The organism is Brevundimonas sp. NPDC058933 (assembly GCF_049315965.1).
Lineage (GTDB): Bacteria > Pseudomonadota > Alphaproteobacteria > Caulobacterales > Caulobacteraceae > Brevundimonas.
This window is the reverse complement of the sequence record NZ_JBMOSL010000001.1, coordinates 675821-717885: the sequence shown is the minus strand read 5'-3', so window position 1 is coordinate 717885 and position 42065 is coordinate 675821. Positions and strand designations below refer to the sequence as shown.

At 65.0% G+C, this 42065-nt stretch carries 38 protein-coding genes and 6 tRNA genes (1 of these 44 cut by a window edge); 26 read left to right on the top strand and 18 right to left on the bottom strand.

Annotated features, from left to right (window positions below):
• The first annotated feature begins 10 nt into the window (after window positions 1-10).
• The 5 genes from ACOZBP_RS03415 (at window position 11) to ACOZBP_RS03395 (ending at window position 1662) form a co-directional block, all read left to right on the top strand.
• A tRNA-Glu gene (locus tag ACOZBP_RS03415) sits at window positions 11-85 on the top strand.
• A 157-nt stretch (window positions 86-242) separates the two neighbouring features.
• Window positions 243-317, top strand: a tRNA-Glu gene (locus ACOZBP_RS03410).
• Window positions 318-491: 174 nt separating this feature from the next.
• Window positions 492-1019 (top strand): cold-shock protein, encoded by a 528-nt coding sequence (locus tag ACOZBP_RS03405; RefSeq protein ID WP_422675484.1) that lies wholly within the window; start codon window positions 492-494, stop codon window positions 1017-1019.
• Window positions 1020-1044: 25 nt separating this feature from the next.
• A complete protein-coding gene (locus ACOZBP_RS03400) occupies window positions 1045-1518 on the top strand; it encodes a DUF192 domain-containing protein (RefSeq protein ID WP_422675043.1) in 474 nt (157 codons plus the stop codon).
• A 67-nt stretch (window positions 1519-1585) separates the two neighbouring features.
• A tRNA-Pro gene (locus tag ACOZBP_RS03395) sits at window positions 1586-1662 on the top strand.
• 12 nt (window positions 1663-1674) lie between these two features.
• On the opposite strand, the gene ACOZBP_RS03390 is transcribed toward ACOZBP_RS03395, so the two are convergent.
• Window positions 1675-2394: a polysaccharide biosynthesis/export family protein gene (locus ACOZBP_RS03390; protein ID WP_422675042.1), complete on the bottom strand. Its 720-nt coding sequence runs from the start codon at window positions 2392-2394 to the stop codon at window positions 1675-1677.
• A 119-nt stretch (window positions 2395-2513) separates the two neighbouring features.
• Here ACOZBP_RS03390 and ACOZBP_RS03385 point away from each other — a divergent pair, with 119 nt between their 5' ends.
• Together ACOZBP_RS03385 and ACOZBP_RS03380 are read left to right on the top strand one after the other, a co-directional pair.
• Window positions 2514-3959, top strand: a complete 1446-nt coding sequence (locus tag ACOZBP_RS03385) for a GumC family protein (protein WP_422675041.1) — start codon at window positions 2514-2516, stop codon at window positions 3957-3959.
• Window positions 3960-4011: 52 nt separating this feature from the next.
• Window positions 4012-4713 carry a hfsB gene (locus ACOZBP_RS03380; RefSeq protein WP_422675040.1) on the top strand — a complete coding sequence of 234 codons (702 nt, stop codon included), beginning with the start codon at window positions 4012-4014 and terminating at the stop codon, window positions 4711-4713.
• Here ACOZBP_RS03380 and ACOZBP_RS03375 read toward each other — a convergent pair.
• From ACOZBP_RS03375 to ACOZBP_RS03355, 5 genes are read right to left on the bottom strand one after another with little or no spacing between them, the layout of a single operon-like run.
• Window positions 4710-5657: a glycosyltransferase family 2 protein gene (locus tag ACOZBP_RS03375; RefSeq protein WP_422675039.1), complete on the bottom strand. Its 948-nt coding sequence runs from the start codon at window positions 5655-5657 to the stop codon at window positions 4710-4712. The genes ACOZBP_RS03380 and ACOZBP_RS03375 overlap by 4 nt on opposite strands.
• Window positions 5654-6397: a polysaccharide deacetylase family protein gene (locus tag ACOZBP_RS03370; protein WP_422675038.1), complete on the bottom strand. Its 744-nt coding sequence runs from the start codon at window positions 6395-6397 to the stop codon at window positions 5654-5656. Before ACOZBP_RS03370 ends, ACOZBP_RS03375 begins: the two co-directional genes overlap by 4 nt.
• The gene (locus tag ACOZBP_RS03365) at window positions 6394-7329 is read right to left on the bottom strand and encodes a glycosyltransferase family 2 protein (RefSeq protein ID WP_422675037.1); all 936 of its coding nucleotides are present in this window, start codon (window positions 7327-7329) and stop codon (window positions 6394-6396) included. The genes ACOZBP_RS03370 and ACOZBP_RS03365 overlap by 4 nt, the downstream gene beginning before the upstream one ends.
• On the bottom strand, window positions 7326-8777 hold the full coding sequence (locus ACOZBP_RS03360) for a lipopolysaccharide biosynthesis protein (protein WP_422675036.1): 1452 nt from the start codon (window positions 8775-8777) through the stop codon (window positions 7326-7328). The genes ACOZBP_RS03365 and ACOZBP_RS03360 overlap by 4 nt, the downstream gene beginning before the upstream one ends.
• Window positions 8777-10192 (bottom strand): exopolysaccharide biosynthesis polyprenyl glycosylphosphotransferase, encoded by a 1416-nt coding sequence (locus tag ACOZBP_RS03355; protein ID WP_422675035.1) that lies wholly within the window; start codon window positions 10190-10192, stop codon window positions 8777-8779. Before ACOZBP_RS03355 ends, ACOZBP_RS03360 begins: the two co-directional genes overlap by 1 nt.
• A 279-nt stretch (window positions 10193-10471) precedes the next feature.
• Here ACOZBP_RS03355 and ACOZBP_RS03350 point away from each other — a divergent pair.
• The 5 genes from ACOZBP_RS03350 (at window position 10472) to ACOZBP_RS03330 (ending at window position 15003) form a co-directional block, all read left to right on the top strand.
• A tRNA-Ser gene (locus ACOZBP_RS03350) sits at window positions 10472-10563 on the top strand.
• Between the two features lie 493 nt (window positions 10564-11056).
• Complete coding sequence (locus tag ACOZBP_RS03345; RefSeq protein WP_422675034.1) at window positions 11057-12454, top strand: ammonium transporter; 1398 nt, start codon at window positions 11057-11059, stop codon at window positions 12452-12454.
• A gap of 129 nt (window positions 12455-12583) precedes the next feature.
• Window positions 12584-13261, top strand: coding sequence for a TorF family putative porin (locus tag ACOZBP_RS03340; RefSeq protein ID WP_422675033.1), 678 nt, complete (start codon window positions 12584-12586; stop codon window positions 13259-13261).
• 123 nt (window positions 13262-13384) lie between these two features.
• The gene (locus ACOZBP_RS03335) at window positions 13385-13687 is read left to right on the top strand and encodes an SCP2 sterol-binding domain-containing protein (protein WP_422675032.1); all 303 of its coding nucleotides are present in this window, start codon (window positions 13385-13387) and stop codon (window positions 13685-13687) included.
• 107 nt (window positions 13688-13794) lie between these two features.
• Entirely contained in the window at window positions 13795-15003 is a 1209-nt protein-coding gene (locus ACOZBP_RS03330; RefSeq protein WP_422675031.1) for an acyl-CoA dehydrogenase family protein, read from the top strand.
• Window positions 15004-15064: 61 nt separating this feature from the next.
• Here the strand turns inward: ACOZBP_RS03330 and ACOZBP_RS03325 are convergent, their stop codons facing one another.
• Together ACOZBP_RS03325 and ACOZBP_RS03320 are read right to left on the bottom strand one after the other, a co-directional pair.
• Entirely contained in the window at window positions 15065-15298 is a 234-nt protein-coding gene (locus tag ACOZBP_RS03325) for a hypothetical protein (RefSeq protein WP_422675030.1), read from the bottom strand.
• A gap of 58 nt (window positions 15299-15356) precedes the next feature.
• A complete protein-coding gene (locus ACOZBP_RS03320; RefSeq protein WP_422675029.1) occupies window positions 15357-15959 on the bottom strand; it encodes a sigma-70 family RNA polymerase sigma factor in 603 nt (200 codons plus the stop codon).
• Between the two features lie 175 nt (window positions 15960-16134).
• Between ACOZBP_RS03320 and egtB the strand changes: the two genes are divergently transcribed.
• Window positions 16135-18282, top strand: a complete 2148-nt coding sequence (egtB, locus tag ACOZBP_RS03315; protein ID WP_422675028.1) for an ergothioneine biosynthesis protein EgtB — start codon at window positions 16135-16137, stop codon at window positions 18280-18282.
• 67 nt (window positions 18283-18349) lie between these two features.
• Here egtB and ACOZBP_RS03310 read toward each other — a convergent pair whose 3' ends face one another.
• Entirely contained in the window at window positions 18350-18580 is a 231-nt protein-coding gene (locus ACOZBP_RS03310; RefSeq protein WP_422675027.1) for a general stress protein, read from the bottom strand.
• Between the two features lie 97 nt (window positions 18581-18677).
• Complete coding sequence (locus ACOZBP_RS03305; RefSeq protein WP_422675026.1) at window positions 18678-18833, bottom strand: hypothetical protein; 156 nt, start codon at window positions 18831-18833, stop codon at window positions 18678-18680.
• A gap of 112 nt (window positions 18834-18945) precedes the next feature.
• Here ACOZBP_RS03305 and ACOZBP_RS03300 point away from each other — a divergent pair, with 112 nt between their 5' ends.
• Entirely contained in the window at window positions 18946-19221 is a 276-nt protein-coding gene (locus ACOZBP_RS03300; RefSeq protein ID WP_422675025.1) for a hypothetical protein, read from the top strand.
• Window positions 19222-19225: 4 nt separating this feature from the next.
• Here ACOZBP_RS03300 and ACOZBP_RS03295 read toward each other — a convergent pair whose 3' ends face one another.
• Window positions 19226-19927 (bottom strand): MBL fold metallo-hydrolase, encoded by a 702-nt coding sequence (locus ACOZBP_RS03295; protein ID WP_422675024.1) that lies wholly within the window; start codon window positions 19925-19927, stop codon window positions 19226-19228.
• A 170-nt stretch (window positions 19928-20097) separates the two neighbouring features.
• Here ACOZBP_RS03295 and tig point away from each other — a divergent pair, with 170 nt between their 5' ends.
• The 5 genes from tig (at window position 20098) to ACOZBP_RS03270 (ending at window position 24284) form a co-directional block, all read left to right on the top strand.
• The gene (gene tig / locus ACOZBP_RS03290; protein ID WP_422675023.1) at window positions 20098-21441 is read left to right on the top strand and encodes a trigger factor; all 1344 of its coding nucleotides are present in this window, start codon (window positions 20098-20100) and stop codon (window positions 21439-21441) included.
• Between the two features lie 166 nt (window positions 21442-21607).
• The gene (locus tag ACOZBP_RS03285) at window positions 21608-22528 is read left to right on the top strand and encodes a hypothetical protein (RefSeq protein ID WP_422675022.1); all 921 of its coding nucleotides are present in this window, start codon (window positions 21608-21610) and stop codon (window positions 22526-22528) included.
• Window positions 22529-22631: 103 nt separating this feature from the next.
• Entirely contained in the window at window positions 22632-23273 is a 642-nt protein-coding gene (locus ACOZBP_RS03280; protein ID WP_003165321.1) for an ATP-dependent Clp protease proteolytic subunit, read from the top strand.
• A gap of 145 nt (window positions 23274-23418) precedes the next feature.
• Entirely contained in the window at window positions 23419-23919 is a 501-nt protein-coding gene (locus tag ACOZBP_RS03275) for a cytochrome b (RefSeq protein ID WP_422675020.1), read from the top strand.
• A gap of 44 nt (window positions 23920-23963) precedes the next feature.
• Complete coding sequence (locus ACOZBP_RS03270; RefSeq protein ID WP_422675019.1) at window positions 23964-24284, top strand: hypothetical protein; 321 nt, start codon at window positions 23964-23966, stop codon at window positions 24282-24284.
• Window positions 24285-24292: 8 nt separating this feature from the next.
• On the opposite strand, the gene ACOZBP_RS03265 is transcribed toward ACOZBP_RS03270, so the two are convergent.
• A complete protein-coding gene (locus ACOZBP_RS03265) occupies window positions 24293-24940 on the bottom strand; it encodes an HAD-IB family hydrolase (protein ID WP_422675018.1) in 648 nt (215 codons plus the stop codon).
• A 193-nt stretch (window positions 24941-25133) separates the two neighbouring features.
• Here ACOZBP_RS03265 and clpX point away from each other — a divergent pair, with 193 nt between their 5' ends.
• The 4 genes from clpX to ACOZBP_RS03245 all read left to right on the top strand — a co-directional run bounded on the left by clpX (window position 25134) and on the right by ACOZBP_RS03245 (window position 29668).
• Complete coding sequence (gene clpX, locus ACOZBP_RS03260; RefSeq protein ID WP_422675017.1) at window positions 25134-26402, top strand: ATP-dependent Clp protease ATP-binding subunit ClpX; 1269 nt, start codon at window positions 25134-25136, stop codon at window positions 26400-26402.
• Window positions 26403-26756: 354 nt separating this feature from the next.
• Window positions 26757-29156 carry an endopeptidase La gene (gene lon / locus ACOZBP_RS03255; RefSeq protein WP_422675016.1) on the top strand — a complete coding sequence of 800 codons (2400 nt, stop codon included), beginning with the start codon at window positions 26757-26759 and terminating at the stop codon, window positions 29154-29156.
• Between the two features lie 115 nt (window positions 29157-29271).
• Entirely contained in the window at window positions 29272-29550 is a 279-nt protein-coding gene (locus ACOZBP_RS03250; RefSeq protein WP_422675483.1) for an HU family DNA-binding protein, read from the top strand.
• Window positions 29551-29591: 41 nt separating this feature from the next.
• Window positions 29592-29668 (top strand) — tRNA-Val (locus ACOZBP_RS03245).
• Window positions 29669-29727: 59 nt separating this feature from the next.
• Here ACOZBP_RS03245 and ACOZBP_RS03240 read toward each other — a convergent pair.
• Complete coding sequence (locus ACOZBP_RS03240; protein WP_422675015.1) at window positions 29728-33033, bottom strand: autotransporter outer membrane beta-barrel domain-containing protein; 3306 nt, start codon at window positions 33031-33033, stop codon at window positions 29728-29730.
• Window positions 33034-33337: 304 nt separating this feature from the next.
• On the opposite strand from ACOZBP_RS03240, the gene ACOZBP_RS03235 reads away from it, so the two are divergent.
• Entirely contained in the window at window positions 33338-34588 is a 1251-nt protein-coding gene (locus ACOZBP_RS03235; protein ID WP_422675014.1) for a glycosyltransferase, read from the top strand.
• Window positions 34589-34691: 103 nt separating this feature from the next.
• On the opposite strand, the gene ACOZBP_RS03230 is transcribed toward ACOZBP_RS03235, so the two are convergent.
• The 3 genes from ACOZBP_RS03230 to ACOZBP_RS03220 all read right to left on the bottom strand — a co-directional run bounded on the left by ACOZBP_RS03230 (window position 34692) and on the right by ACOZBP_RS03220 (window position 37629).
• Window positions 34692-34768: transfer RNA gene (locus tag ACOZBP_RS03230), tRNA-Asp, on the bottom strand.
• Window positions 34769-34867: 99 nt separating this feature from the next.
• On the bottom strand, window positions 34868-35410 hold the full coding sequence (locus ACOZBP_RS03225; protein ID WP_422675013.1) for a GNAT family N-acetyltransferase: 543 nt from the start codon (window positions 35408-35410) through the stop codon (window positions 34868-34870).
• Complete coding sequence (locus ACOZBP_RS03220; protein WP_422675012.1) at window positions 35407-37629, bottom strand: S9 family peptidase; 2223 nt, start codon at window positions 37627-37629, stop codon at window positions 35407-35409. The genes ACOZBP_RS03225 and ACOZBP_RS03220 overlap by 4 nt, the downstream gene beginning before the upstream one ends.
• A gap of 64 nt (window positions 37630-37693) precedes the next feature.
• On the opposite strand from ACOZBP_RS03220, the gene ACOZBP_RS03215 reads away from it, so the two are divergent.
• Entirely contained in the window at window positions 37694-38494 is an 801-nt protein-coding gene (locus ACOZBP_RS03215; RefSeq protein WP_422675011.1) for a trypsin-like serine peptidase, read from the top strand.
• Between the two features lie 5 nt (window positions 38495-38499).
• Here the strand turns inward: ACOZBP_RS03215 and ACOZBP_RS03210 are convergent, their stop codons facing one another.
• Complete coding sequence (locus tag ACOZBP_RS03210; protein ID WP_422675010.1) at window positions 38500-40284, bottom strand: acyl-CoA dehydrogenase; 1785 nt, start codon at window positions 40282-40284, stop codon at window positions 38500-38502.
• 172 nt (window positions 40285-40456) lie between these two features.
• Here ACOZBP_RS03210 and ACOZBP_RS03205 point away from each other — a divergent pair, with 172 nt between their 5' ends.
• Entirely contained in the window at window positions 40457-41377 is a 921-nt protein-coding gene (locus tag ACOZBP_RS03205; protein WP_422675009.1) for an L-threonylcarbamoyladenylate synthase, read from the top strand.
• A 3-nt stretch (window positions 41378-41380) separates the two neighbouring features.
• Here the strand turns inward: ACOZBP_RS03205 and ACOZBP_RS03200 are convergent, their stop codons facing one another.
• Window positions 41381-42065: the 3' portion of a patatin-like phospholipase family protein gene (locus ACOZBP_RS03200; RefSeq protein WP_422675008.1), read on the bottom strand. Its footprint extends 344 nt past the window's final position; the window shows 685 of its 1029 coding nt (coding positions 345-1029); the start codon falls outside the window, past its right edge; the stop codon is at window positions 41381-41383.

Genomic DNA, 42065 nt, shown 5'->3' with positions numbered 1-42065 from the left:
TCCGCGCAGCGGTCCCTTCGTCTATCGGTTAGGACGTCAGGTTTTCAACCTGAAAAGAGGGGTTCGACTCCCCTAGGGACTGCCACGCGGAGCTTTTCCCTTTCTGATATCGTCACTGTCAGGCTTCGTCAGGCTCGCCTTGTCGCGCGCAGACGCATGATGCGATGTCTTTGTTCGGAAAGTCTAAAAACAGGCTTGCGTCGTCCGATAGGGGCGGCTATCAGGCCGCTCCTCCGCGCAGCGGTCCCTTCGTCTATCGGTTAGGACGTCAGGTTTTCAACCTGAAAAGAGGGGTTCGACTCCCCTAGGGACTGCCACGCGGAGCTTTCTCCTGAATCGAAAAATGCGGGCGCTCTCTGGGCGGGCTGCATTTTGCCGACTATCGGGCTTAAAATCGTCATTTTTGTTTTTCCGCGGTTCACAGAACCGTGTTAATCATGGCCCCTGCACGCTTTGCAGGCGGGGGTTGTGAGTTGTCGGACTACGACGAGATGGAAGCGCCGGACATTGTCCTGATCGCCGGCACGGTGAAATGGTTCGATCCCGGCAAGGGTTATGGCTTCATCGTGCCCGATGAGCCGGATCTGACCGAACTGAAGGACGTGCTGCTGCACGTGAGCAGCCTGCGTGACGGCGGTCATGAGGCTGCAGCCGAAGGGGCGACCATAACCTGTGAATGCGCTCGCCGGCCCAAGGGCTGGCAGGTCGTTCGGGTCATCGATCTGGGCGAAGGCGCGCCGACGCCTGTCCGCCGCGAAGCTTCCCGTTCGCCTTCGCCGCGTCTGAGCCTGGACCTGTCGGGCGATGGGCCGCTGGAGACGGCGGTCGTCAAGTGGTTCAATCGCACCAAGGGCTATGGATTCGTGGTGCGCGATGGCGCTGCCGGCGATATCTTCGTCCATGTCGAAACGCTGCGGCGCTGCGGACTGGATGATCTGGTGCCGGGCGACGCAGTACAGGTGCGGTTCGCCGACGGTCCCAAGGGGCTGGTAGTGGCCGAGATCAGGCCGGGCGAATAGGTTTCGCCCTTTGAGGGGCGAAGTCATGGATTTCACGCGTCGTATTCTACTGGCGGGCGTCGTTTCCGTCGTGGGGCTGGCCGCCTGCGCCCAGAAGGGGCCGGTCGATGCTGCGGGGCAGCCGCTGGAAGCGCTGAGCATCGTGACCGCTTCCGGCGAGCACAAGTTCATGGTCGAGATCGCTGACGACGATGCCGAGCGCGCGCGCGGCCTGATGTACCGTCCTCCGCTGGAAGATGACCGCGGTATGCTGTTCCAATTTCCGGCAGCCAGCGAGCAGAGCTTCTGGATGAAGAACACGCCCAGTTCGCTCGACATCATCTATATTGATCCGCGAGGCCGGATCGTCTCGATCGCCAGCCACGCCACGCCCTATTCGGAGACGCCTTTGCCGTCGAACGGCGCGGCCAATGGCGTGCTGGAACTGCGCGCCGGACGAGCGGCGGAGATCGGCGCCATGCCCGGCGACCAGGTTCGCCACAGCTTCTTTCGCCCCTAATGTAGATTAAGGCGTTCAATGCGTTGCGGTGCGGCGTCGCCCGTGCCAATAGGGCGCTCCATCGGTTCGGGGTGTAGCGCAGCCTGGTAGCGCATCTGGTTTGGGACCAGAGGGTCGGAGGTTCGAATCCTCTCGCCCCGACCATGGATGGACCTGTCAGGTCGAGGCGTAGCCGCCGTTCAGCGAGTAGCTGAACCCGATCGGCAGGGCCGCTCTCACCAGGGTGAAGAAGGCCGCGAGTTCGCCGAGCGTCGTGCGCGGGATGAAGATGATGTCCCCGCGACGCAGCGCTACGGCCTCGCCCTGACGCGGACGCAGATCCACGACACGCATCATCCTGACATTGCCCGGCCCCCTTCGAATCAAGGCGGCCTCTTGCGCCCTGGCGGAAGGCAGGACTCCGCCCGCCATGATGACCGCCTGATAGGCGTCGATGTCGCCGGGCATGTCGAAGACGCCTGGATTGCGGACCTCGCCATCGACCCAGACCTTGAGCGGGCCCGCCAGTCGCAGGGTGACCTCGACCTCAGGACGACGGAGCTGGCTGGCGTAGCCGGCCGAAACGTCCGCCTCCAGCTGGGACAGGGTGCGGTCGGCCGCCATGACATGACCCAGCAGGGGCAGGGAGACGCGGCCGTCCGGCCCTACCTTCAACTGACGGGTCAGTTCGGCAGCCGTCGGCATCGCCACCTCGATCTCGTCGCCGGGATAGAGGAGGTATTCAGGCTCGACGTCAGTCCAGTCGGAAAAGGGAATATCGGGAAACTGATCGGCAGGAACGCCCTGGACGCGATAGGCGTCGCCTGCGGGCGCGCTGGCGCAGCCGGTCATGGCGGCGGTCAGCCCCATCAGGACAAGGCGTCGGTCGAGGATCATGAAGGCGGGGACCCGTCTGGAATTCGGAATGTCGCGAGGCTGAACGGTTATGGGTAACGCGTGGTTAACGCCGGGCCAGCAAAGGTGCGATCGACGATTTCAATGGATTCGCCTTGTTCATGCGTTCGACAGCCTATGCAGCAGCCCGGCCGCGATACGGCGTCATTGACGTCGTGGCGTTGCTGTTCCGTGAGCTGTGGATCATGGCTCTGGTGTTTGCAGTCCTGTTCTCCATTGGTGCTGCTGCGGCCCTGATGATGAAGAAGACCTATACCGCCGGGGCCAGTCTATTTGTGGGTGTGGGGCAGGAGTATGTCTATCAGCCGCGGGTAGGCGCGACCGACCGTGCGACCCCGCCCGCTGCGGGCGAGGTTGCGCAGTCCGAGGCCGCCATCCTGAACAGCCTTGAGGTCAAGCAGCGCGTCGTCCGGGCCTTGGGCGTTGAGACGTTTCAGGAAGGCCATCCCGCAACCGGGACGCCTCAGGAGCAGGAAGCTTCAGCCGTTCGCGCTGTGAACGCCGGCCTGGACGTGTCTGCAGCGCCTTTGAGCCCTGTCGTCGGCCTGTCCTACAAGAGCGACGATCCCGCCCTGTCGGCGCGGGTTCTGAACACGGTAATCGACCAGTATCTGACCTATCGGCGCGAGGTGTTTCAGGACCGGGCGACGCCCGCGATCCAGACCCAGCGTCAGACCTTCGAGGGCGAACTGGCCGACGCCGACCGCGCCTATGAGGCCTTCCTGAACAGCAACGACATCGGCGATTTCGCCACGGCCAAGGCCACCTTGGCGGGGACCTATCAGTCGGTCTTCGCCGAGCGGATGAACGTGCAGGCGCAGCTGAACCAGGCGTCGCAGCGGCTGACGACCCTGGTGGCGCAGCAGAGCCGCACCCCGGCGGAAATCGCCTTGCAGCAGGATCTGAATATCTCCGCGCAGGATCAGATCCTGCAACTACGCACGCAGCGCGAGACCTTGCTGGCGCGTTATCAGCCCGACGCGGCGCCGGTACGCGAGATCGAAAGCCAGATCGCCCAGCTTCAATCCTATGTCGGCACCGGCACGGCGGTCGGCGCCAAGGAGGTCCGCACCGGGCCCAACCCCATCTGGGTCGAACTGGAAACGACCCGGATCAACGCCCAGGCGGAGCGAGACGCTCTGGCCGCGCGGCTGGCGGTCCTGGACCGCCAGGTCGTCGATTTGCGGGCGCGCCAATCCAGGCTGACCGAGCTGGAATCGCGCAACGCCACCCTGTCCGGCAATCGGGAGGTCCTGTCCGCCTCGATCCGGGAATTCCAGCTGCGCGAGACGCAGAGCCGCGCCGACAATGAGCTGGTCAAGGCAGGCGCGGACAACGTCACGGTCATCGAGCGCGCGCAGCCGCCGTCCAAGGGCAAGAGCATGAAGGCGTTGCTGCTGATCGCCGCCTTTCTGTTCGCCGGGTTCACGGCGCTTTGCGTCGGCCTGCTGAGGGTTTTTCTGCGTAAAGGCTTTTCCATGCCTTCGACCGCCAGTCGGACCCTGCAACTCCCCGTTTTGGCCGTAGCCCCGATGAAACGCGCCTGAACCAGCGGCCATGCTAGGTTGGAGAGGTGAGGGTGAGCGCGTAACCGATTCGATGGTCGATCTGACGACGGAAATGGCGGGACTGTGGGCGGCGCTGGGACCAGCGTCGGCTCATCGTGGTCGCGTGATCCAGTTCGTCTCGGCCACGACCGGTGAAGGCGCATCGACCGTGGCGCGCGAGTATGCCCGGCTGGCGGCGGTCAGGGCCAGAAAGCCGGTCTGGCTGATCGATGGCGATCTGGCTCAGCAAGGGCAGATGGACGCCGTCGCCGCCGAGCCTGAACGGTTCGGGCGGTTGGCCGCGCCGGTCCAGGCTTCGCCCGACGGATCGGCCTTCTATGCCGTGACCCCGCCCATGCGGGGGCGGGACGGTCGCCCGGTGGCGCCGGCGCGGCTGATGACTGCGCGCGCCTGTCTGGGCGGTCGGTTGTTCGTGACGCGCTTTCACATGGAGCTGACGCGCGCCGGTCAGCGGGTCGAACCGCTGGGTGAGGCGCGCTATTGGGCCGCCTTGCGCGCCCATGCGGACACTGTGGTCATCGACACGCCCGCAGCCGATCGCAGCGACATGGCGATCATCTTGGCGCCCTTTATCGACGCCACCATTATCGTCGTCGCCGCCGAGACCACGGCCGCTTGCGAGCCGGTGGCCCTGCGCGACGAGATCGACGCTGTGGGCGGCCATATCGCGGGGGTAGTGATAAACCGCTCGACCTGGACGCCGCCGTCGATCCTGAGCCGTCTGGCGGGTTAGGCGGCGGACTGACGGTTCAGGCGCGTCAGTTCGCGTTCGCCGTAAAAATGCGGCTCGAAGCCCTTCATCCAGAACAGTTTTCCCAAGCCACGCGCGCAGCGATCCAGTAGTTCGGCGCGGCGCGGGCTGGCGATCAACGTCAGTCCGAGCGCGGCGGCGCCCCAGACGACTGTTTGCGCGGCGCCGATCGCCATCCAGCGCGCGACTGACGGCCATTCGCGAGCGGCGGCGGCGGTCTGGCTAGGTCCCTGACCATAGGCGAAGGCCCGCGCCAAGGCGTAGCGCAACGTGGCGCGGTGCGGTGGTGCGAACTCATCGACCCAGGCGTCAGCGGACCAGCCGAAGCGGCCGCCGCGGGCCTTTAGCGCCGCAAACAGGGCGTCGTCCTCGCCGCCCGACTGGTCGGCGGCGGCGTTGAACGGGGCGGCGCCGGGCAGGGCTGTCGCCCGCACCAGCAACGAGTTGCCGCAACCGTGAGGGATGTCGATCAACTGCGTCTGATCAGGGCCTTCACGACTGAAGAAACGCTCCAGATAGGAGCGGGTCCAGCCGGTGCCATCGGGGACGCGACCGCGAATGGGGCCGAAGACGGCGTCGGCTCCGGTCTGGGCCTGAGCTGAGAGAAGCGCCTTGAGCCAGTCTGGCGAGGCGGATTCGTCGTCGTCGAGGAAGGCGATCAGGGAGGCGGTCGTGACGGCCAGACCTTGGTTGCGGGCGGTGGCGACGCCGGGGCGCGGGGCGTGGCGCCAGATTATCGGGACTGAAGCCTCGGCGGCCAGGCGTGTCGTCACGTCGCGCGCGGTGGCCTGGGGGTCGTTGTCGACAACGACGATTTCCCTGAGGCGGTTGGCGACGCCGGTTTGACCCAGAACCGAGCGGACGGCGCGCTCCAGCATTTCCGGTCGACGCAGGGTCGGGATGATGACGGCGACGTCGGCGTTCATGCGCCCAGGACCTCGCCGACGGTGCGGATGTCGCAGCCGACCGTGCGGGCGTAAGCGATCAGCCGTTCCAGCGCGTCTGGCGTACATCCCCAAGGGGACGGCGATTCGCGGACGTCGTGGGTGTAGAGGATCAGCCAGGCCTGTTGGGCCAGGGCGCGGTCGATCCAGGCGCGGGCGACGGCCTCGCCGTCGAGCCCTTCAATGCCGACGCCCGGCAGTTGATTTCGGTCGCCGCCGTCATGAACAAGGCCCTTGTGGACACCGCGCAGGGAGGCGTAGCGCGCGCCGAGCTGTTTCTTGGCGCGCGGCGAGACTTCGCCGTAGGGGTAGGCGAAATGGAGCGGGGCGGCGCCCAGGCCGCGCAGGGCGGCGTCGTTGGCGTCGAGGTCGGCGCACAGGTCAGCGGACGAGGTCCGGTGGCAGTCCACGTGGTTGAGCGTGTGGCCGGCGACCTCGTGACCCTGATGGATCAGGGCGCCGATTTCGGCGGTGTCGGCAAACCGGCCCATATGGCCTTCCTGCCCGAAGAGGCCGGCGCAAACGTAGAAGGTGCCGCGTGCGTCATGCTTCTCCAGCGCGGCGGCCCCTGCATGAGCGGCGCTGGCGGGAATGTCGTCGAAGGTGAAACTGACGACGGGCCGGCTCAGATTCAGCTGCGCCGGACGCCGATGCGTCAGGCGCGCAAGTCGGCGACGGAGCTTGCCGGCGAGACTGATGTCAGGCGTGTAGGGCTGGATCATATCGCCTCCGCATAGAGGGCGACGCGGTAGAGGCGCAGGCTGAACGCGCGCAGGGGGACAGGTAGGATCGGCAGACGCGCGGCCTGTTTGAACAGGGGGCGGATGGTCTTGAGCCACGGCACGGCCTGCAAGCGCCGCGCGACGCGATAGCTGGGATAGGTCGAGACAAAATCGGGATGCCGGGCGACAACGCGGGCGAAGTTGGGCGCGGACTGCTCGTACTTGGCGGCAAGGGTCTCGACCGTGTCCAGGCCCATGTGGGTGGCGGGGTTGTCGATATGCTCGACCTTGAACCGCCGCGAAACGCGCATGGCCCATTCGACGTCTTCCCAGCCCCAGCCAGTAAAGCCTGGATCGAAGGCTTCAGTCTCGAACACGTCGCGGCGGACCAGAAGGTTTGAGGTGAAGACGTATTTTTCAGCCTGCAGCGCGCGCTGCTCGTGGGCGATGCAGTCGGAACGCGCGGCCATGCTGCGATGGACGGCGAAACGCGCATGGTCAGGGGCCTGCAACAGGGAGAAGCCGCCAAACGCCACGGCGGTCTCGCCCGCATGCGCCAGATCAGCCCAGGTCTGCAGGAAATGGCGATGGTCCGGGCGCATGTCGCTGTCGAGGAACAGCAGACTGGACCCGCGCGCCGCAGTCGCCAGACGGTTGCGACCGATGGAGCGGCCTTCGTTGGCCGACAGGGAGATCAGGCGGATCGGCAGGGCGCAAGCGTCGGCGCGCGCCGCCAGCCGGTCGGTCAGGGCCGTGTCGTTGGTGCCGTCGTCCAGCAGGACCAGTTCGACGGCGCCGTGCAAGGCCGGAGCTTCCCGGTCGAGGAGGACGATCAGGGGTTCCGGATCGTCGCGCAGGAAGGGGATCAGCACCGACAGGGCCGGTCGGGCGCTTTTCCAGGCGGCGTTGTCGTGGACGGCGGGCATGCTCATGCGGCCGCTCTCCTGGCCTGGACTGCGCTGCGCAGCCGTCGCGCCAGATCGCGCACTCCGCCCGCATTAAGGGCAAAGGCGCAGACGCCGTAAACCGTTGCTCCGACCGAGGCGTCCAGCATCAGTTCCGGGAAGCCGCCTATGGGAGGCAGAAACCAGACCGCGAGAGCCATGACGCCTGCGCAAAAGCTGCACTGCATCAGCGTGGTCCACGGCAGCGGCAACGGCAGGATGCGGCGACCAATGGCCCAGGATGCGACCAGACCGACGGCGAAGCTGGCCGCGGTCGCCCAGGCCGCGCCCAGAACGCCGAAGCGGGGGATGAGGATGATGTTGAGCACGACGTTCGCGAGCGCCGGGACGCTCATCGCCGCCAGCAGCCAACCGGTGCGACGGCCGAGGGTGAAGGCCTGATGGAAGTAGTAGACCGTCAAGCCCGACAGCAGGGCAGACAGGGCGACCCAAGGCGTGACCAGGGCCGCCGCATCACGCAGATCCTCGCCGATCATGAACTCCGACAGGGGGCGCGCCACCAGGGCCACGCCCACGGCTGCGGGCAGGCCGATCAGGATCAGGGTGGAGGCCTGTTCTTTCGCCGCTGCAACCAGCTGGGCCCGCCCGCCTCGCTCCAGCGCCATGACCAGGGCGGGCGTGCCGGCGGCGCCCAACCAGATGAACAGGACGTCCAGGGTCCGATTGGCGATGCTGTAACCGGCATGATAGGCGCCGACCGCCGCTTCATCCATGAAGAGCGCCAGCAGGAAACGGTCCGTAGAAGCCAGCACCAGAGCCAGTCCAAGCGAGGCGGCGATGGGGTAGCCATAGACGGCGTAGCTTTTCAGTCGTTCGCGATCGACATGGCCCTTGCGCGCTTCGCTGAGTTCAGCCGGCAGGATGAAGGGCAGGGCGAACAGGGGAGCGATCAGCAGGCCGGCCAGCGGAGAGGCGGCCCCGCCCCCCGACAGGGCGAAGGCTGCGCCGACGCCAAAGCCGGCCAGGGCGTTCCAGATGTCGAGGCTGGCCGCCTTGCGCACCTCGCCCGCCGCGCGATACCGCTCCTGCGCCAGCTTGCTCAGGCAGCGAACCGGGATGCCGAGCAGGGCCACGGCGATGGGCAGGCGGAAGCCTTCGGGCATGGGCCATAGCCAGATGGTCAGGCCGGCCAGCGGCAGGAACAGGCCGATCATGATGAAGGCGGTGCGATAGAGGCTGGCGAAATGGCTGGCCATGTCGGCGCCGTCGCGTTGGGCCGCCCAGAAGCGCGCCATGGCGGCCTCAAGCCAGCTGAAGGTTGCGACATGGGCCATGGTCATGACCGAGAAGGCCAGGGCGTAGCGGCCAAAATCCTCGGCGCTGAGCAAACGCGTGTAGACGATGATGGCCAGAAAGCCGACGACGCCCTGAATGATGTTGGCGGGCAGATAGCCCAGCACCCCGCGCCAGAACATCAGCGCACCGACATCCGGTCGCCCAGCAGGACAGGTACGGTGACCGCTATGATCCACAGATCCAGCCAGAAGGACTGACGCTCGATATAGTCGATGTCCAGTTGAACGCGACGGCGCACCTCGGCTGCCGTGTGCATGGGGCCGCGCGAGCCTTTTACAGCGGCCCACCCCGTCATCCCGGGCTTGATGCGGTGGCGATGCGCGTAGTCTGCGACCAGTCGGGCGGACTCGATCGCGCCCGTTTTCATGCCGATGGCGTGCGGGCGGGGCCCCACCAGAGACATCTCGCCCCGGAGGACGTTCAGCAGTTGCGGCAGCTCATCCAGGCTGGTGGCGCGCAGGAACCGACCGATACGCGTGATACGCTCGTCGTCGGCCGTGACCTGGCGAATGGCGCAGGCGTCGGCGGCGGCGTGAGCCATCGTGCGAAACTTCCACACTACGATCTCTTCCTGATTGAAGCCGTGGCGGCGCTGACGGAACATGGAGGGACCAGGGCTGTCCAGGCGAACCAGGACAGCCAGAATCAGAAGCAATGGCGACAGGAGCGCCAGGCCGGCAGACGCCAGGATCAGGTCCTGCAGCCTCTTGTTGAAGGCGCGTCGATCGGGATCCACCGGCCCTTCCAGCGGCGCCATCGGGGCTTGCGACAGCTTTTCCAGAGCGGCGTTGCGCTGTTCGGCCGTCTTCGGGTCAATCAGGAGCGTCAGGCGGATAGGCAGGGCGCTGAGGCGTGCCGTCAGGTCGCGAACGCGAGCCTCCGCCTTGGGGTCGATAGCCAGTACGATTCGGTCGACATAGGGTGTTAGTCGGTGGTTCAGAAGGGCGTTGGCCTCTCCCAGGACGGGCACGCCTTGCACAGCGTCGGGTGAACGCGCGAGCCGGTCGTCAAACACGCCCAGCACGTTGAGGTCGCGTCGTTGCAGCGCTTCCTGGATCAGGCGCTCGGCATGACGCGTGGCGCCGACCACTGCAATATTGGGCGTCAGGGCGCCCTTGCGCCTCCAGCTGGTGACCAGAAGGCTCCAGACCGCGTGGAGGGTCAGCAGGAGCAACAGGACGCTGGCGATCCAGCCTCCATAGTCTCTCCACGGCGTGGCCGGCGCTCCGTGCAGGGCCAATCCAAGAACCAGTGTCACGATACCGCCAATGGCGACGACGCAGCCCACCGCGAAGAGATGCGGCAGGAAGCCGTGCCCCTTGTCGAAGCGGTAGAGACCGAGGGATCGAAGCAGGCCGAGCATGGTCGCTGCGCCCATGACGAGAGGGGCGGCGTCCATAAGGCGAGCAGTCAGCGGCGCGCCATTGGACAGGACCGTCACGCCTGCCGCCACCGCCACGCCGAGACCCAGGATGTCCAGAGCGCGGAAATAGAAGACCCGTCGTCGGGCGGCGTTACGCTGGCGCGTATTCAACCAGATGTCGGGCCGGAAGGGCCCCCGTCGGGCGCGACCGATCCCAGGCGCCGAATCACGCGTCGTCCGGACAGAATTCTGGACGCGTCGCGCCCCCAGGTCGGCGCCATCCGCAGCAGGAAGTAGATTTTCAGCGGACGTCATGACGCGAACAGTGTGATCCAGAAGCTTGCCAACCGCTATTTCTTTGCATGCGGCGCGTCTATCCCCCGTTAACGCGAGAGATTTCAGGTCCCCCGTTGCGCCGGATCAAATGACTCGCTATCCACGCCGCCTGCCGGAGACGTGGCCGAGTGGCTGAAGGCAACGGTTTGCTAAATCGTCGTACCCTGTAAGGGGTACCGAGGGTTCGAATCCCTCCGTCTCCGCCAGAAACCTTCACACCCTTGAATGTAAAGCCCGCCTAGCAGGCGGGCCCGACGGCCCCGCCCTCAAGGCGAGATCGGCGCATGAGCCCGACCACGCTGATTTGCGCCAGTCTGCTGATGAGAGACGTCGCCAGCGGGCGATGCGTCACCGAGGATGGTGCAAACCCTCCCGTCCGACGGACCGGGATCGAGGCTGGCAAGGTCCCGCCGTTCACCCCGAAGAACAGGCGCGGGCGAGGCGAGGCTGGGCCGAAAGCGGGCGCTTATCGAAATACCGGCGACCTCCGGCTTATTGAGCTTAACTGTATCGAAAAACTCGCGTTCGTTGGAGAAAAGTAGCGCAGGAAAGTGTCAAATAGACATTCTGAACCTATGGCGGTCGACGTAACGGCGACGGTGGGGTGAAAATTTCTCAGAGGCCTGCATTTTTCCTCTTGTCGATTTCGCGGATGCAATAAACAGTTCGCAACTGCGAAGAGCATGAGGGGATACACGCATGACGCAGTTCAAGAACAGCATACCAGGGCTCCTGGCCCTTCTCTGTCTAACCGGCGGATTGTTTGCGGTGGGCGCCGCGCTCGCCGCGCCTGACGCCGCGGTCGTCGCAAATGTCGCCAGCGCCGCTGTAGCAGCGTCGGAGCCTGCTCCGGCGCTGTTTTCACATCAGGCGCCGCTGGAGTTGGATGCAGCGGGCACGGCCTGGCTGGGGACCTCCACCGCACTGGTGCTCCTGATGACCCTGCCGGGTCTGGCGCTCTTCTACGGCGGCATGGTGCGCCGCAAAAACGTGATCGCCACGATCACCCAGTCGGTGGCCGCCTTCGCCGTGGTGTCCCTGACATGGTTCATCGCCGGCTACACCATCGCCTTCGGCACAAATGGTGATGAGGGGATCAATCAGTACATTGGCAGTCTGGACGCCCTGTTCCTGAACGGCGTGACGGTCGATACGGCGCACAGTCTGCTGCCGGGTATTCCAGAGTTCCTTTGGGTATCGTTCCAGTTGACCTTCGCCATCATCACGCCTGCGCTGATCACCGGCGCCTTTGCAGAGCGGCTGAAATACTCGGGGATGCTGCTGTTCACGGCCCTTTGGTCGCTGATCGTCTATGCGCCCATCGCCCACTGGGTGTGGGGCGGCGGCTTCCTGGGCGCGCAGGGCGTGCTGGACTTCGCCGGCGGCGCAGTCGTGCACGTAAACTCGGGCGTGGCTGGTCTTGTCTGCGCCCTGTTCCTTGGTCCGAGGAAGGGTTACGGCGTCGAGCCCATTACGGCGCACAATCCGGTTCTGACCATGATCGGCGCCTCGCTGCTGCTGGTCGGCTGGATCGGCTTCAACGCCGGCTCGGCGGGCGCCGCCAACGGCCTGATGGGCGCGGCCCTGATCAACACCCTGCTGGCCGCCGCCGCCGCCTCGCTGGCCTGGAAGTTCGTCGAGGTCGTCTACAAGAAGAAATGGTCGCTGATCGGGGTCCTGTCCGGCGTCGTCGCGGGTCTGGTCGCCATCACCCCGGCGGCGGGCTTCGTCGATCCCAAGGGAGCCGTCATCATTGGCCTGATCGCGGGACCGGCCTGCTACGTCTCGTCGGTCTGGTTGAAGAAGCTGCTCAAGTATGACGACAGTCTGGACGCCTTCGGCCTGCACGGCGCGGGCGGTCTGGTCGGCGCCCTGCTGACCGGCGTCTTCGCCTCCACCGCGATCAACAGCCTGTCGGAAGGGGCCAATATCGGCGCCCAGGCCCTGGGGCTGGTCTGGACCATCCTGTGGAGCGCGGTCGGCACGCTGATCATCCTGCTGATCTGCAAATACACCACGGGCCTGCGCGTCACCGACGAGCAGGAAGCGGATGGCCTGGACGCGCACCTGCACGGGGAGGTGCTGGACGGCGTCTGAGGCGAGGGGGCGGGACGCGGCGCCTCCCTGCCGCGTCCCATTCCCTGCGAACAAAGGCCCGGCCGCGCTCCACCAGCGGCTGGATGAGTAGGCTTAGCCAATAACAATCAGACTTTGAGGGGATATGTCATGAGAGTTGCTCTTGCTTGCGTTTCATTACTGGCGCTGACGATGGGGGCGGGGGCTGCGAACGCCCAGGTCGAGCCCGAGGTGGCCTTCAACATCGGCGTGACTAGCGACTACGTGTTCCGAGGCTTCAGCCAGACCGACACCAGCCCGGCCGTCCAGGGCGGGGCGGATCTCACCGCAGGCGTCTTCTACGCAGGGGCCTGGGCGTCGCAGGTCGATTTCGGCGACGATACCGACGGCGAACTGGACATCTACGGCGGGGTCGCGGTGTCGAGCGGCGGCTTTGATTTCAATGTGGGCGTGATCGCCTATCACTACATCGGCGCGCCCAACGGGGCCGACTATGACAATGTCGAGTTCAAGGCGGCGGTGTCTCGCGGATTCGGGCCTGTGACGGCGGGCGCCGTGATCTATTATTCGCCCGACTTCTTCGGGGCCGACGAGCAGGCGAGCTATGTCGAGGGCAACCTGGCCTACGCCTTGCGCGACAACGTCAATCTGACCGGCGCCTACGGCAAGCAGTACCTCGACGTGGGGGATGACTATTCCACCTGGAATGTCGGCGTGAAGTTTGGCGTCACCGAAAAAATCTCGCTCGACCTGCGCTATTGGGACACGGATGTGGATGGGGATCTGAGCGATGACCGCCTGGTGGCGACGCTGGGGGTCGGTTTCTAAGGCTATGGCAGGCAAGGGCGGCGACAGGGCGCGACCAGTCGCCGCTTTCCCTAGCGTGATCTTGGCGCCGCCCTCGCAGCGGGCTACGCCTGCGCCTCAATCTTGCTCTTGGGAGAGACGCACATGGACCTGACCACCGTCACTGAACACATCCGCGGCGCTGTCGGCGACAACTCCGGCCTCGGCAAGACGGTCAAGCTCGACCTCGGCGATGTCGGCAAGATCTACATCGACGGCGCTTCGTCGCCCAACACGGTGACGAACGAAGACAAGCCCGCCGACGCCACTGTGTCGATGAAGTGGGACGACTTCGTCGCCCTGTCGGAAGGCAAGCTGGACCCGATGATGGCCTTCATGCAGGGCAAGCTGAAGATCGCCGGCGACATGATGATCGCCCAGAAGCTGGCGCCCCTGCTGAAGCGCTGATGCGTTTCTAGGCAACCAGAACAAGGACGGCGCGGCTCCCTCGGGGCCGCGCCGTTTTGCTATCGGCGCTCGCAGAAGCGCGTTTAGGGATTTGTGAGGACACGACCATGGATTTCGCCCCTTCCGAACGCGGCCTGCTGTGGCGCGAGCGCCTGTCGAACTTTATCGACGAGCACGTCGTCCCGGCGGAAGCCGAGTACCGGGCCCAGGTCCACGCCAACCCCAAGGTCCAGGCGCCGGTGATGGAGGCGCTGAAGGCCAAGGCCAAGGACGCCGGGCTGTGGAACATGTTCCTGCCGGGCGAGCACGGCGCCGGTCTGACCAATCTGGAATACGCGCCCCTGGCGGAACTGATGGGGCGGCGGCTGTGGTCGGCCGAGGTGTTCAACTGCAACGCCCCCGACACCGGCAATATGGAAGTCCTGCACATGTACGGCGACGCCGCCCAGCAGGAACGCTGGCTGAAGCCGCTGATGGCGGGCGAGATCCGCTCGGCCTTCCTGATGACAGAGCCCGAGGTGGCGTCCTCGGACGCGACCAATATCCAGACCAGCATCGTTCGCGACGGCGACCACTATGTCGTCAACGGCCGCAAATGGTGGTCGACCAATATGGCGCATCCCAACGTCGCTATGACGATCGTCATGGGCAAGACGGACACTGAAGCGGCGACGCACCAGCAGCAGAGCCAGATCATCGTGCCGACGGACACGCCCGGCTTCCGCGTCGAGCGGATGCTTTCGGTGTTCGGCTATGACGAAGCGCCGATCGGTCATGCCGAGGTGGTGCTGGAGAACGTCCGCGTCCCGGTCGAGAACCTGATCGCGGGCGAGGGGAGGGGCTTCGAGATCGCCCAGGGGCGGCTTGGCCCGGGCCGTATTCACCACTGCATGCGCGTCATCGGCGCGGCGGAACGGTCGCTGGAACTGATGGTTGAGCGTCTGCTGAGCCGCACCGCCTTCCGCAAGGCTATCGCGGAGCATTCCGTATGGGAACAGCGCGTGGCTGAAGCGCGGACCAATATCGAGATGTGTCGCCTGCTGGTGCTGAAGGCGGCCTGGATGATGGATGAGGTCGGGGCCAAGAACGCCAAGTCAGAGATCGCCCAGATCAAGACGGCGGCCCCCAGGATGGCGCTTCAGGTCATCGACGACGCCATCCAGGCCTTCGGCGGCGCTGGCGTATCCGGGGACACGCCCTTGGCCGAACTCTATGCCACGGTCCGGACCCTGCGGATCGCCGATGGTCCGGACGAGGTCCATAACCGCACTATAGCTCGGCTGGAGTACGCCAAGCACGGCGGTTTGCGCCGCTGACAGAAAGACGGGGTCATGGCCGGTGAGCCAAGACCCCGTGACGCCTGACTGCTTGCAGAGGTCAGTGGCGTTTTTCCTGGCGAAAGACCTGCTGCCGGTGGTGAGAGCCGATGCCGCCCTCCGTCACGTCGCTGATGAAGAAGTTTTCGCTGTGGCGGTGCGGAGGTTCGGCGCCGAACCGCTGCCGAAGCCAGGTTGCGAAACCCGCCTTCTTGAGTTGCGGCCCGCCGGATGTCGTGGCGGGGGTGTCCGGATCGGATGGATTGCGAGGTTGGGTGTGGAGGGGGTTCATCATGCTCGACTCTCCCGGGTCTGCTTCTAGAACCGGGTAGACAGGGCGGCGTTCCTTCTGCCTAGCTGCCATCATCGATTACATTTTGGACAGCTTCCAGCGGCACTTCCATGTCGAGCAAGACCGCCAGTCGATGGCGGGCGCGGTTGACCCGGCTCTTGATGGTGCCCACCGCGCAGCCGGAAATGTCCGCGGCTTCCTGGTACGAGAGGCCGGCCGCCCCCACCATGACGATGGCTTCGCGATGTTCCGGTGGCAGGGCGTTCAACGCCGCCCGCAGCGACGTCAGTTCGGCGGTCCATTCCTGGTTGGGCTCGGCCGTCAGACCGGCCGCGTAGCGCCCCTCCTCGTCCGCCACTTCACGGCGTCGCTTGGCGGCGCCCGTGTACCAGCTGTTGCGCAGGATGGTGAAAAGCCAGGCGCGAAGATTGCTCCCGGGTTCAAACCGCGCCCTGTGCGCCCAGGCCTTGGTCAGCGTCTCCTGCACCAGGTCGTCGGCGTCGGCCGAGTTCCTCGACAAGGTAAAGGCGAAGGCTCGCAATGACGGCAGGTAGACGTGGACCGCGCTACGCCAGTCGGACGGTTCCACTATGCCGCCGGGGGCGCTGGAGACGCCAGAAGGGCCTGTGTCCTGCGGCCCGTCAGGCACGCGAACATGAGGCATGCAACGGGAATCCTGAAGCTTCGACGGCGTCCTTGATTGGACGGCATGAGGCAGGAACGCGGTCTTGGCGGCGACCGTTCCGAAGCCCTCAGGCGAGCACGCCGATGGGAACCTGCGTTGCTCAACCCGCATTCAGAGAGACTGGTGGACTGGGCTTTGGGTGAGATCTGAGCGAATGAACCTACCCATTCGGGTTAGCGGGATCGTCGGGCAGGATGTCGAGAGATACCGGCGATGCAGGGCGCGGTTGCCAGAGCTCGCCGCCGGTCTGTCGGTTGAGGATCTGGCAGGGCAGTCGATGCCCGACGCCAGCCCGGGTAAATGGCACTTGGCCCACACGAGCTGGTTCTTCGAGGTGATGATCCTGGCAAGGCGCGCCGACTATACGGCCGTCGACGATCGCCTGCAGGTGCTGTTCAACTCCTACTACGAGACTCTCGGGCATCGGCTGGAACGGAGCGAGCGCGGCCTTATGACACGGCCTTCGCTGGACGACGTGATGGCGTACCGGCGGGAGATCGACCGGCGCATGGAAGCGCGATTGGTCGAGGGCCTGGTCGACGACAAGGAACGTTATCTGTTTGAACTGGGCCTTCACCATGAGGAGCAACATCAGGAGCTGTTCCTGATGGACATGTTGAACTTGATGGCTCGCTCGCCTCTGGATCCTCAGGCCTACGAGGCTGAACCGCGTCTCGGACCCCCACAGGCGAGCAAGGGGGGGTGGGTCCGGTTCGAGGGCGGCCTGGCCGATAGCGGAGCCGGCGTTGACGGCTTCGGGTTTGACAATGAAAAGCCGGTCCACCGGGTCTGGCTGGAGCCGTTCGCCTTGGCCGCCGACCTTGTTACGAACGAGGAATGGATCGCATTCATTGAGGACGGCGGGTATCGACGGCCCGAGCTTTGGCTTTCGGACGGGTGGGGACGCGTAAAGGCCGAAGGCTGGACCGCACCGCTCTACTGGCGTGAGAACGGGGAGGGTTGGACCGTCATGACGCTGGCGGGCCGGCGTTTGATCGTCCCGACATCGCCGGTGAGACACGTCAGCTTCTACGAGGCCGACGCCTTTGCCCGCTGGGCGGGGCGACGGTTGCCTACGGAGGCCGAATGGGAGCACGCCGCACGGGCCGATGCGGGTCGCTTTTCCAATCTGGCGAACGAGGTCTGGCAGTGGACCGCAAGCGCCTATGCCCCCTATCCGGGGTTTCGGCCGACTGAAGGGACGGCGGCGGAATACAACGGCAAGTTCATGGCCAATCAGATGGTTCTGCGCGGCGGCGCGTTCGCTACGCCCGAAGGCCATGCCCGTCCCAGTTATCGCAACTTCTACTATCCGCATCAGCGATGGATGTTTTCGGGGGTCAGGCTGGCGGCAGACGGCGGAACGGTCGAGGACGCCGCGCCACAAGACGCGTTTCGTCAGGACATGATCGAGGGTCTGTCGCGTCGAACCAAGGCCCTGGCGCCCAAATGGTTCTATGACGCCGAAGGCTCGAAGCTGTTTGAAGAAATCACTCAGTTGCCGGAATATTACCCGACGCGTCAGGAGGCGGCGTTGTTGCGGAGGGTCATGCCGACCTGGGCCAAAGAATTCCGCTCTCGCGCAGTTCTCGTAGAACTGGGCTCCGGCGCCAGCGAGAAGACCCGCATCGTTCTGGACGCGACCAAAGATCTGAGCGCCTACGTGCCTATCGACATCAGCGCTACGGCCCTCAACGAAGCGGCGGAGCGTATCCGCATGGATTATCCGGGACTAAAGGTCCTGCCGGTGGTCGGGGACTTCGAGCATCTGTCGCCGCCGCCGGTTGAGGCTGGACAAGGACGCCGGATCGGTTTCTTCCCAGGGTCAACCATCGGCAATCTGGAGCCGGATGCGGCGGTGACCCTGCTCAGGTCTGCGAGAGAAATCTTGGGTGAAGGGAGCCTGTTCATTCTCGGCGTCGATCTGGTGAAGCCGGCCGGAACGCTGGTCGCCGCCTATGATGACGCCCAGGGCGTGACGGCGGCTTTCAACCGCAATCTGCTCGTGCGGGCCAATCGCGAACTGGATATGGATTTCGTTCCTGACGACTTTGCTCACGTGGCCGTCTGGAACGCCGCGCATTCGCGCATGGAAATGCATCTGCAAGCGACGCGATCCATGACTGTGCATCTCGGCAAGCTGGCGTTCCGCTTTGCCGAGGGTGAAACCATCCACACGGAAAGCTCACGCAAATTCGACCGGGCGTCGGTCGAGGCGCTGGCCGAGGCCGCCGGGTGGCGGCTGGAGGCGTTCGAGATCAGCGATAGTCCTTCAGTCGCTCTGGCGCTGCTTTCCGCCTAGATCAAAGGCACAAAAATGGCGGCGTGCTGAAACACGCCGCCTTCAGGTTCGGATCGTCCGGGAGCGCCTAGCCCTTGGAAGGGAGGTCGCTATCGGCCTTGTTGCGGGAGCCGTGCGAGGCTTCACCGCCCTTACGGCCGGCCTGTGCTGCGAGGCTGCGATCCTGAGAGAAGCTGCGCTTCTCGCTGGGAACGCTGGCCCCACCCTTGCGGGCGATCTCGCGTTGGCGTTCCGGATCCATCGAGGCGAATCCTCGTTTGGAAACACCGGACCCGCGGGTGGGCTGACCTTCGGCCATTCGGCTGTTCCTTTCAAAGACGGTGGCGCTTGCGGAAAAGAACCCGGCGCCGCCGCCGTGGTTCCGAACAAGAACGATTTCCTTGTTCTGTGGACGGTCAGTCGTGGGGGCGGGAATCGCCCGGCCGGCCGCCGCCCGGCTCGAGAGGCGGCAGTTCCTCTGGCGTTTCGCCCGGCTGGAGATCGGGCTCGGGCGTCGAGGGCGGCAGAATTTCGGGTGCGCCGTCAGGCGTGTCGGGCTCGATATAGGTCATTCGTCTCTCCCTGTTGGACAGCACCAACGTTCGGGAGGAGAAGGTGGTTCGATCAGGAACCTACGGCGGATCGGCGGGTTCAAAAACGACCCGTCATCAAAGGAGATCGCCCATGGCTGAGCCCCGCACGTCCGCCCTGCCGGAAGATATTATCAACGGCGCCTCGACCGAGGGCCTGCGGCTGGAGCATGCCGCTGACGCCATCATCGCCGGCGGCCCGCAGCCGCGGCCGATCCACGTCGCAGTGCGCGAGGACGCAGAAGAAGCGCGTGCATGGGCGGATCGGCGGTTCAGAAGGACGCGGGACGCCATTCGAGACGAGCCGGTGCGCGCCAGCCTCTACGCCTTGGGCATAGGGGTGATTATCGGCCTGCTGGCCGCCCGCTAGCCTCTCAGGAAGGACCGGCGGCCGGACGGGCGATAGGCGTACGCGCCATCGCCTGATCCGAGACGTAGGGGTTGGTGCGACGTTCGGCCCCGAAAGTGGAATGGGGGCCATGTCCCGGCACGAAGGTTACGTCGTCACCCAAGGGCCAGAGCTTGGTTGTGATGGCATGAAGGAGGGCGGCGTGGTCGCTGCGCGGGAAGTCTGTGCGGCCGATCGAACCTTGGAACAGGACATCGCCAACCTGGGCGAACCGGGCCTCGCGATTGAAGAAGATGACGTGGCCCGGCGTGTGGCCTGGGCAGTGGAAGATTTCCCAGGTCGTTTCGCCCAACGTCAGCGTTTCACCCTCGACCAGAAAACGCGTCGGGGTGAAGGACCGGGCCTCGGGCAGGCCGTATTTCTGGCCCTGGGTCGGAATCAGATCGATCCAGAACTGGTCCTCGGCGTGGGGGCCGATGATGTCGACGCCGGTCTTTTCCTGGAGGTCGGCGGCGCCGCCCGCGTGGTCGAGGTGGCCGTGGGTGATCCAGATAGCGTCCAGCGTCAGGCCGCGTCGGACAATTTCGGCCAGAATTGCATCCGTCGAGCCGCCAGGATCAATCACGGCGGCCTTGTTCGTCCTGGTGCACCAGACAGTGGTGCAGTTCTGCTGCAAAGGCGTGACGGGCGTGATGAAGACGCCAATGGAGGAAATGGGCTGGCTCATAGTCCTCAGATAGCGGGGCGATGAGGTCAAAGGAACCCGCGCGCGTTGACCTTTCGCCCCCTTCTCGACATAAGGGCGGGCTTCGAGGCGCCGCTCCAAAAGGGCGGCCCTATTGCTTTATCCACCGCGCGCGCCGTTCGGCGTCGCCACAGAGCGTCAGAATCCCGACCATGCAAGTCGTCGAAAAGTCGAACGAAGGCCTCAGCCGCGTGATCGCGGTGACCATTCCTGTCGCAGAGCTGAATGAAAAGCTCGAAGCGCGCATCAAGGAAGTCGCGCCGCAGATGAAGCTCAAGGGCTTCCGTCCCGGCAAGGTGCCGACCGCCCACGTCAAGAAGACCTTCGGCCGTGACTTCATGGGCGAAATCATCAACGCCTCGCTGAACGAAACCAGCCAGAAGGCTCTGGACGACGCCAAGCTGCGCCCGGCCGCCCCGGCCGAGATGAAGCTCATTTCGGACATGGACAAGGTCATCGCCGGCCAGGAAGACCTGGCCTATGAAATGTCGCTGGAAGTCATGCCCGACTTCACCCCGGTCGACCCCAAGACCCTGAAGCTGGAGCGCCCGACCTACACCGCTTCGGACGAAGATCTGGACGAAGCCCTGAAGGAACTGGCCTCGCAGGCCAAGTCCTACGAGGACAAGACCGGCAAGACGGTCAAGGCTGCCGACGGCGACCAACTGACCATCGACTTCGTCGGCAAGCTGGACGGAGAAGTGTTCGAAGGCGGTTCGGCCGAAGACGCCGACCTGGTGATCGGCTCCAACCGCTTCATCCCGGGCTTCGAAGAGCAGCTCAAGGGCGCCAAGGTCGGCGAAGAGAAGACGATCGAGGTCACCTTCCCGGAAGACTACCAGGCCAAGAACCTGGCCGGCAAGGCCGCGACCTTCGACGTCAAGGTCAAGGCCATCAAGGCCGAGACCGAAGCCAAGGTCGACGAAGAGTTCGCCACCCGCATCGGCCTGGAGTCGCTGGACAAGCTGAAGGAACTGCTGAAGGCCAACCTGGACCAGCAGTACGCGGGCGCCGCCCGCTTCAAGCTGAAGCGGGCCCTGCTGGACCAACTGGACGAGGCGCACAGCTTCGACCTGCCGCCGAAGATGGTGGACGCCGAGTTCGAAGGCATCTGGGCTCAGGTGTCGGCTGACAAGGACGCTGGCCGCCTGCCGGAAGAAGACGCCAAGAAGACGGAAGACGAACTGAAGGCCGAGTACCGCAAGATCGCCGAGCGCCGCGTGCGCCTGGGTCTGGTGCTCGCCGAAATCGGCCGCGCCAACAACGTCGGCGTGACGGATCAGGAACTGTCGAACGCCATCATGGCTGAAGCCCGCAACTACCCGGGCCAGGAAAAGATGGTTCTGGACTTCTACCGCCAGAACCCGAACGCCGCCGCTCAACTGCGCGCGCCGATCTATGAAGAGAAGGTCGTCGACCTGATCGTCGGCGTCGCCGACGTCACCGACACGCCGATCTCGAAGGAAGAACTGCTGAAGGAAGAAGACGAGGGCTGATCTCTCTTCTTCGACCTATCCTAAGCAACGAATTGGCCCTCGCGTTCGCCGCGAGGGCTTTTTCATGGGTTCTGACCGATCGTTAATCCAAGCTGGTGCTTTGGCCTCATTCCCGCCGGGTTGATCGGGTCCTTGCTGAAGAACGTTGAAATCTGGAGTGTTGATAATGGCTGGAGCGCTTGCAGCGGGCTTGATGGGGTGGGCGATGTTGGCGTCGCTTCCCGACCAAGGGCCATCGGCGCCCGCCGATAACGGTCAGGCGACGGAACTCGAAGATATCGTGGTGCAGGGGCGACGAATCGATGAGCGGGTCCGCGGCTTCATCGATGAGGTTGTGGCGGCCCCTGCGGGGCGGGGGCCTGCTCGCTGGCGTGACAATATTTGCGTGGGTGTCGCAAATCTACGAGGGGATGCCGCGCAATACCTCGCCGATCGCGTCTCCGAAGTCGCGCTGGACATCGGCCTTGAGCCGGGAGAGCCGGGCTGTCAGCCCAACATTCTGATTATCGGCACCGATGACGGCGCCGGCATGGCGCGTGGTTTGGTGGCGGCTCGTCGCAACGTATTCTGGCCAGGCGGTTCCGGCATGAGCCGAAGCCGAGCCGCGCTGGAGGCGTTTCAGGCCAACGACCACCCGGTCCGCTGGTGGCATATCAGCCTGCCTGTCGATTCTCAGACGGGGACTCTGGCCGTACGTTTGCCGGGAGAGAACCCGCCGACGGTCGCCAAAACGACCTCGGGGCGCCTTCGAACCACCATCCGAAATGACCTGGGCCGCGTCATCATTATCGTGGACATGAGCAAGGCCGATGGCCTGGACCTGCGTCAGATCGCGGACTATGCCGCCATGGTTGCTTTTTCGCAGGTTGATCCAGATGCGGACACCGAAGATTACGACTCCATTCTGAGCCTGTTTCGCCGGCCGGAGGCCACGCCGCACCTGACCGAATGGGACATGGCCTATTTGAAGGCCCTTTACAGCGCTGAGTTGAATCAGTCGTCGGCCACGCATCAGGCCGGCGAGATCCAGGGACTGATGGCGCGGGATCAGAAGCGCGCCCAAGAGGTGGTCGCCGAGACTCATTGATTCCCATGGGAGCGTTGGCCTTGCGCCGCGTGGCCAGGGTGATGATATCTTGGGGGCTAGGGTAGCGGCAGCGAGTCGCGCCGACAGATTCGAAAAGGCCTTTATGCGCGATCCGATCGACTACATCTCCAACAACCTGGTGCCGATGGTGGTGGAGCAATCCAGCCGCGGTGAACGGTCGTTCGACATCTTCTCGCGCCTGCTGCGCGAGCGGATCATCTTCCTGACCGGGCCGTTCGAGGACGGCATGGCCTCGCTGATCTGCGCGCAGCTGCTGTTCCTGGAATCGGAAAACCCGAAGAAGGAAATCAGCATGTACATCAACAGCCCCGGCGGTCAGGTGACCTCGGCGCTCGCGATCTACGACACCATGCAATACATCAAGTCGCCGGTCTCGACTGTCGTCATGGGCATGGCCGCCTCGGCCGGCTCGCTGATCCTGACCGCCGGTGAAGCCGGTCAGCGCATCGCTCTGCCGAACGCACGCGTGATGGTCCACCAACCCTCGGGCGGCTTCCGCGGCACGGCCTCGGACATCGAGCGTCACGCCGAGGACATCATCGCCACCAAGCGTCGCCTGAACGAAATCTACGTCCAGCACACGGGCCGGACGTACGAAGAGGTTGAGCGGACGCTGGACCGCGACCACTTCATGACGGCGGAGGAGGCCAAGGCCTGGGGCATCGTCGACCACGTTTATGACAAACGCACCCAGGCCGACGACGACGGCGTGAAAGCTCCCTAAGACTCGCCTGGCCGGGCTGCGACAATTTGCGAGGCGGGGTCTGGCGACGGATTCCGCCTCGAATCGTGTTTGACGACCTGAAGCTGGACAGGAGCAACAGGCCATGGCGGTTCAACTGGGCGATAACGGGTTCAGATACGGTCTCATGACGAGGCTGTTGCACTGGTCGATGGCGGCGCTGCTGGCCTGGCAGTTTGCAGGCATGGGCGTGAAGCTGATCGTCGGCAAGGCGCCGATCACAGCCTTCTGGGTCGGCTCGCACAAGAGCATTGGCCTGGTGCTCCTGCTTCTGTTGATCGTCCGCGCTGTGTGGGGGCTCTATAATCTGAGGGTTCGCCCGGCCCATGGCGGCGGATTCTGGGGGAGCGCGGCGCTGGCCGGGCATCTGGTGCTCTACGCGCTGATGTTGATCGTCCCCGCGTCGGCCCTGTTGCGTCAGTATGGTTCGGGCAAGCCCATGGAGTTGTTCGGACTGCCGTTCATATTCGGCAGCGGCGTTGAAACGACGTGGATGACGGCGCCGGCGAACGCCTTCCATGGTTTGGCCGCTTGGGTGCTGCTGGCTGCGATCTTCGGCCATGTCGTCATGGTCTTGGTCCACCGCTTTGTCTGGAAGGATGAAACCACTGCGCGGATGATGGGCTAACGGCGGGTCTAGGCTCCCTGAAGCTTTGTGCTATCACGCGCGCCATGCAGTACACACGCGATGCCAGCGGGACCGTCGAGGTCGACGGCGAGATCTACGAGTGGGAAATTCGTCGACAGCCCCAGCCCAAGGGCGGGGGCAAGTGGGAGGGCCTGGGCATCAGCCTGCGCCTGAAGGATTTCAAGCGCGAGGCGGTTATTCAGTTTCCCATGCCCATGCGCGCGAACGGACGACCGGATCTGGAAAAGCAGCGCGTCAATGTTGACGCCGTCCGCAACGCCGTGACGTCAGCAATGGAGGCGGGCTGGAACCCGACCTCGCGGGGCAAGGCCATGGTCTTCGACGTGGACGCCGACGGCCACTAAGGCGGTAGTCAGGGACGGCCGGTGAACGCCCGGAAACCCTTCTCCTGGGCCATTGCGATCATCTCTGTGTCTCCTGAGGTGTCGCCATAGGCGGCGACGAGCGTCATGTCTTCGCCATATGCGGCGCGCAGGCGGCGCACTTTTTCCTCGCCCCGGCAGTTCTCGCCGGCGAAGGCGCCGGTGACGCGGTCCTGCGCATCGAACACCAGTTGCGTGCCCAGCAGGCCCTCAGCCCCCAGGCGACGGGCGAAGGGGGCGACCGTCGTTTCCGGCGAGGCGGTGACAATGACGCGGTGCGCGCCCTTTTCGCCCCAGGCCTTCCAGCAGGCGAGGGCGTCCGGGCGCATGAAGCGGTCCCAGACCTGATCGGCGTAGCGTTCGGCCTCGGCCTCCAGCGTGGCGCGCTCCACGCCGCGCAGGAATTCTCGCACCGAGGCGGCCTTGATCCGCCCCCGATCCCGGTCGCTGATATAGGCCGCTAGCGCGGGCGCCATCCTGGCCAGACCAACGGCCCAGCCTGCCGCGCCCGCCCGCGAGCGCAGGAAGGCGGTGAAGCTGTCGCGAATCGTCAGCGTGCCGTCAAAGTCGAACGCGACGATGGGGCGGCCCCCGACGGGGGGCTGGCGAAACGAATGTGCGGCGCCCATGTCAGACATCAGCCGTGATCCCCATAGAAACTGTCCTGTCCGTCCCTGTAAGCGCATTGTCGCGTCGCAACAGGGTTGTGGCGGAACGTGTGATGGGTGATTGTCTTTTTTTGAAGACCTTCGTGCATAGATTCACGGATCAATGACGAGGTAAGCGCCTTTCGTCCCATGTCGGGGCGGATCGCGGGAGTGAGAAGGGTCTATGACCAAAGCCGCCGGCACAGACGCAAAAAGCACGCTCTACTGCTCATTCTGCGGAAAGAGCCAGCACGAGGTGCGCAAGCTCATCGCCGGACCGACGGTGTTCATCTGTGATGAATGCGTCGAGCTGTGCATGGACATCATCCGTGAAGAGCACAAGATCGCCTTCAAGACGACCAAGGACGGCGTTCCGACTCCGAAGGAGATTCGCGACGTCCTCGACGACTATGTGATCGGCCAGAGCCACGCCAAAAAGGTGCTGAGCGTCGCCGTTCACAACCACTACAAGCGCCTGAACCACGCGACGAAGAACAACGACGTCGAGCTGGCCAAGTCGAACATCATGCTGATCGGCCCGACCGGCTCGGGCAAGACGCTGCTGGCGCAGACGCTGGCGCGCATCATCGACGTGCCGTTCACGATGGCCGACGCCACGACCCTGACCGAAGCCGGTTACGTGGGCGAGGATGTCGAGAACATCATCCTGAAGCTGCTTCAGGCGTCGGACTACAACGTCGAGCGGGCCCAGCGCGGCATCGTCTACATCGACGAGATCGACAAGATCTCTCGCAAGTCGGACAACCCGTCCATCACCCGGGACGTGTCGGGCGAAGGCGTGCAGCAGGCCCTGCTGAAGATCATGGAAGGCACGGTCGCCTCCGTGCCTCCGCAAGGCGGGCGCAAGCATCCGCAGCAGGAGTTCCTGCAGGTCGACACCGCCAATATCCTGTTCATCGTCGGCGGCGCCTTCGCCGGTCTTGAAAAGGTGATCTCGGCGCGTGGGGCAGGGGCCTCCATCGGCTTCGGCGCCAAGGTCAAGGAAATCGACGAACGCCGCACGGGCGATATCCTCAAGGGCGTAGAGCCCGACGATCTGATGCGCTTCGGCCTGATCCCCGAGTTCATCGGTCGCCTGCCGGTTCTGGCGACGCTGGAAGACCTTGACGAGGCGGCGCTGGTCACCATTCTGACCGAGCCGAAGAACGCGCTGGTCAAGCAGTACAAGCGCCTGTTCGAAATGGAAAACGTGACGCTGACCTTCACGGACGATGCTCTGTCGTCGGTGGCGAAGAAGGCGATTACGCGCAAGACCGGCGCCCGCGGCCTGCGTTCGATCCTGGAAGGCATCCTGCTGGAGACCATGTTCGAACTGCCGACCTACGAAGGCGTCGAGGAAGTCGTCGTCAACGCCGAGGTGATCGAGGGCCGCGCCCAGCCGCTGCTGATCTATTCGGAAAGCTCGAAGAAAAAGGCGGACGGCGCCGCCTGACGCAGACTTCTGTCGGAACCAAGGGGCGGTCCGGCCACGGATCGCCCTTTTCCGTTCCTGCCCTGATGAAATGGCGCCACAGACGCTGATGGTGAAGATTCGCCCTCTGGGTGCGGTCGAGACACGAACTGACCCGTGGCCAGTGGGGCACAGAACAGGGCGTCCAGCTTCACAACCATCTCACGCTTCTGTGGGCCTTACGCCCGCTACGCTTGAACACAGCGTGCGCAGCGCCACATACTGATACGAAAGCCGCCAGAAACGGCGGGCTGAGTCGAAGCGTCCAGGCATTCGCGCGGGGGCGGTTCGGTTCGGTGGGCTGGAGATCCACGAAAGCCCTGGAAAGTACGCATCATGACCGAGAGCAAAATCCTCCCCGTCCTGCCGCTGAGAGACATCGTCGTCTTTCCGCATATGGTCGTGCCGTTGTTCGTAGGACGCGAGAAGTCCGTGCGGGCGCTGGACGAGATCATGAAGGGCGACAAGCAGATCCTGCTCGCCACCCAGAAAAACTCCGTCGATGACGACCCGGCGGCGGACGCCATCTATCAGACCGGCGTTCTGGCGACGGTGCTGCAACTGCTGAAGCTGCCCGACGGCACCGTTAAGGTGCTGGTCGAAGGCAAGGGCCGAGCGCGCCTGACACGCTTTACCGACCGCGTGGAATATTACGAGGCCGAGGCCGTCGAGATCGCCGATGAAGAAGGCGACGCGTCACAGAGCGAAGCCTTGCTGCGGGCGGTGATCGAGCAGTTCGAAAACTATGTGAAGCTGAACAAGAAGGTCCCGCCTGAGGCCCTCAGCTCCATTCCCCAGATCAGCGACCCGTCGAAGCTGGCGGACAGCGTGGCCGCCCACCTGTCGGTGAAGATCGCCGACAAGCAGGGCCTGCTGGAAACCATCGATGTGCCGGCGCGTCTGGAAAAGGTCTACGGCCTGATGGAGGGCGAGATCAGCGTCCTTCAGGTGGAGAAGAAGATCCGCTCGCGCGTGAAGCGCCAGATGGAGAAGACCCAGCGCGAGTATTATCTGAACGAGCAGATGAAGGCGATCCAGCGCGAGCTGGGTGAGACCGACGACTCGCGCGACGAACTGCTGGAACTCGAAAAGCGCATCCGCAAGACCAAGCTGTCCAAGGAGGCGCGCGCCAAGGCCGATGCGGAGCTGAAGAAGCTGCGCAACATGTCGCCGATGTCGGCGGAATCGACCGTGGTGCGTAACTACCTCGACTGGCTGCTGTCCGTGCCGTGGGGCAAGGCCAAGACCAAGCCCATCGACCTGCAGAAGGCCGAGGACATCCTCGAGGAGGACCACTACGGTCTCGAGAAGGTCAAGGAACGGATCATCGAGTATCTGGCCGTCCAGGCGCGCACTGGCAGCCTGAAGGGCCCGATCCTGTGCCTGGTCGGACCTCCGGGCGTCGGCAAGACCTCTCTGGCCCAGTCCATCGCCAAGGCGACGGGACGTGAGTACGTCCGCATGTCGCTGGGCGGCGTGCGCGACGAGTCCGAGATTCGGGGCCACCGCCGGACCTATATCGGCTCCATGCCCGGCAAGATCATCCAGTCGATGAAGAAGGCCAAGACGACCAACGCCTTCGTCCTGCTGGACGAGATCGACAAGCTGGGCGCCGACTGGCGCGGCGACCCGTCCTCGGCCCTGCTGGAGGTGCTGGACCCGGCGCAGAACTCGACCTTCGGCGACCACTATCTGGAGGTCGACTACGACCTGTCGCAGGTCATGTTCGTGACCACGGCCAACAGCCTGAACATGCCTCAGCCCCTGATGGACCGGATGGAGATCATCCGGGTCAGCGGCTACACTGAGGACGAAAAGGTCGAGATCGCCAAGCGTCACGTCCTGCCGAAACAGCTCAAGGACCACGGCCTGAAGGAAGGCGAGCTGATCGTTCCGGAAGAGACGATCCGCGACCTGATCCGCTACTACACCCGTGAAGCCGGCGTGCGTTCGCTGGAACGCGCCCTGGGCGGTCTGGCCCGCAAGGCCGTACGCGAGATGGCCAAGACCCAGGCCGTCTCCATCACTGTTGATGCGGCCAAGCTGGCCGAGTACGCCGGTGTGAAGAAGTTCCGCTATGGAGAGACGGACGCCGAGGATCAGGTCGGCATCGTCACCGGCCTGGCCTGGACCGAGTTCGGCGGCGACATCCTGACCATCGAGGCGATCAAGATGCCCGGTCGTGGTCGCATGACCGTGACCGGCAATCTGAAGGAGGTGATGAAGGAGTCGATCTCCGCCGCCGCATCCTATGTCCGCAGCCGCGCCCTCAGCTTCGGCGTCAAGCCGCCGGTGTTCGAGAAGACCGACATCCACGTGCACGTGCCGGACGGCGCCACGCCCAAGGATGGTCCCTCGGCCGGCGTGGCCATGACCGTGGCCATGGTCTCGGTCCTGACCGGCATCCCGATCCGCAAGGACATCGCCATGACCGGCGAGATCACCCTGCGCGGCCGGGTCACCGCCATCGGCGGCCTGAAGGAAAAGCTGCTGGCGGCGCTGCGTTCGGGCGTGAAGACGGTGCTGATCCCTCAGGAGAACGAGAAGGATCTGGAGGAGGTGCCGGAGAACGTGAAGTCGGCGCTGGAGATCGTGCCGATCTCGACCGCCGACGAGGCGCTGAAGTGGGCCCTGACCGGCACGCTGACGCCGGTGGAATGGGACGAGGCGGCCGAGCCGTTGCTGCCCGCGCCGCAGGGGGCGTCGACCCAGGACGGAACCGCCGTCAGCCACTGAGGCCGACGACCATCTGACCGACAGCGCGCGGCCCGGGGCAACCCGGGCCGCGTTGCTTTTGACGTCAGCGTCAGGAGGGCCTTAAGTGCGCCCAGGGAAATTTGCTGGGGAGCAGATAATGAACAAGACCGAGCTGATCGGCGTCATGGCCGAAGCGGCGGGCATCAGCCGCGATCAGGCCAGGCTGGCGCTGGAAGCCTTCACCGACAATGTGACCGCTTCGCTGACGCGCGGGCGCGACGTGCGGCTGGTCGGTTTCGGCAGTTTCATCGCCGTCGAGCGCAAGGCCGGGACCGCCCGTAATCCGCAGACCGGCGAGGCCATCGCCCGCCCCGCCTCGCGCACCGCCCGCTTCCGGGTTGGGGAAGGATTGAAAAGCGCCTTGAACGGCTGAGCGGACGCAGGCATTAAGCGCGCCTGACGCACACGTCATGAGGGCGGCTAGCTCAGCTGGTCAGAGCATCTCGTTTACACCGAGAGGGTCGGCGGTTCGAACCCGTCGCCGCCTACCATCACTAAAAAGGCCGCCGGGCGAATCCGGCGGCCTTTTTGTTGGTCGGATTGGATCCGATCAGAACTTGAAGCTGGCCCGCAGCAACAGGGTGTAGCGGACGTAGTCCTCGAGCAGTTCTGCGTCGCCTGTGATGGAAAGCATGCCCAGGTCGTTGCCGACGTTCAGGCGGAAGCCGAGAATCGGGCCGCCGCCTTCGATGCTGGCCGGATCGAGCGTGAAGGCGTCGCCGCCCGAGGCGAACCGGGCGATCGTCGAACCAGCGTCCACCGAGAAGTTCTGGCGCCAGCCTGCACGAATTTCCGGGCGGATCCAGCCGTCCTTGCCGAAGCCATAGCCAATGTTCACGGCGGCGACGCCGGAGAAGATGTGGCTGTCGCGTTCATCGATATCGAGATCGAAACCGTCGCCGCCGCCCTTTTCGCTGCGCGCCTCTTCGTTCAGCGAGAAATACTCGCCGTAGATTTCAGGACGGATGTTCACACGACCGAAGTTGCGCTCGTAGGAAGCACCGCCAGCGGCGGCCAGGGTGAAGCCGTGCCAGTCGGACTCGTTCTTCAGATTGAGACCCTCGGCGACCAGTTTCCGGGTCGCGTTGAAGGAGGCGTATCCGCCCGCCGCCCGGGCCCAGGTCGTCCAATACTGGCCTTGCGCGCGCCAGTAGAGGCCGAGTTCGAGCAGGTTGGCCGAGAGCACTTCTTCGGCAGCGGCCTCGGGGTCTTCAAGGTCGGATGAGGTGAAGGCCGCAGTGATGCCGACGGCGCCCATGCTGGTGCCGCGCTCGACGCCGCCCGCGACGCCGAAGCCTTCCGAACGGAAGCCGTAAGAGTCGGTCTTGTCCTTGTCGGCGTAGAAGTTGATTTCCTGAACCCAAGCGCTGGTCTCGCCGGGCGCCGCAGAAGCGTTGCGGCCGGACAGGGCGCGAGTGACGGCGTCAACGCCGCTGGCCAGCGAGAGCAGGGGGCCGCCTGAGTGGTCGGGCAGCATCTGCTCGTAAAGGTCGAAGAAGCCGTCGCGTCCGGTCTGGCCGAGAACGGCGTTACGAATGGCCTCGTTATCGTCGAGGGCGGCATAGATCGAATCATAGGCCGAGGCTTCGACGCTGATCATGCCGGCTTCTTCGGCCGTGCGGCGGCGAGCATCGATGTAGACGTCGCCTGCGGCGACGTCAGCGCCTGCCTTCACCACAAAGGCGTAGGGTGAGTTGGCCTGAACCGCGTCGGTATCGATGGCGCCGACGTTGAGTGTGTTTGCGTCGATGATGGTGAAGCGGGTCGGATCTTGAAGCAGCGAATTGAAGCGCACGCCCAAACCGGCGCCCGTGGCGATATTGGCGGCGCCATTGACCTTGAAACCGCTGTTACCGCCGGCCGCAGGATCGAGCGTGACGATCAGGTCGCCGTCGGCGCCGAGATTAAGGTTGCTGATGGTCGTCACGCCGGATTGGCGAGCGTCGAGGGTGCCTTTGGAAATATCAATATCCAACAGGCCGTCGGTATTGGCGATAGCGCCGCGGACAACAGCGCCGCCCGTGATCGACAGGCGATCAGCGCCGGCTCCGAATTCGATATTCCCCTGAACCACGCCGTTCTGGATATCGAGAAAATCGGCGCCCGATCCCAGCTTGATGTCGCCGAAGGTGGAGGGTTCCCGGGAATCCGTAACGCCGTCGCCATCGGTGTCGGGATCGGCGGTTGTCGGCGTTCCGGCAATGCCTTTTTGGGTGAAGGTGACGCCGGACGAATTGGCGCTGACGTCGATGGCGGTGGAACTTCCTGTAATCGGGTCGCCGGCGGCGTTTGCCGAGACATTGGCCTGGATGGACCGGGTGTTGGTGATCGACGTCAGGCTGCCGCTCAGGTCTGCGATAGCCGTTGTGTTGGCCTTGCCGCCGCCTGAGGTCGCCGCGATCACGCCGTCATTGTTGAGCGACGAAACATTTGCGCCGGACTCGATCCGAATGGCCGTGACCTGATCGGCAGCATCGGTGGCCGAAGCCGCGCTGATGGTGCCGGTGTTGATCATGGCCGGCGTTGTGGCTCCGGCGGCAAAGCGAACAGCCGTGGCGTCGGCGTTGTTGGCCAGAACGGCGATCGAACCTTCGTTCCGCACGCCGCCATCGATCGTGACGGCCTGACCGCCGGCCACGCCGAACTGAAGCGCCGTCGGGGCGACGTCGTCATAGACGCCGATGCCGAAAATCTCGCCGCGATTGACGAAACCGTAGGCGTTGTTTCCAGTGCCGGCGATGCCGAGGGTTACGGCGTTGGTCGTCGACCCCACAACCACGCCAGGCGCTGCGCCATAAGACGTGACCTTGGCGGTCGTTTCGTTGGCGTCGGGCAGGCCGTCTCCGTCACGGTCCGGGTCGTCGCGGTTCTTGATGCCGTCGCCATCATCGTCCTCATCGCCGTTCTTGACCTTGTCGTCGTCGTCGTCGCCTTCAATCCCACCGGATCCGTAGGTGGGGCCGGTGTCGAATAGAACGCCCTTGGAGGCGTCGGCTCCGATGCTGACGGCGGGACCGCCCTGAAGCAGGTCGTCGGCGTCAAGGTTTTCCAGGAAGAGAACTTCGGCCGGCACCGTTCCGCTGGTGGGCTTGTTGTTCGGTCGGGTGGTGTAGCGATAGCCCGTGGATGTGATCGTGCCCTGAATGTTGAGGCGTCCATCGACAGGCCCGTCTATGACCACCCCCACGGCGTTCTCACCGCGGGCGGTCACAGCGCCGAGAATGTCCACGTTGCCTGTCACCGGTCCGGTGACGCTGATCCCGCGGGTATTGTCGCCGGTGACGGTGACGTTGCCAAAGCTGGTCAGATTGCCGACCAGAGGCGCCTCTATCGACATGCCGTAGGAATTGTTGCCCTCAACCAGAATCGAGCCGCTCGATTCTAGGAGGATATTGCCGGTCTTGGCGCCAGGAGCCGTGACCCGCACGCCGTAGCGACCCGTGCCGGATGCGAAGGGACCATCGAGGTCGCCGTCCTTGTCGGTGTCCTTGTATTCCTCGATGTCGTCGGAGATGGAGATCGTGCCGCCGATGGTGATCGGGCCAGTCGTTCCGCCTTGCGCCAGAATGCCGGTCGCGCCGTCTGCAGCCTTTGCCATAGTGATGGACGAGCCGCTGTCCATGTCTACGCCGTGGTTCGAATCGATCGTCACGGCCGCACCGCTGGTCACAGCGATCGACCCGCCGCTCGCGAGGCGGATGTTGTCGGGCGCAGTCCCGGTAGCAGTGGACGTCGAGATCGGCGTGGTGCGCGCCGTCGAAATCACGGTCTCGGGCGTCGGCGTCGTTTGCGCCTGGACGCCCGCAGCGGCCATCAAGGGGGCGATCGCCACAGCGGTCGCGAGTAGAATACGCATTAGATAGAAACCCCTCGAGGACACACGCGCAAGGACGCCGATCGCCCGTTTAACAGGGTCGACGACACCATGCCCCAAGTTTCTCGAATTTGAGGCGAATGCAAGGCCATGGGTAGGTTGTCGAAGCTGAACGGGAGATGAAAACTCTCGTTTCAACGCGTCGCCGTCGCGGTTGTGAAAATGGGTGCTTGAGCGGAGCAGTTTCCGGCGCTACGGCCGATTCATGGTGAGTTCCAAGCGCGCGCGTCGCATCCAAAGTCGAGTCGGTCGCGTTGCGGCCTCGAGTTCTGGAAAGGCTGTCTCAATGAGCATGAGCGATATCGACGTTCAGGAAAGCGAACTGCGTCTGTTTCCTGGCCTGGACGAAGAAGTCGCTGAAACCCTGAGGGTGTTGAAGGCCTCGACCTCCGATCCACGACCGCGGCTAGTGGACACCACCATGCTGTTCGCACCGCGCTCAGGCGGGGTGAAGCGCTATCTGCTGTCGAAGAAGGCCTGGCTGGAGGCTAACCGTCCTTCGGTGGCCCATACCCTGGTCGTCCCAGGCGTAAAGCATAAGGCGGGCGGAGACGGCATTGTTCAGCTTCACGCGGCCAAGCTGCCCTTTGGCGACGGCTATCGCTGGCCCAGCTCTGTGCGCCGCTGGGGGGCATGGGTGGCGTCGATGAACCCTGCAGTGATCGAAGCCGGAGACCCCTATACGCCCGGGCAGGGAGCACTGGAGGCGGGTCAAAGGGCGGGATGCCCGGTCGTAGGATTTTGTCATTCGGACCCCGCGGGTCTTGCCGCGCTGCATTTCGGCGAATGGGCCAAGAAGCCGGTCGAGAAGCGCTGGGCCAAGCTGTTTTCGCAGTTCGACCGTGTCGTATCGCCCAGCCGCTTCATCGCGCAGCGGCTGGAGGAGGCGGGCGTCGGCGGCATCGTGATTCGTCCTCTGGGTGTCGAGATCGACACCTTCCATCCCGACCGCCGGGACCGGGACTGGCTGCTGAAGAAGCTGGGGCTGGGCGCCGACGCGCGTCTGCTGTGCTTCGCCGGACGTCCGGCCAAGGAGAAGAACGTCGACGTCCTGATCGACGCGGTTCAACGTCTGGGCGCACCCTATCATCTGGTGCTGGTCGGGGCGGGGGCAGGAATGCCGCCCGAGGATCGCGTGATCTCGCTTGCCTACGAAAAGGATCCCAAGGCCGTGGCGCGGATCATCGCCAGCTGCGATGCCTTCGTCCACGCCAACGACAAGGAACCATTTGGTCTGATCGTGCTGGAGGCCATGGCCTGCGGACGTCCTGTCGTCGGGGTCAACGCCGGCGGCGTCGCCGAGACGGTCGATCAGAGCGTCGGGCAGTTGGCCCGGTCGGCCGACCCTGCGGATTACGCCGAGGCGATCGAGGCGCTGTTTGCACGGGACGTCGAAGCCTTGGGGCAGGCGGCTCGGGTCAAGACCGTTGAACAGTTCGCCTGGAATCGGGTCTTTGAGGACCTGTCCATGCTCTACGGCGAATTGAGCAGTCGCCCCGAGTTCGTCATGCCGCAAGAGATCGCGCCGCTGAACTAGCGGCGCAGATTTCCAACGCGGAAATGGTTCGAATCACCAGGTGCTAATCGGGAAGATCTCTAACGAGGGCGGGGGCGCGCCATTCTCTTGTTCTTGAAGAGAATGGCGCGAGTGACGGGACTCGAACCCGCGACCTCCGGCGTGACAGGCCGGCACTCTAACCAACTGAGCTACACCCGCATTCCCCTCCGCGAGGAGGAGAAGGGCGGATTAAGGGCGACTCATGTTCCGGTCAAGCGCAATGTTCCGAGCGAACGAAAATATCTGCAAATTCAGCTTCTAGCGCCCGCAATCCAGGCCGACGGCGTCTGGTGGGGAGCTTGCGCCCTGACCCAGAGCCTTCTGCATGAAGACCACGTCGCGCCAGGCGTCGAACTTCCATCCCGCCGCCTGAAAAATGCCGGCGTGTTTGAACCCCGCGGCGGCGTGCAAGGCGATGGAGCCCGCGTTGGCGCTGTCGCCGATCACCGCCACCACCTGACGCATCCCCAAGGCCTCGCAGGCTACTAGCAGGGCGTCGAGCAGAGCCTTGCCGACGCCACGCCCCCGGAATGTCTCGGCCACATAGATCGAGTCCTCGACCAGAAACCTGTAGGCGGCGCGCAGTCGGTAGGGGCCGGCGTAGGCGTAGCCGGCGACCTGGCCGTCGACCTCGGCGACCAGCACCGGCAGCCCAAGCGATGCGGGCCCGGCCAGCCGGGTCTTCATCTCGTCAGCGGTCGGGACATCCAGCTCGAACGTGCCCGTGCCGTGCAGCACGCTCTCGGCGTAGATGGCCGTGACGGCCGCCAGATCGGTCTCTCTGAACGGCCGAACGATCACGCCTTTTCCCAGCCCTTTTCGACAGCCCAGACAGCGAAGGCGTAGTCGTGGGCGACGTCCTTCAGATAATCGAAGCGGCCCGACGAGCTGAAGTGGCCCGCCGTCATGTTGATCTTCAGCAGGACCGGGTTGCCTGAGGTGGTCGCTGGCCGCAGCTTGGCCACCCACTTCTCGGGTTCCCAATAGGTGACGCGCGGGTCGGACAGGCCGCCGGTGGCCAGCACCGCCGGATAGGGCTTGGCCTCGATCTGATCGTAGGGGCTGTAGCTGTACATGTAGTCGTAGGCGGCGGCGTCCTCGATCGGATTGCCCCACTCAGGCCATTCCGGCGGCGTCAGCGGCAGGGAGGTGTCGCTCATGGTGTTGATGACGTCGACGAAGGGCACGCTGCCGATCACCCCGGCCCACAGATCGGGCCGCATGTTGGTGACCGCCCCTATCAGCAGGCCGCCCGCCGAGCCGCCCTGGGCCACGATCTTGCCCGCCGTCGCATAGTTGCGCTCGATCAGGTGTTCGGCGCAGGCGATGAAGTCGGTGAAGGTGTTCTTCTTGGTCATTCGCCGGGCGTCCAGGAACCAGTTCCAGCCCTTGTCCGAGCCGCCGCGGATGTGGGCGATGGCGTAGATGAAGCCCCGATCCACCAGCGACAGCCGATTGGTCGAGAAGCTGGCCGCCATGGGGATGCCGTAGGAGCCGTAGCCGTAGAGGAGCAGGGGCGCCGAGCCGTCGACCGGCGTGTCCTTGCGGCGCAGCACCGTCACCGGCACCAGCTGACCGTCCGAGGCCGGGGCGTTCAGGCGTTCGACCACATAGTCCGCCGGATTGTGGCCGGAAGGGATCTCCTGAACTTTGCGCAGGGTCCGCTCGCGCGTCTTCAGGTCGTAGTCGTAGGTTGATGTCGGCGTGGACGGCGAGTTGTAGCCATAGCGCATGACCGTGGTGTCGAACTCCGACGCGCCGCCCAGCGACAGGGCGTAGGCAGGTTCGTCAACGGCGATCTCGTGCTCGGCGCCGGCGCGGTCGCGGATGACGATCTTCGTATTGGCGTCGGCGCGCTCCTGACGACCCAGATAGTCCTTCACCAGGGCCACGCCCTCGATGAAGCGGCCCGGCGTGTGGGGGATCAGGTCCTTCCAATTGGCCTTGGCCGGGGCGTCGGTCGGCGCCTCGACCACCTTGAAGTCGATGGCGTCGTCGGCGTTGGTGCGGATCACCCAGCGGTCGCCCCAGTGGTCCAGATCATAAAGGCGGCCGACGTGGCGCGGCTCGACCACCACGGGCGTCGCGGTCGGGGTCGCGCCCGGAATGATGCGGCCTTCCGAGGTCTCCTGATTGCCGATGCCGATGATGATGAAGGCGTCGTCCGAGGTGCGGCCGACGCTCTGGAACATGCCGTCGTCGGTTTCCTCATAGACCAGGGTCGTCTCGCCGCCGCGCGCCGGGCGGCGGAAGATCTTGTCCGGGCGGCCGTTGTCGTCGCGGTTGGTCCAGAAGATCCACTGGCTGTCCGGCGAGAAGGTGAAGTTCTCGGTCGCCGAAACGATGGGGTCGGGCAGGACCTCGCCGGTCGCCAGGTCCTTGACGTAGATCTTGAAGACCTCGGAGCCTTGGGCGTCCTCGGCATAGGCGAACAGGGCATGGTCGGGGCTGTGTTCAACAGCCGAGACCTCCGAGTAGGCCTTGCCCTCAGCCAGCGCATTGCAGTCCAGCAGGAGCTGAGGCGTCGGGGCTTTGATGAAGTTCTTGGTCACGGGCTGGCCGTCGACCATCCAGGTCCCTTGGCGCTCGACCCGCATATAGCGCGGGTGCTGCTCGCCGGTGCGATACTCCGTGTAGTATTCCCAGTCGCCGTCGGCGGCGGGGACCGAGCTGTCGTCCTCCTTGATGCGGCCCTTCATCTCCTCGAACATCGCCGCCTGCAGCGGCAGGGTCGAGGCCATCATGGCCTCGCGATAGGCGTTCTCGGCGGTCAGGTGCTCCTTGACGTCGGCCTTGATCAGCGAGGGGTCGCGCAGCACGGCCTGCCAGTTGTCGTCCTTCATCCACTGATAGTCGTCGACGCGGACGCGGCCCAACTGCTCAATGCGGACGGGGACCTTCTTGGCGACGGGCGGTTGGGGCAGGGACATCGAGGCTCCGGTAGTCGAACGGGCGAATGCAGGGGAGGCAGCGGCGAGGCCGACGGCGGCGGTCGAGGCGATCAGTTCGCGGCGATTCATGGATATGCTCCCCGATGGTTCGGCGGGACCTTGTGCCCGAGAGCCGGCGACGTCAAATGGCGGGATGATCGTTCAGGATGTTCCGCCCGCACCGCCCGCCGCCGTTGTTTCGGCTCCCTGGGACCTGACCGTGGGCATGATCAACGCCACGGTTCAGCTGGATCAGCCCCTGAACGAAAGTTCGCGCAAGGTCGGCACGGGTTTTCTGATTTCGGCGCCCAGGCCCGATGGGACCCCGCGCGTGGTTTTGGTGACCGCCGCCCATGTGCTGAATGTCATGCCGGGCGCAGAGGCGCGTGTCGGATGGCGGACAGCCGAGGCGGATGGCGCCTGGAAGTTTGCGCCCGCGAACTTGCCGATCCGCGACGCGGCGGGGGCCCCGCTGTGGACGCAGCATCCAGAGCGGGACGTAGCGGTCATGGAGATCACCGCCCCCGCCGCCTTTGCTCAAGCCGCCATTCCGCTTGGCTGGCTGGCGGACGAGAACACCTTCGAACAGTGGCGTGTAGGGCCGGGCGATGAACTGATGGCGCTGGGTTATCCGCACGGGTTGTCGGCCAACAAGGCGGGCTTTCCGATCCTGCGGCTGGGCCGGATCAGTTCATGGCCGCTGACGCCGATCCGCCACTTCCCGATCTTCCTGCTGGATTTTGCGGTGTCGCAGGGGAACTCGGGCGGACCGGTCTTCTGGACGCCCGCAGTCGATCGCCTGCCGGGCGCGCCCACGCCCGATCATCCCTACATCGCCGGGGTGTTGGTGCAGGAGGTTCAGGGAGGCGGCGAGGGGCTGGAACTGGGCGTCGTGGCCCACGCACAGTATGTGCGCGAGGCGATCGCCCTGCTGGATGCGCCCGCCCGGCCCTAGAACCCTTACCCTGCCAGGGCTTCGGCGCTCAGGCCCTGCAGAAGCTCACCGCCCTGACCCACGGCGGCCAGGCGGCTGGAGGCGTGGCCCAGGACGTTGGCGGCGTAGAGGTCGTAGAGGTCCAGCTTGCCTTGCAGCCACACAGGATCGCCATTGCCGGCGTCCAGGCGGGCCTTGGCGGCCAGCGCGCCCTTGGCCAACATCCAGCCACCGACCACGTCGCCCAGAAGCTTCAGATAGGCGTCGGCGCCCGCTAGAACGTCGGCGGCGCCGTCAGCGGCGGCCTTGCGGTCCAGCAGCCAGAGCGTGGCGTCCTCGACGGCTTCGATAGCCGTGGCGAAGCGCTCGACCGGCTTGCCGACATAGAGGCGGTCGATGTCGATCAGGGTGGCCTTCATGTCGGCGATCAGGGCGTGGGCCGACTCGCCGCCGTCCATCGACAGCTTGCGGCCGACCAGATCCATGGCCTGGATGCCGTTGGTGCCTTCGTAGATCGGAGTGATGCGGGCGTCGCGATAGTATTGGGCCGCGCCGGTCTCCTCGATGAAGCCCATGCCGCCGTGGACCTGAACGCCCAGCGAGGCGACTTCGCAGCCGACGTCGGTGGACCAGGCCTTGGCGATGGGGGTGAACAGGTCCTCGCGGCCCTTCCACGCCTTGCGCTCTGCCTCGGTGGCGGCGTGCCTGGCCAGGTCGGCGGCGACGCCGGTGGACAGACAGATGGCGCGGGCGGCGGCGATCTTGGCCTTCATGACGCCCAGGGTGCGGCGCACGTCGGGATGGTCGAAGATCGGGGCGTTCTTTTCGCCAGTCCAGACGCTGCGGCCCTGACGGCGGTCCAAGGCATAGGCGAGGGCGTGCTGATAGGCGCGCTCGGCGATGCCGACGCCCTCGACCCCGACGGCCAGACGGGCGGCGTTCATCATCACGAACATATGGGCCAGGCCCTCGTTCGGACGGCCGACCAGTTCGGCGCGGGCGCCCTCATAGGACATGACGCAGGTGGGCGAGGCGTGGATGCCCAGCTTATGCTCGACGCCGACCGGGTGGAAGGCGTTGCGTTCGCCCAGCGAGCCGTCAGCGTTGACCGCGAACTTGGGCGTCAGGAACAGGCTGATGCCCTTCGGCCCCGCAGGTGCGTCGGGCAGGCGGGCCAGGACCAGGTGGATGATGTTGTCCGTGGCGTCGTGGTCGCCCCAGGTGATGAAGATCTTCTGGCCGTTCAAGGCATAGGTCCCGTCGCCGTTCGGCGTGGCCGTGGTGGTCAGGGCGCCAAGGTCCGAACCGGCGTGCGGCTCGGTCAGCACCATGGCGCCGGTCCATTCGCCGCTGACCAGCTTGGTCAGATAGGTGGTCTTCTGGTGCTCGGTGCCGACCGCTTCCAGCACCTCGATAGAGGCCAGCGACAGCATGGGGCAGAGGCCGAAGGCCATGTTGGCGGCGTGGACGGTTTCATAGGCCGCCAGCTCCAGCGCCTTGGGCAGGGCCTGGCCGCCGGCCTCGACCGAGGCGGTCAGGCCCGTCCAGCCGCCTTCAGCGAACTGCCTGTAGGCGTCCACAAAGCCGGGGGCGGCGGTGACGGCGCCGTCAGCGTACTTGGCGCCGGCCAGGTCGCCGGGACGGTTCAGCGGGGCCAGCACCTGTTCCGAGAACTGACCGGCGGCCTCCAGCACCGCGCCCATGACGTCGGCGTCGTAGTCGGGAAAGGCGCCCGTGGCGACGACCTGATCGATGCCGGCGACGGCTTCCAGGGCGAAGGCGAGGTCACGGACGGGGGCGCGGTAGCTCATGGCGGTCTCCAGAATCTTCAAACTGCTTCTGCCGCCCGAGGCGTCGCGGATGCAAGGGCGCTTGGACTTTGGTCTTGGTTCCTTCACTCTGTGACCCAGTGCCGTCGCGGAAGGAAAGACCCTTGGCTGAACCTCGAAATCGCAACTTGCTTGTTTCGGGGCTGCATCGGCCATGAAGGGCGATTCCCCCGAGATCGCCGCCGAGGCGTTGAAGACCGGGCGACTGGTCATGCTGCCGACCGAGACGGTCTATGGCCTGGCGGCCGATGCGTCGAACCCGCAAGCGGTGGCGCGCATCTTCGAAGCCAAGGGAAGACCCCGATTCAACCCCTTGATTGCACACGTCGCCAATGGTCTGGACGCCGAGGCCATCGCGGTCTTCGACGAGCGGGCGCGGGCGCTGGCCGAGGCCTTCTGGCCCGGCCCGCTGACCATAGTGGCGCCGGTGCGGGACCGCGAGCGGGTCTGCGATCTGGCGCGAGCCGGTCTGGACAGCGTGGCCGTTCGCGTGCCGGGCCATCCGCGGGCGCGAGCGGTGATCGCAGCCTTTGGCGGCGCCGTGGTCGCGCCCTCGGCCAATCGTTCGGGACGGCCCAGCCCCACGACCTTTGAACATGCGTTGGAAGAGACTGGTCACGCCGTGGGCGCGGCCGTGGACGGCGGGCCGTGCGCGGTTGGCGTGGAAAGCACGGTCGTCTCGGTGCTGGACGGCGTCGTCGCCCTGCTGCGCCCCGGATCGGTGACGCGCGAGGAGATCGAGGCCGTGGCCGGCCCGCTGGCCGAGAGCGGGCAGGGGCATCGCTCGCCGGGCCGGCTGGCCCTGCACTACGCCCCCGACGCTCCGGTGCGGATCGAGGCCGAGGCGGCGAAGGAGGGCGAAATCCTGCTGGGCTTTGGCTCTGGCGTGGGAGAAACACGCTGGAGCTTGAGCCCGACGGGCGACCTGCGCGAGGCGGCGGCCAATCTGTTCCGTCTGCTGCGTGAAGCAGACCGGACCAGGCCTGGCGGCATCGCCGTGTCGCCCATCCCGCACAAGGGGCTGGGCGAGGCCATCAACGACCGGCTGCGCCGGGCTGCGGGTTTTGTCGGCTAAAGGCTAAAGAAAGCGCGCCTTCAGATCGACGCTGGAGGTTTCCCCCACCTGCGGCGCGCAGCTTTCCAGCCATTGTTCCGCCGCCTGACGCCCGCGTGACTTCAGGTCGTTGAGGAAGCTCCATTCCGTATCGAACTTGGTCGATAGCGACAGGCTGCCCAGCCAGTCGTCGACCTCGATGGCGTGCATCCGGACAGCGCGATGGCTGTCCTCGTTGCGGCTGAGTTTGCCTTCTGCGATCAGGTCCTGAACGAAGCCGACGGCGCGCAGTTCGGCGACCAGAGGCGCGTTGAACAGGATCTCGTTCAACCGATCCATGATCTCGCCCGCCTCGCGCGGCGCCTCCTCGCGCACGAAAGGATTGAGCGGCAGCAGCAGGATGTCGTCCGGCGTGTCGGCATAGAACAGCGGCCACAATGCCGGATTGGCCAGGTAGCCGCCGTCCCAATAGGGCTCGCCCTCGATCTCGACCGCCTGGAACAGGTGCGGCAGGCAGGCCGAGGCGAGCAGGACATCGGGCGTGATCTCAGGCGTTCGGAACAGACGCGACCGCCCGGCGCGGACCGCCGTGGTCGAGACGATCAGTTGGATCCTGGACCCCCGCACAGCCTCGAAATCGACGGCGGTTTCCAGAACGCGCTTCAGCGGATTCAGGTTGAAGGGGTTGAAGGAATAGGGGCTCATGGAC

Excerpts from the sequence above, each read along its gene's own strand:
- ACOZBP_RS03405 (WP_422675484.1), top strand. The coding sequence starts at position 492 with ATGGAAGCGCCGGACATTGTCCTGATCGCCGGCACGGTGAAATGGTTC.
- ACOZBP_RS03400 (WP_422675043.1), top strand. The coding sequence starts at position 1,045 with ATGGATTTCACGCGTCGTATTCTACTGGCGGGCGTCGTTTCCGTCGTG.
- ACOZBP_RS03390 (WP_422675042.1), bottom strand. The coding sequence starts at position 2,394 with ATGATCCTCGACCGACGCCTTGTCCTGATGGGGCTGACCGCCGCCATG.
- ACOZBP_RS03385 (WP_422675041.1), top strand. The coding sequence starts at position 2,514 with ATGCGTTCGACAGCCTATGCAGCAGCCCGGCCGCGATACGGCGTCATT.
- ACOZBP_RS03380 (WP_422675040.1), top strand. The coding sequence starts at position 4,012 with ATGGTCGATCTGACGACGGAAATGGCGGGACTGTGGGCGGCGCTGGGA.
- ACOZBP_RS03375 (WP_422675039.1), bottom strand. The coding sequence starts at position 5,657 with ATGAACGCCGACGTCGCCGTCATCATCCCGACCCTGCGTCGACCGGAA.
- ACOZBP_RS03370 (WP_422675038.1), bottom strand. The coding sequence starts at position 6,397 with ATGATCCAGCCCTACACGCCTGACATCAGTCTCGCCGGCAAGCTCCGT.
- ACOZBP_RS03365 (WP_422675037.1), bottom strand. The coding sequence starts at position 7,329 with ATGAGCATGCCCGCCGTCCACGACAACGCCGCCTGGAAAAGCGCCCGA.
- ACOZBP_RS03360 (WP_422675036.1), bottom strand. The coding sequence starts at position 8,777 with ATGTTCTGGCGCGGGGTGCTGGGCTATCTGCCCGCCAACATCATTCAG.
- ACOZBP_RS03345 (WP_422675034.1), top strand. The coding sequence starts at position 11,057 with ATGACGCAGTTCAAGAACAGCATACCAGGGCTCCTGGCCCTTCTCTGT.
- ACOZBP_RS03340 (WP_422675033.1), top strand. The coding sequence starts at position 12,584 with ATGAGAGTTGCTCTTGCTTGCGTTTCATTACTGGCGCTGACGATGGGG.
- ACOZBP_RS03335 (WP_422675032.1), top strand. The coding sequence starts at position 13,385 with ATGGACCTGACCACCGTCACTGAACACATCCGCGGCGCTGTCGGCGAC.
- ACOZBP_RS03330 (WP_422675031.1), top strand. The coding sequence starts at position 13,795 with ATGGATTTCGCCCCTTCCGAACGCGGCCTGCTGTGGCGCGAGCGCCTG.
- ACOZBP_RS03325 (WP_422675030.1), bottom strand. The coding sequence starts at position 15,298 with ATGATGAACCCCCTCCACACCCAACCTCGCAATCCATCCGATCCGGAC.
- ACOZBP_RS03320 (WP_422675029.1), bottom strand. The coding sequence starts at position 15,959 with ATGCCTCATGTTCGCGTGCCTGACGGGCCGCAGGACACAGGCCCTTCT.
- egtB (WP_422675028.1), top strand. The coding sequence starts at position 16,135 with ATGAACCTACCCATTCGGGTTAGCGGGATCGTCGGGCAGGATGTCGAG.
- ACOZBP_RS03310 (WP_422675027.1), bottom strand. The coding sequence starts at position 18,580 with ATGGCCGAAGGTCAGCCCACCCGCGGGTCCGGTGTTTCCAAACGAGGA.
- ACOZBP_RS03305 (WP_422675026.1), bottom strand. The coding sequence starts at position 18,833 with ATGACCTATATCGAGCCCGACACGCCTGACGGCGCACCCGAAATTCTG.
- ACOZBP_RS03300 (WP_422675025.1), top strand. The coding sequence starts at position 18,946 with ATGGCTGAGCCCCGCACGTCCGCCCTGCCGGAAGATATTATCAACGGC.
- ACOZBP_RS03295 (WP_422675024.1), bottom strand. The coding sequence starts at position 19,927 with ATGAGCCAGCCCATTTCCTCCATTGGCGTCTTCATCACGCCCGTCACG.
- tig (WP_422675023.1), top strand. The coding sequence starts at position 20,098 with ATGCAAGTCGTCGAAAAGTCGAACGAAGGCCTCAGCCGCGTGATCGCG.
- ACOZBP_RS03285 (WP_422675022.1), top strand. The coding sequence starts at position 21,608 with ATGGCTGGAGCGCTTGCAGCGGGCTTGATGGGGTGGGCGATGTTGGCG.
- ACOZBP_RS03280 (WP_003165321.1), top strand. The coding sequence starts at position 22,632 with ATGCGCGATCCGATCGACTACATCTCCAACAACCTGGTGCCGATGGTG.
- ACOZBP_RS03275 (WP_422675020.1), top strand. The coding sequence starts at position 23,419 with ATGACGAGGCTGTTGCACTGGTCGATGGCGGCGCTGCTGGCCTGGCAG.
- ACOZBP_RS03270 (WP_422675019.1), top strand. The coding sequence starts at position 23,964 with ATGCAGTACACACGCGATGCCAGCGGGACCGTCGAGGTCGACGGCGAG.
- ACOZBP_RS03265 (WP_422675018.1), bottom strand. The coding sequence starts at position 24,940 with ATGTCTGACATGGGCGCCGCACATTCGTTTCGCCAGCCCCCCGTCGGG.
- clpX (WP_422675017.1), top strand. The coding sequence starts at position 25,134 with ATGACCAAAGCCGCCGGCACAGACGCAAAAAGCACGCTCTACTGCTCA.
- lon (WP_422675016.1), top strand. The coding sequence starts at position 26,757 with ATGACCGAGAGCAAAATCCTCCCCGTCCTGCCGCTGAGAGACATCGTC.
- ACOZBP_RS03240 (WP_422675015.1), bottom strand. The coding sequence starts at position 33,033 with ATGCGTATTCTACTCGCGACCGCTGTGGCGATCGCCCCCTTGATGGCC.
- ACOZBP_RS03235 (WP_422675014.1), top strand. The coding sequence starts at position 33,338 with ATGAGCATGAGCGATATCGACGTTCAGGAAAGCGAACTGCGTCTGTTT.
- ACOZBP_RS03220 (WP_422675012.1), bottom strand. The coding sequence starts at position 37,629 with ATGAATCGCCGCGAACTGATCGCCTCGACCGCCGCCGTCGGCCTCGCC.
- ACOZBP_RS03215 (WP_422675011.1), top strand. The coding sequence starts at position 37,694 with ATGATCGTTCAGGATGTTCCGCCCGCACCGCCCGCCGCCGTTGTTTCG.
- ACOZBP_RS03210 (WP_422675010.1), bottom strand. The coding sequence starts at position 40,284 with ATGAGCTACCGCGCCCCCGTCCGTGACCTCGCCTTCGCCCTGGAAGCC.
- ACOZBP_RS03205 (WP_422675009.1), top strand. The coding sequence starts at position 40,457 with ATGAAGGGCGATTCCCCCGAGATCGCCGCCGAGGCGTTGAAGACCGGG.